This is a genomic window from Microvirga sp. 2MCAF35 (genome assembly GCF_052115545.1).
GTDB lineage: Bacteria > Pseudomonadota > Alphaproteobacteria > Rhizobiales > Beijerinckiaceae > Microvirga.
Genome location: NZ_JBFRGW010000021.1, coordinates 1 through 56878 on the forward strand (window position 1 = coordinate 1; position 56878 = coordinate 56878).

50 protein-coding genes and 1 pseudogene (1 of these 51 cut by a window edge) are annotated in these 56878 nt (G+C 64.6%); 25 read left to right on the forward strand and 26 right to left on the reverse strand.

What is annotated here, in order from left to right:
* Positions 1-125, forward strand: a pseudogene (locus tag AB4097_RS12295) (IS110 family transposase); the annotation flags it as partial.
* A gap of 127 nt (positions 126-252) precedes the next feature.
* On the opposite strand, the gene AB4097_RS12300 reads toward AB4097_RS12295, so the two are convergent.
* Positions 253-975, reverse strand: a complete 723-nt coding sequence (locus AB4097_RS12300; protein ID WP_442039864.1) for a fused DSP-PTPase phosphatase/NAD kinase-like protein — start codon at positions 973-975, stop codon at positions 253-255.
* A 311-nt stretch (positions 976-1286) separates the two neighbouring features.
* Here AB4097_RS12300 and AB4097_RS12305 point away from each other — a divergent pair, with 311 nt between their 5' ends.
* From AB4097_RS12305 to AB4097_RS12340, 8 genes are all read left to right on the forward strand, one after another.
* Positions 1287-1568, forward strand: a complete 282-nt coding sequence (locus AB4097_RS12305) for an acyl carrier protein (protein ID WP_009490841.1) — start codon at positions 1287-1289, stop codon at positions 1566-1568.
* 129 nt (positions 1569-1697) lie between these two features.
* A complete protein-coding gene (locus AB4097_RS12310; protein ID WP_442039866.1) occupies positions 1698-2159 on the forward strand; it encodes a 3-hydroxyacyl-ACP dehydratase FabZ family protein in 462 nt (153 codons plus the stop codon).
* Entirely contained in the window at positions 2159-3283 is a 1125-nt protein-coding gene (locus tag AB4097_RS12315; protein ID WP_442039868.1) for a beta-ketoacyl-ACP synthase, read from the forward strand. Before AB4097_RS12310 ends, AB4097_RS12315 begins: the two co-directional genes overlap by 1 nt.
* Before the next feature lie 10 nt (positions 3284-3293).
* On the forward strand, positions 3294-4574 hold the full coding sequence (locus AB4097_RS12320; RefSeq protein WP_442039870.1) for a beta-ketoacyl-ACP synthase: 1281 nt from the start codon (positions 3294-3296) through the stop codon (positions 4572-4574).
* A gap of 3 nt (positions 4575-4577) precedes the next feature.
* Entirely contained in the window at positions 4578-5324 is a 747-nt protein-coding gene (locus tag AB4097_RS12325) for an SDR family NAD(P)-dependent oxidoreductase (RefSeq protein WP_442039872.1), read from the forward strand.
* Positions 5325-5569: 245 nt separating this feature from the next.
* Entirely contained in the window at positions 5570-6592 is a 1023-nt protein-coding gene (locus AB4097_RS12330) for a zinc-binding dehydrogenase (RefSeq protein ID WP_442039874.1), read from the forward strand.
* A 133-nt stretch (positions 6593-6725) separates the two neighbouring features.
* Positions 6726-7685, forward strand: a complete 960-nt coding sequence (locus AB4097_RS12335; protein ID WP_442039876.1) for a lipid A biosynthesis lauroyl acyltransferase — start codon at positions 6726-6728, stop codon at positions 7683-7685.
* Positions 7686-7816: 131 nt separating this feature from the next.
* A complete protein-coding gene (locus AB4097_RS12340; protein WP_442039878.1) occupies positions 7817-8554 on the forward strand; it encodes a DUF1223 domain-containing protein in 738 nt (245 codons plus the stop codon).
* On the opposite strand, the gene AB4097_RS12345 is transcribed toward AB4097_RS12340, so the two are convergent.
* From AB4097_RS12345 to AB4097_RS12355, 3 genes are all read right to left on the reverse strand, one after another.
* Positions 8555-9166, reverse strand: coding sequence for a TPM domain-containing protein (locus AB4097_RS12345; protein WP_442039881.1), 612 nt, complete (start codon positions 9164-9166; stop codon positions 8555-8557). It lies immediately after the preceding gene.
* Positions 9167-9925 (reverse strand): TPM domain-containing protein, encoded by a 759-nt coding sequence (locus AB4097_RS12350; RefSeq protein ID WP_442040014.1) that lies wholly within the window; start codon positions 9923-9925, stop codon positions 9167-9169.
* A 268-nt stretch (positions 9926-10193) separates the two neighbouring features.
* Positions 10194-10799, reverse strand: coding sequence for a LemA family protein (locus tag AB4097_RS12355; protein WP_442039883.1), 606 nt, complete (start codon positions 10797-10799; stop codon positions 10194-10196).
* A gap of 146 nt (positions 10800-10945) precedes the next feature.
* Here AB4097_RS12355 and AB4097_RS12360 point away from each other — a divergent pair, with 146 nt between their 5' ends.
* A complete protein-coding gene (locus AB4097_RS12360; protein WP_442039885.1) occupies positions 10946-11587 on the forward strand; it encodes a LysE family translocator in 642 nt (213 codons plus the stop codon).
* Between the two features lie 540 nt (positions 11588-12127).
* On the opposite strand, the gene AB4097_RS12365 is transcribed toward AB4097_RS12360, so the two are convergent.
* A complete protein-coding gene (locus AB4097_RS12365) occupies positions 12128-12628 on the reverse strand; it encodes a hypothetical protein (protein WP_442039887.1) in 501 nt (166 codons plus the stop codon).
* Positions 12629-12760: 132 nt separating this feature from the next.
* On the opposite strand from AB4097_RS12365, the gene AB4097_RS12370 reads away from it, so the two are divergent.
* On the forward strand, positions 12761-13267 hold the full coding sequence (locus tag AB4097_RS12370; RefSeq protein WP_442039889.1) for a hypothetical protein: 507 nt from the start codon (positions 12761-12763) through the stop codon (positions 13265-13267).
* A gap of 142 nt (positions 13268-13409) precedes the next feature.
* Here the strand turns inward: AB4097_RS12370 and rlmN are convergent, their stop codons facing one another.
* From rlmN to AB4097_RS12385, 3 genes are all read right to left on the reverse strand, one after another.
* Positions 13410-14723, reverse strand: coding sequence for a 23S rRNA (adenine(2503)-C(2))-methyltransferase RlmN (gene rlmN, locus AB4097_RS12375; RefSeq protein ID WP_442039891.1), 1314 nt, complete (start codon positions 14721-14723; stop codon positions 13410-13412).
* A gap of 277 nt (positions 14724-15000) precedes the next feature.
* Entirely contained in the window at positions 15001-15696 is a 696-nt protein-coding gene (locus AB4097_RS12380) for an invasion associated locus B family protein (RefSeq protein WP_442039893.1), read from the reverse strand.
* Positions 15697-15997: 301 nt separating this feature from the next.
* Complete coding sequence (locus AB4097_RS12385) at positions 15998-16345, reverse strand: YkvA family protein (RefSeq protein WP_442040016.1); 348 nt, start codon at positions 16343-16345, stop codon at positions 15998-16000.
* Between the two features lie 120 nt (positions 16346-16465).
* Between AB4097_RS12385 and AB4097_RS12390 the strand changes: the two genes are divergently transcribed.
* Positions 16466-17251 carry an SDR family NAD(P)-dependent oxidoreductase gene (locus AB4097_RS12390; RefSeq protein WP_442039895.1) on the forward strand — a complete coding sequence of 262 codons (786 nt, stop codon included), beginning with the start codon at positions 16466-16468 and terminating at the stop codon, positions 17249-17251.
* A gap of 2 nt (positions 17252-17253) precedes the next feature.
* On the opposite strand, the gene AB4097_RS12395 is transcribed toward AB4097_RS12390, so the two are convergent.
* The 7 genes from AB4097_RS12395 to AB4097_RS12425 all read right to left on the reverse strand — a co-directional run bounded on the left by AB4097_RS12395 (position 17254) and on the right by AB4097_RS12425 (position 25861).
* Entirely contained in the window at positions 17254-17661 is a 408-nt protein-coding gene (locus AB4097_RS12395) for a GFA family protein (RefSeq protein WP_442039897.1), read from the reverse strand.
* Between the two features lie 3 nt (positions 17662-17664).
* The gene (locus tag AB4097_RS12400) at positions 17665-17967 is read right to left on the reverse strand and encodes a 4a-hydroxytetrahydrobiopterin dehydratase (RefSeq protein WP_442039899.1); all 303 of its coding nucleotides are present in this window, start codon (positions 17965-17967) and stop codon (positions 17665-17667) included.
* 66 nt (positions 17968-18033) lie between these two features.
* Positions 18034-19050, reverse strand: a complete 1017-nt coding sequence (locus AB4097_RS12405) for a YeiH family protein (RefSeq protein ID WP_442039901.1) — start codon at positions 19048-19050, stop codon at positions 18034-18036.
* A 215-nt stretch (positions 19051-19265) separates the two neighbouring features.
* Positions 19266-19856, reverse strand: coding sequence for a histidine phosphatase family protein (locus AB4097_RS12410; RefSeq protein ID WP_442039903.1), 591 nt, complete (start codon positions 19854-19856; stop codon positions 19266-19268).
* A 36-nt stretch (positions 19857-19892) separates the two neighbouring features.
* Entirely contained in the window at positions 19893-20429 is a 537-nt protein-coding gene (thpR, locus tag AB4097_RS12415; protein WP_442039905.1) for an RNA 2',3'-cyclic phosphodiesterase, read from the reverse strand.
* Positions 20430-20578: 149 nt separating this feature from the next.
* Entirely contained in the window at positions 20579-25402 is a 4824-nt protein-coding gene (locus tag AB4097_RS12420) for an NAD-glutamate dehydrogenase (RefSeq protein ID WP_442039907.1), read from the reverse strand.
* Positions 25403-25519: 117 nt separating this feature from the next.
* Positions 25520-25861, reverse strand: a complete 342-nt coding sequence (locus AB4097_RS12425; RefSeq protein ID WP_442039909.1) for a winged helix-turn-helix transcriptional regulator — start codon at positions 25859-25861, stop codon at positions 25520-25522.
* A gap of 95 nt (positions 25862-25956) precedes the next feature.
* On the opposite strand from AB4097_RS12425, the gene AB4097_RS12430 reads away from it, so the two are divergent.
* Positions 25957-26973 carry a zinc-binding alcohol dehydrogenase family protein gene (locus tag AB4097_RS12430; RefSeq protein WP_442039911.1) on the forward strand — a complete coding sequence of 339 codons (1017 nt, stop codon included), beginning with the start codon at positions 25957-25959 and terminating at the stop codon, positions 26971-26973.
* Positions 26974-27569: 596 nt separating this feature from the next.
* Entirely contained in the window at positions 27570-27950 is a 381-nt protein-coding gene (locus AB4097_RS12435; protein WP_442039913.1) for a DUF2794 domain-containing protein, read from the forward strand.
* Here AB4097_RS12435 and AB4097_RS12440 read toward each other — a convergent pair.
* Positions 27947-28489: a GNAT family N-acetyltransferase gene (locus tag AB4097_RS12440; protein WP_442039915.1), complete on the reverse strand. Its 543-nt coding sequence runs from the start codon at positions 28487-28489 to the stop codon at positions 27947-27949. The two genes, AB4097_RS12435 and AB4097_RS12440, sit on opposite strands and share 4 nt — an antisense overlap.
* A 113-nt stretch (positions 28490-28602) precedes the next feature.
* Here AB4097_RS12440 and AB4097_RS12445 point away from each other — a divergent pair, with 113 nt between their 5' ends.
* Positions 28603-30078, forward strand: a complete 1476-nt coding sequence (locus AB4097_RS12445; RefSeq protein ID WP_442039917.1) for an MFS transporter — start codon at positions 28603-28605, stop codon at positions 30076-30078.
* A gap of 60 nt (positions 30079-30138) precedes the next feature.
* Here the strand turns inward: AB4097_RS12445 and AB4097_RS12450 are convergent, their stop codons facing one another.
* The 3 genes from AB4097_RS12450 to AB4097_RS12460 form a co-directional block, all read right to left on the reverse strand.
* Positions 30139-30903 carry a Bax inhibitor-1/YccA family protein gene (locus AB4097_RS12450; protein WP_442039919.1) on the reverse strand — a complete coding sequence of 255 codons (765 nt, stop codon included), beginning with the start codon at positions 30901-30903 and terminating at the stop codon, positions 30139-30141.
* Between the two features lie 231 nt (positions 30904-31134).
* The gene (locus tag AB4097_RS12455; RefSeq protein WP_442039921.1) at positions 31135-33723 is read right to left on the reverse strand and encodes an ABC transporter permease; all 2589 of its coding nucleotides are present in this window, start codon (positions 33721-33723) and stop codon (positions 31135-31137) included.
* Between the two features lie 13 nt (positions 33724-33736).
* The gene (locus AB4097_RS12460) at positions 33737-34429 is read right to left on the reverse strand and encodes an ABC transporter ATP-binding protein (RefSeq protein WP_442039923.1); all 693 of its coding nucleotides are present in this window, start codon (positions 34427-34429) and stop codon (positions 33737-33739) included.
* A 71-nt stretch (positions 34430-34500) separates the two neighbouring features.
* Here AB4097_RS12460 and AB4097_RS12465 point away from each other — a divergent pair, with 71 nt between their 5' ends.
* From AB4097_RS12465 to AB4097_RS12475, 3 genes are all read left to right on the forward strand, one after another.
* Positions 34501-35160, forward strand: coding sequence for an arylesterase (locus AB4097_RS12465; protein ID WP_442039925.1), 660 nt, complete (start codon positions 34501-34503; stop codon positions 35158-35160).
* Positions 35161-35224: 64 nt separating this feature from the next.
* On the forward strand, positions 35225-36268 hold the full coding sequence (locus tag AB4097_RS12470; RefSeq protein ID WP_442039927.1) for an aldo/keto reductase: 1044 nt from the start codon (positions 35225-35227) through the stop codon (positions 36266-36268).
* 175 nt (positions 36269-36443) lie between these two features.
* Positions 36444-36764: a heavy metal-binding domain-containing protein gene (locus tag AB4097_RS12475; RefSeq protein WP_442039929.1), complete on the forward strand. Its 321-nt coding sequence runs from the start codon at positions 36444-36446 to the stop codon at positions 36762-36764.
* 7 nt (positions 36765-36771) lie between these two features.
* Here the strand turns inward: AB4097_RS12475 and AB4097_RS12480 are convergent, their stop codons facing one another.
* On the reverse strand, positions 36772-38151 hold the full coding sequence (locus tag AB4097_RS12480; RefSeq protein ID WP_442039931.1) for an MFS transporter: 1380 nt from the start codon (positions 38149-38151) through the stop codon (positions 36772-36774).
* Between the two features lie 231 nt (positions 38152-38382).
* On the opposite strand from AB4097_RS12480, the gene AB4097_RS12485 reads away from it, so the two are divergent.
* From AB4097_RS12485 to AB4097_RS12495, 3 genes are all read left to right on the forward strand, one after another.
* Positions 38383-38937 (forward strand): hypothetical protein, encoded by a 555-nt coding sequence (locus AB4097_RS12485; protein WP_442039933.1) that lies wholly within the window; start codon positions 38383-38385, stop codon positions 38935-38937.
* A 99-nt stretch (positions 38938-39036) separates the two neighbouring features.
* Complete coding sequence (locus tag AB4097_RS12490; protein ID WP_442039935.1) at positions 39037-39534, forward strand: MmcB family DNA repair protein; 498 nt, start codon at positions 39037-39039, stop codon at positions 39532-39534.
* Positions 39535-39652: 118 nt separating this feature from the next.
* Positions 39653-40210 carry a DUF6790 family protein gene (locus AB4097_RS12495; RefSeq protein ID WP_442039937.1) on the forward strand — a complete coding sequence of 186 codons (558 nt, stop codon included), beginning with the start codon at positions 39653-39655 and terminating at the stop codon, positions 40208-40210.
* A 3-nt stretch (positions 40211-40213) separates the two neighbouring features.
* On the opposite strand, the gene AB4097_RS12500 is transcribed toward AB4097_RS12495, so the two are convergent.
* Positions 40214-40771 (reverse strand): ActR/PrrA/RegA family redox response regulator transcription factor, encoded by a 558-nt coding sequence (locus tag AB4097_RS12500; protein WP_009490768.1) that lies wholly within the window; start codon positions 40769-40771, stop codon positions 40214-40216.
* Positions 40772-40853: 82 nt separating this feature from the next.
* Entirely contained in the window at positions 40854-42209 is a 1356-nt protein-coding gene (locus tag AB4097_RS12505; RefSeq protein WP_442040018.1) for an ActS/PrrB/RegB family redox-sensitive histidine kinase, read from the reverse strand.
* 231 nt (positions 42210-42440) lie between these two features.
* Here AB4097_RS12505 and AB4097_RS12510 point away from each other — a divergent pair, with 231 nt between their 5' ends.
* The 3 genes from AB4097_RS12510 to AB4097_RS12520 all read left to right on the forward strand — a co-directional run bounded on the left by AB4097_RS12510 (position 42441) and on the right by AB4097_RS12520 (position 46504).
* Positions 42441-43715: a polyhydroxyalkanoate depolymerase gene (locus AB4097_RS12510; RefSeq protein WP_442039939.1), complete on the forward strand. Its 1275-nt coding sequence runs from the start codon at positions 42441-42443 to the stop codon at positions 43713-43715.
* Positions 43716-43779: 64 nt separating this feature from the next.
* Positions 43780-44523 carry a M48 family metallopeptidase gene (locus AB4097_RS12515; RefSeq protein ID WP_442039941.1) on the forward strand — a complete coding sequence of 248 codons (744 nt, stop codon included), beginning with the start codon at positions 43780-43782 and terminating at the stop codon, positions 44521-44523.
* A gap of 295 nt (positions 44524-44818) precedes the next feature.
* Positions 44819-46504: a methyl-accepting chemotaxis protein gene (locus tag AB4097_RS12520; protein WP_442039943.1), complete on the forward strand. Its 1686-nt coding sequence runs from the start codon at positions 44819-44821 to the stop codon at positions 46502-46504.
* A 128-nt stretch (positions 46505-46632) separates the two neighbouring features.
* On the opposite strand, the gene AB4097_RS12525 is transcribed toward AB4097_RS12520, so the two are convergent.
* Positions 46633-52017 carry a hypothetical protein gene (locus AB4097_RS12525; RefSeq protein WP_442039945.1) on the reverse strand — a complete coding sequence of 1795 codons (5385 nt, stop codon included), beginning with the start codon at positions 52015-52017 and terminating at the stop codon, positions 46633-46635.
* A 399-nt stretch (positions 52018-52416) separates the two neighbouring features.
* On the opposite strand from AB4097_RS12525, the gene AB4097_RS12530 reads away from it, so the two are divergent.
* On the forward strand, positions 52417-53616 hold the full coding sequence (locus AB4097_RS12530; protein ID WP_442039947.1) for a multidrug effflux MFS transporter: 1200 nt from the start codon (positions 52417-52419) through the stop codon (positions 53614-53616).
* Here the strand turns inward: AB4097_RS12530 and AB4097_RS12535 are convergent.
* From AB4097_RS12535 to AB4097_RS12545, 3 genes are all read right to left on the reverse strand, one after another.
* The gene (locus tag AB4097_RS12535; protein WP_442039949.1) at positions 53601-53951 is read right to left on the reverse strand and encodes a DUF1330 domain-containing protein; all 351 of its coding nucleotides are present in this window, start codon (positions 53949-53951) and stop codon (positions 53601-53603) included. The genes AB4097_RS12530 and AB4097_RS12535 overlap by 16 nt on opposite strands.
* Before the next feature lie 268 nt (positions 53952-54219).
* On the reverse strand, positions 54220-56352 hold the full coding sequence (locus tag AB4097_RS12540; RefSeq protein WP_442039950.1) for a transglycosylase domain-containing protein: 2133 nt from the start codon (positions 56350-56352) through the stop codon (positions 54220-54222).
* 131 nt (positions 56353-56483) lie between these two features.
* Positions 56484-56878, reverse strand: the end of a protein-coding gene (locus AB4097_RS12545; protein ID WP_442039952.1) for a UdgX family uracil-DNA binding protein. The gene runs 1048 nt beyond the window's last position; 395 of the gene's 1443 nt are visible here — the last part of the coding sequence; its start codon lies off the right edge, out of view — the gene reads right to left on this strand; it ends in the stop codon at positions 56484-56486.

Below are 56878 nucleotides of genomic sequence, written 5' to 3' on the forward strand. Positions count from 1 at the left end.
CGTTCTATCAGCGCCTCAGAGCCGCCGGGAAGCCCTTCAAACTCGCCATCGTGGCCACCATGCGAAAGTTCATCACCATCCTCAACGCCATCACCCGGGACGACACGCTCTTCCGATACCCCTAAACGACAGTTGCTTGTCCCGGCCATGGCGCTTGTGTGAAGCGCGGCGCTCTTCCGATCGTCATCACCGGCACAAGGCCGGTGATGACGTGAGGAGTTCCGCGAACCGGGGTCCCGGCCTTTCGGTCGCCTATTCCCGCCGCATGATCCTGTCGACGAGGAGGCTCGACCAGAAGCTCGGGCGGAAATTTCGCTCCAGGGCTTCGGCATCGTACAGGGTTTCGATCCAGGTCAGGAACGGAATGCCCTTCGCCTCGCCTTCGCGGCGGTAGAGATCGAAGAACTCGTCGAGGATGCCCGTCTTCGAGAAGCGGAAATGGCCATATCGCACGGAGAGCTGGCGCTGGGCCTCGTCGATGGACCTGCCCTCGAAAACGATCAGATAAAGGGCGGCCACGAACCCCGCCCTGTCGGCGCCTGACTTGCAGTGCAGGACGGCCGGGTACTCGACCTTGTCGAAGAATTTCTTGGCGGACAGCAGGGTTTCCCTATCCGGCGCCCCACGGGAGCGGACGACGAATTCCTCCAGATGGATGCCGAGGCGCTCGCACGCCTCCTTCTGCAGCTGCCAGGAGCCGTGCTCGCGGCCGCCGCGCAGGTTGATGATGGTGCGCACGCCCTCGGCTTTGAGGGCGGCAATCTGATGCGGGGCAGGCTGAGCCGAGCGCCACAGGCGATCGGTCACCCGGTGCTTGTTGAGATAGAAGAGACGGAAAACCCCATGATCGGCGACGAGCATATGGGCCCAGGCGCGCAGGCGCCCGGACAATCCCTCGACTGGTCGGTCCCAGCGCGCGATGCGGGCCATGCGGCGGGCATAGCGGATTTCAGGCTTGAGGAACCGGTTGAACACGTCGATCCAAGCAATCTGTCGTCAATGTAAGATCATTCGGGTTGCGGCCGAAGGCGGCCCTTATCGACGATGAAGGCCGATTAATCAATCGCATGCCCCTTAAGTAGTTGCCGCAGGCGGAAAAGAACCCCTGGCCTTCAGCCGAGAGCTTAAGGAATGCAACCAATCGGTTGCCGGTCTGCGGCCGGTCGTGTAAGGGGTGCGTTTCGAAACAACCCTCCTTGACGAAAAGAGCGGCTGGACACCGGGCTAAGATGAGCTTGCCGGCGCTGGATCGTTGAGACCAACAAGCAGTTCAGGAGAGCGGCGTCATGTCGTCCACCTTCGAGACCGTCGCCGGCATCATTTCAGAGACCGCCGATATCCCGCGTGAGCAGATCACCCCCGAGAGCCATGCCATCGAGGATCTCGGCATCGACTCCCTCGCCTTCCTCGACATCGCCTTCGCCATCGACAAGGCCTTCGGGATCAAGCTGCCGCTGGAGCAGTGGACGCAGGAAGTGAACGAGGGCAAGGCTCCCGCCGAGGAATACTTCGTCCTGAAGAACCTCGTGGCCCGCATCGACGCCCTCGTGGCGGCCAAGCAGGCCTGATAGACAAAAACAGACCATCCCGGTGGGCCGGCCGGTCGAGGCCGGCTCGAAGAGGCGATCCATCAGCGCTCCGCCTCATGGATTCTCTTCCCATTGAACCTGCCGGGGGCAAGACGGTAAGAGACCCGGATGCGCCTTGAATATTTCGAAATGATCGACCGGGTGACGAGCCTCGACCGCGAGACCAAGCGGATCGAGGTGTCATCCACTGTCCCGCAGGAAAGCCCTGTCTTCGAAGGGCATTTTCCCGGCCATCCCCTCGTGCCAGGCGTTCTTCTGACGGAGACCATGGCCCAGGCCTCCGGCTATCTCGTGCTCGGCCTCATGGGCTTCACCCACATGCCGTTCCTCATGGCCGTTGACAAGGCGCGCTTTCGCACCTTCGTCGGACCGGGTACGGTGCTCACCGTCCAGGCCCAGCTGGAGCATGAGGGTTCGGGCTATGCCGTGACCAAGGCCAAGATCCTGGCCGAGGGCAAGCCGATCTGCGATGCGGAGCTGCGATTCAGGATCATGCCTTTCCCCGAAGGCATGGACGGCCAGATGCGCGCCCAGGCGCGCCGGATCGGCCTTCTGGAGGAGACGGTTTGATGCGGGATGTCGTCATTACGGGAATAGGCCTCGTATCCAGTGCCGGGGAGGGCCTTGAGGCGCATCTAGCGGCGCTCGCGGCCGGCGGCGCTCCAACCACGAATACGGCCACCTTCGAGCCCTTCCCGGTCCATCCGGTCGTGGCCCTCGAATGGGACCGGCAGATCCCGAAAAAATCCGACCAGCGGCAGATGGAAGCCTGGCAAAGGCTCGGCTGCTACGCGGCGGGCCTTGCCCTGGATGCGGCCGGCGCGAAGGACGACGCGGCCCTGAAGGGCCGGATGCAGCTCATCGTCTCCGCCGGCGGTGGCGAGCGGGATTATGCGGTCGACGGGCAGATCCTCACGGGGCTGCGGCAGGCTAAAGATCCGGGCGTCTTCCTCAACGAGCGCCTGATGGGCGACCTGCGCCCGACCCTGTTCCTGGCGCAGCTGTCCAATCTCCTGGCCGGCAACATTTCCATTGTCCACGGCGTGACGGGCGCCTCGCGCACCTTCATGGGCGAGGAATCGAGCGGTGTGGACGCGCTGCGCATCGCCCGCGAGCGGATTGCCTCGGGACAGGACGATATTTTCCTTGTCGGCGGCGCCTACAACGCCGAGCGGGCCGACGTGCTTCTGATCTACGAAATGGGCGGCTTCCTATGGAAGAAACCCTACGCGTCGGTCTGGGAGCGTCCCGCCGATGGCGGCGGCATGATCCTCGGCTCCGGGGCCTGCTTCTTGGTGCTCGAATCCCGCGAGCATGCCGAGAAGCGGGGCGCCAAGCCGCTCGCTGCCGTTGCAGGCATCGCGTCCGACCGCTCCCGCCGCAGGGCGGGAAGCGTCGAGGAAGCGCTCCATGCCCTGTCGAAGCAGCTCGGGGCGAAGCCCGACGTGGTGCTGTCCGGCGCCACCGGCATCAAGGGCATCACGGAAGAAGAGCAGGCGGCCTTGAAGGACATCGCGCCCGGTGCCTCGATTCATGCCACTGGCAATTTCGTCGGCCACACGATGGAAGCACAGGCGCCGACAGGCGTCGCGCTCGCCGCCGGGCTGATCGCCGAGGGAAAGGCCAGCGAGGCTCTCGTGACCTCCGTCGGCCATTGGCGCGGCGAAGGCGCCATCCGGCTCACCAAGGCTTGAGGAGAAGGCAATGGCACTCCGCGACAGACAGGGACGCCCCCTCGTCGCCGTCACCGGCATGGGCATGGTCACGTCCCTGGGCCAGGGCAAGGACGATACCTGGGCGGCTCTCACAGCCGGCAAATCCGGCATCCACCGCATCAACCGCTTTCCGACTGAAGGCCTGCGCACCACGATTGCGGGCACCATCGACAATGTCGACGTCGAGCCCTTCTGCGCGCCCATGCTGTCCGAGCGGCTCGCCATGCTGGCGGCCGAAGAGGCTGTCGGCCAGTCCGGTCTCGCCCGGGAGGATTTCCCGGGAGCGCTGTTCATCGCGGTACCCCCGGTCGAAATGGAGTGGCCGCAGCGCAAGGCCTTGGCCGAGGCGTCCGGTCAGGATGGCGACGTCACCTACAAGGATCTCCTGAAGGCTGCGGGTTCCGGCCGGTTCAAGGCCTGGCACGACCTGTTCATCTTCGGCACCGTGGCCGACCGGGTCGCCGACCGCTTCGGCACCAAGGGTTCGCCGATCTCGCTCTCGACCGCCTGCTCGTCCGGCGCCACGGCGATCCAGCTCGGCGTCGAGGCGATCCGCCGCGGCGAGACGGATGCGGCGCTCTGCATAGGCACCGACGGCTCCGTGAACCCGGAATCCCTCATCCGCTTCTCCCTGCTGTCCGCGCTCTCGACCCAGAACGAGAACCCGGAGGCGGCCTCGAAGCCATTCTCCAAGAACCGGGACGGTTTCGTCATGGGCGAGGGTGGGGCCGCCCTCGTGCTGGAAAACGCGGAAAGCGCGAAGGCGCGCGGCGCCAATATCCTGGGCTACGTGCTCGGCTGCGGCGAGAAGGGCGACGGTTTCCACCGCACCCGTTCCTCGCCCGACGGTATGCCGGCCATCACGGCCATCCGCCAGGCGCTGGAGGATGCAGGCCTCTCACCCGACGACATTGATTATATCAACGCTCACGGCACCTCGACGCCGGAGAACGACAAGATGGAGGCCATGAGCTGCACCGCCGTGTTCGGCGAGCGCATGGCGGGCGTTCCGATCTCCTCGAACAAGTCGATGATCGGCCACACGCTCACAGCCGCCGGTGCGGTCGAGGCGGTGATGTCGCTCCTGACGCTCGCCACGGGCCGCATTCCGCCGACCATCAACTACCAGGTGCCCGATCCGGCGATCCCGCTCGACGTGGTGCCGAACGTCGCCCGCGACGCGAAGGTGAACTACGTGCTGTCGAATTCCTTCGGGTTCGGCGGCCAGAACACCTGTCTCGTCTTCGGGGCCGAGCCGAAAGGGGCTTGAACCATGACCCGGGTACTGGTGACGGGCGGCGGCAAAGGCGTCGGTGCCGCGATCGTGCGGGCGCTGGCGGCAGCCGGCCACGATGTCGATTTCACCTACCGTTCCTCGGGCGAGGCCGCTAAGGCACTGGCCGACGAGCTGATGCAGACCCATTCCGGCCGGAGCATCAAGGCGCATGAGGTCGATCTCGCCGACAAGGCAGCCCTGGAGAACTTCTGCGAGACCATCGAGGGCGAGAGCTTCTTCGGCCTCGTGCACAATGCCGGCCAGCCCTACGACGCGCTCGCCGCCATGATGCAGCAGGACAAGGCCGAAGCCGCCATGCAGGTGAACTTCTGGTCGTTCACCCGCATCGCCAAGGCCCTCATGCGCGGCATGATCCGCGCCAAGGCCGGCCGCATCGTCGCCATCGGGTCGGTGGCGGCGCTCCAGGGCAATCCGGGCAACGCGGCTTATGCGGCCTCGAAGGGGGCGCTGATCTCCTATTGCCGCACCCTTTCCGTCGAGACCGCCAAGCGTGGCGTCACGGTCAACGTGATCGCGCCCGGCTTCATCGACACGGACATGATGGCACCCTACGCGGCCTATCGCGACAATATGGAAAAGCAGATCCCGGCCGGCCGCTTCGCCAAGCCGGAGGAAATCGCAGGCCTCGCCGCTTTCCTCATGTCCGAGCCCGCCGCTTACATCACCGGCACGGTGCTGCCGATCGACGGCGGCCTCACCTCGATGCTGGGCGTGAATCGGTAGCTCCTCCGTCATCACCGGCCTCGTGCCGGTGATCTCGATCGATTGAGGCACAGCGCTCTTCGGATCGGGATGGGCCCGCACAAGGCCAACTACGACGTGTGGGTGTGTGATCCCCGACGACCGAAGGGCCGTAAACGACACAAAACTTGTCATCCGCCCCTCAGCCCTTTAAGCCGCCGAAAAGAATTTCCCTGCGACCGCTGCACCTTGAGATGCAGGCAGTCGCACGACCAGGATTGGCTTTCATGCGCTCCCTTCAGCTCTTCGGCGACCGTGACCTTCGCATCACCGAGATGGAGCCGCCACAGCTGCCCGCTCCCGGCGAGGTGCAGGTGCGGGTGAAGGCGCTCGCCCTCAACTTCCTTGATGTCTGGGGCTTTCGCGGCATGGCCTTCGCCAAGCGCAAGATGCCGCAGGCCGTGGGTGTTGAAGCTTCCGGCGAGATCGCCGCAGTGGGCGAGGGCGTGACCCGGTTCAAGGCCGGCGATCCGGTGACCATGTACGGGGCCGAGACCTGCGGCCATTGCCCCGCCTGCCTTAAAGGTTGGGACAACCTGTGCGAGAACGTCGCCGGCATCATGGGCTTCCATATCGACGGGTTCGCCCGCGAACTGATCAACCGGCCCGAGCGGCTCGTGATCCCGGTGCCCAAGGGCGTGTCCTTCGAGCAGGCGGCCTGCGCGCCCATCGGCTTCGGCACCGTGCAGCACATGCTGTTCGACAATGCCAAGCTGGAGCCGGGCGAGTCGATCCTCGTCCATGCGGGCGGGTCGGGCATCGGCACGGCGGCGATCAAGATGGCCAAGGCCATCGGCTGCACGGTCTACACGACCGTTGGCGACGACGAGAAGGGCGAGAAGGCGAAGGCGCTCGGCGCCGATTACGTCATCAATTACCGCACCGAGCGCTTCGAGGGCGAGGTCCGTCGCCTCACCAAGCGCAAGGGCGTCGACGTGGTGTTCGAGCATGTGGGCGCCGAGACCTGGAACGGCTCGCTGCTGTGCCTCAAGCGCGGCGGCCGTCTCGTGACCTGCGGCTCCACCTCGGGCGTCTCCACCACCATGAACCTGATGCAGCTCTTCCAGCAGCAATACCGGATCTTCGGCTCCTTCGGCTGCCGGATCGAGAACATCGCGCAGTCGCTAAACAAGATGGCCGCAGGCATGACCCCGGTCATCGATGCCGTCTTTCCGCTCGACGAGTTCCAGCAGGGCCTGGAGCGGCTCGAGGGCCGCAAGGTCTTCGGCAAGGTGATCGTGACGTTCTGAGTGAGAGCACGGCTAAAGCAATTCGCCGCGATTGCAGATCTTGACGAAACCAGCTCCCCGCGAAAAGACGCGAGGCCTTTTCTTTTTCAAGCCCGGCTCCCCGCCGGCTCTTCGTACCAGGAACCGAAACGACGTGCACCAGCCCCACCGCTCCCGCAACCTCGTCTCGCGACTGATCGGAACGGTCATGGTCGCCGTCGTGCGCGGCGTCTTTGCCTTCTCGCGGCTGTTGGGCCCAGAGCGCTCGGGCGCGGTGGGGGCGGCGCTCACCCGCACCTTCGGTCCCCTGTTGCGGGCGCATAGGACGGCGCTCGCCAATATCCGCGCGGCCTACCCGGAGAAGTCCGAGGCCGAGGTGAAGGCCCTGGCGCTCTCGGCCTGGGACAATCTCGGCCGGACGGGTGGAGAGTATCCGCATCTCGGCCGCCTGTTCGATTTCGACCCGGACAGCACGGTGCCCGCCCGCACCGAGGTCGACGGCATCGATCACTTCCTCTCCTTGCGGGACGACGGCAAGCCCGGGATCATCTTTTCGGCCCACTTGGCCAACTGGGAGCTGCCCGCCATCTGCGCGGCGCGCTTTGGGCTCGACACCACGGCGGTGTTCCGCGCGCCCAACGACCCGGCCATCGCCCGGGTCCTGCACGAGATCCGCAGCGAGACCATGGGCAACCTGGAGGCGGCCCGCCAGGGCGCGGCCTTCGCCATGCAGGGCGCCTTGGAGAAGGGCGGCCATCTCGGCATGCTGATCGACCAGCATTTCACCCGGGGCGTGATCGTGAACTTCATGGGCCGTCCGGCCCTGGTCAACCCCATTCTCGGCAAGTTCGCCCGCCGCTTCGACTGCCCGGTCCATGGGGTGCGGGTCATTCGCCTGCCCGGCCACCGCTTCCGCCTGCAACTCACGCCGCCTCTCGATCTTCCCCGCGATCCCGACGGGCAGATCAACGTGCAGGGCGCGATGCAGGCCATGACGGCCGTGGTGGAGGAATGGGTGAGGGAATATCCCGAGCAATGGCTGTGGATGCACCGACGCTGGCGGGTTCCGGCTAGAGCATCGGACCCGAAAGTGGAATCCACTTTTGGGATCTAATCCGATGCTCCTTCTCTTGGCTAGCGCATCGTTCGTTGCGGAAAACCGGATCCACTTTTCCGCACGATGCGCCAGTGCTCAACGTAACGTGAGTTTCCCTTAAGGTCGATTTCGTGTTCGATAGCGGCACCATGGCGTCCCGTTTGACACTGACATTGGCAGCCCTCGGTCTGGCCGCACTCCTCCAGCCTGCTCTGGCGGATCCTCCACGCGCGGTCGTTGAGCTGTTCACGAGCCAGGGCTGCTCCTCCTGCCCGCCGGCGGACGAGCTCCTGGTCGAGTATTCCCGCCAGCCGGACATCATCGCCCTGTCCCTGCCTGTGAATTACTGGGATTATCTCGGCTGGAAGGACACGCTCGCGCATGTGGCCTTCACGGAGCGCCAGAAGGCCTATGCCCATTCCCGGAGCGACCGGCAGGTTTTCACGCCCCAGATGATCGTGAACGGCAAGAAATCCTGCATCGGCTCGGACCGGGGCCAGATCGAGAAGGCCATTCAGGCGACGTCCAAGGGCCGCAAGTCCCTGCCTGTGAACGTATCCGTCGATGAGCGGAACGGCCGGGTCACGATCACCGTCGAGGAGACCCCGGATACGGCGCAACGGTCAGCCGAGTTGTGGGTCCTGCCCGTCCTGAAGGCGCAGACGGTGCCGATCGAGCGCGGCGAGAACCGCGGCAAGACCATCACCTATGCCAATGTGGTGCGCGGCCTGAACCGCGTCGGCGAGTGGCTCGGCGGCTCGGCCCGGTACGAGGTGCCGGTCGAGACCGCGCGCAGCGGCGGAGACGCCTATGTGGTGCTGCTGCAGAGCACCGACACGACCCGTCCCGGCGTCATCCTGGGAGCCGCGAAGGGCCCAGGCCTGTAGTTACGTCAGAACGATCACCTTGTTCGGCAGCTCGTCCACGTCGTCGAGACGGGGAGGGGCGTGCTCCGCCAGGATCGTGCCGACGCGCCGGATGGCGTCGAGCAGCCCTTCCGTCATGCGCTCGTTCGCAGCCGCATCGGTCAGGTCGGCCACGATGTCGGCCCAGATCTCCGCGTCGACCCGATCCGAGATTCCCGTATCGGCCAGGATCTCGGCGTGATGCTCGGCGAGCGCCAGGTAGATCAGAACGCCGGTCTTCTCCCGGGTGCGGGTGAGCCCCCGGCGCAGGAACTCGTGCGAGGCGGCCTCGTGGCCTTGTGCCCGCTTGATGGAGCGCGGCACCAGGGCGTAGCGCAGCCTGGGCCAGGAGAGGAGGAGGCTCAACGCCAGCGCCACCGCGAGCTGGACCAGGAAGATCCGCGACGTGCTGATCGATGTCAGCCAGATCAGCGGCCAGGGAGCGACCAGGGCCGCGAGCATGGCCCAGAGGAGAGGGATCTCGCGGTAATGACCTGCCTGCTCGGCCAGCACGATGACGACTTCGCCGGAAGTATCGTCCTCCACGTCGCTGACCGCCTGGGCGAGACGCGCCTGATCGTCGGGTGAAATCATCTACCAGCTCCCCGAAGCGCCGCCGCCGCCCGACGATCCGCCTCCTCCCGAGAATCCGCCTCCGCCGGACCAGCCTCCACCGCCGCCGGACCACCCGCTTCCGCCCGACCACCCGCCGGGCGTGACGATCCAGGGGCCGCGGCGTCCCCGCCGGATGCCGCCGGCGCGGCCCGCGCCCATCACCCGCGAGATCACGAAGAACAGGATCAGCAGGATGACGAAGGCCATGAAGGGGTCGATGCTCGTGGTGTTGTCCTCGCGCACCTCGGCCCGCCGGTGCCATTCCTCCGCATCTCCGGTGAGGATCGACAGCACGGCATCCACGCCCGCATCGATGCCGCCGGCGAAATTGCCCTTCTGGAACTGGGGCGCGATGGCGGTCGTGATGATGACCTTGGAGAGCGCGTCCGTCAGGGCGCCTTCCAGGCCGTAGCCGACCTCGATGCGCACCTTCCGCTCCTGCGGCGCGACCAGAAGCAGGACGCCGTTGTTGTTCTTCTTCTGCCCGAGCTGCCAGTGCCGGAACAGGCGGTTGGCGTAGTCCTCGATCTCGTAGCCTTCGAGGGAGCGCACCGTTGCGACAACCACCTGGTCGCTGGTCTTGTCCTCATGGGCCTTCAGTTTCGCCTCGAGCGCCGACCGCTCCTCGGGCTTCAGGAGGTTGGCCGCATCGACCACACGGTCGGTAAGGGGCGGGAAGGTCTGGGCGAGAGCGGGAAAGGCAAGGGTGAGGATGAGGAACGTTGTAAGGGCGGCAATGAGAAGTGCCGCCCATTTGTCCTCCCTCTTGTGGGAAGGGGCAGTGCGACCAGGCGAGACCTCCCCGTCATGGCCGGGCCTATCCCGGCCATCCCGATAAAGAAGAGCGCCATGCTTCAGACGATCGGGATCACCGGCACAAGGCCGGTGATGACATGGTCGGCGAGTATTGCCGGAACTGCCCGAGCGCCATGTCCTGATTTTGCGACCCCCACCCTCAATCCCTCCCCGCAAGAGGGAGGGAAGAACGCGTGCATTTCTCATCCGCTTAGAACTTCACCTCGGGCGGTCGGTCTGAGCCGGCCGTGGCGGTGAACGTCTCCATGGGCTTGGCGTCGGGATAGACGATGGCGGCGATCCAGCGGCCCGGGATGGTGCGCAGCTCCGTATTGTAGGCCTGCACGGTCGAAATGTAATCGCGCCGCGCAACGGCGATGCGGTTCTCCGTACCTTCGAGCTGGGATTGCAGGGCCAGGAAGTTGGCGTTCGATTTCAGCTCCGGGTAGCGCTCGACGGTGGCGAGCAGGCGGCCAAGGGCGCCGGAGAGCTGATTCTGAGCCTCCTGGAACTGCCGGAACTTCTCCGGGTCCGTGACTGTGGAGGCGTCGACCTGGATTCGCGTGGCCTTTGCGCGCGCTTCCGTCACCTGGGTCAGGACCTCGCGCTCCTGCTGGGCGAAGCCTTTTACGGTCTCGACCAGGTTGGGGATCAGGTCGGCCCGGCGCTGGTACTGGTTCTGAACCTCGCTCCAGGCGGCCTTGGCCTGCTCCTGCAGGGTCGGGACATTGTTGATTCCGCAGGCGGACAGCCCGAACGCCAGAAGCATGCCGGTCAGGGCGATGCGGATCCGGGTGGGGAAAAGCAGAGCCTTCATGTCTGTCCTTCTCGCGATTCGGTTCCATGAACCTTTGCTGAGATCAACAGATGGAGCAGAGGCGGTCTTTCAACAAGCGGCTTTTGGGTGGCCGTGCACACGGGATTGCGGCATAATTCGGCCATTGCACCCTTTGGATTCGCTCCATGGCCTTCCTGCCCGACATTGGCACCCTGGTCACCTATACCCTCGCCGCGACCCTGCTTTTCATCACGCCCGGGCCGGACATGAGCCTTTTCCTGGCGAAAACCATGGCCGGCGGACGCAGGGCCGGCATGGCCTCGATGCTGGGCGCCATGACAGGATGCGGCGTGCATACGCTGCTGGCGGCGCTCGGCCTCTCGGCCCTGCTGGCGGCGTCCGTCACCGCCTTCACGGTGCTGAAGGTCGTCGGCGCCCTTTACCTGCTCTGGATGGCGTTCGATGCGGTGCGCAACGGCTCGGCCCTGCATGTGAAGGAGGAGGGCCGGGCGGAGGTCTCATTCTGGAAGACCTTCTTCATGGGCGTGGGGATCAATCTCACGAACCCGAAGGTCGTTCTGTTCTTCGTGACCTTCCTGCCGCAATTCGTCGATCCGGCCGATCCGCACGCGGCCGACAAGCTGCTGTTCCTGGGCCTTTACTTCATCGTGCTGACGGCCCCCATGGGCGCGCTCCTGATCCTGGGCGCCGACAAGGTGATCGCGCTCCTGCGCGGGCACCCGAAGCTGATGCGTGGAATCGATTATTCCTTCGCCGGCCTGTTCTCGGCCTTCGCCATCAAGATCCTGACGGCGTCGGCCCGGTAGCTCCGTGGCCTTCTGCTGTCGATGTCAAAGAGCCAGCACCTTGGGGCCCGCAGCTTGCGCTGCGAGCCTTTCAGGGATCGAGGGAGGCGCGATGGGCAGCCCGGCTCGCTTGAGTGAAAGATGGAAGAGCCGAACTGCTCCTCGCGCACGGTTCTTTTAGGCGTTTAGACTTGGACCAGCACAAGGCTGCCAAGGGCCTCCTGCCACCGGCTGCGTGACCGGCGGACAGGACCGTGCCGGATCCCACAACTTGCGACGCCTCGCGAGCGCGCCCCTCGTCGGATCAGGCTGTGCAATGATATAGCCAAGGTTGCAACCCCTGTCAAGAACAAAGTGAGAACATAACATTGCTCTCACCCGCCGCCCTCATCCTGAGGAGCAGCGCAGCTGCGTCTCGAAGGAGGTTCCAGAGTACGCTGGAGGCGCCCTCGTCCTTCGAGACGCTTCGCTCCTCAGGATGAGGGTGGAGATTTGGGGAGAGAAGGCGTGGATGGCCGGGACGGGCCCGCTATGGCGCGCCATACGCCGTTGCGCCTTCTCTCACTCCTTCGCGGCACGGGGGAGGGAAGGGGCTGCGTCGCGCCCTCCCGCGTCGCGTCCGGCGATGGCCCAATAAACGAAGCCAGCAACCGCGCCGGTAAGGCCGAGGACGAGGCTCACATGGAGTTCCGCCGGCGAGCCGACGCGCGCGGCGCCCCGCAGGATCCACGGCACGGCGGCTGTCAGGATGCCGGTGGCGAGCGCGTACCAGACAAGGCTGCGCATCCCCAGCACCTCGCTCACGATGGCGATCATGAGCGGCGGGAAGACGAGCAGCGTGAACACGATCCGGCCCACGGCCAGGAACGCGTCCGCCACGATGGGCCCGGGATCTTCCGCCGAAAACACCGCGTCCATCAGCGACCAGAACCCGACGAAGACCGTGTCCCCCGTCAGCATCGCCATGACCGGATCGACGATGCTGGCGATGAGGAAGAAGGTGCCGCTCGCGCCGATGGCGATGAGCAGCGCGAAGGGAATGAGGAGAAGCCAGCGAATCATGGGGAGGTTATAGGGCGGGTGCTCTCGGGTGTCTGCCAGAGACACCGGCCATCATGCACGTGCTGTTCTCCAGACCAAAATGCACTACTTGAGGAACCCGGGCGGCGGGCACGCATGGAGGAGATGGACGCCATGGCGACGTCGAAGCTGGACGAGCGGCGGCTCATGACTGACGAGGAATATACCCTCGTCGAGCAGACCCGTTATCCCGTGCTGGGCAAGCTGGAGGATGCGGCGCTCAAGGACTTGACCCAGCGTCTTCGGGAACGGCGCGACCGGGCGCGGGACATCGCCCATCGCCAGCGCCGCGATGTCCGCGGCAAGGGCCGACAGGCCACGACCTTCGAGAAGCAGGACGCCGGCAACCGCCGGAAGGCGCGTGTCCTGGCCGAGGCGCTGACCCGGATCAACAGCGAGCGCACGCACCGGAAGGCGGAGGAGTTCCGCGCCAATGCCCGCCGTGCCTTGGCCCTGCGGCAAGGGACCGAGGAGCCGGCGCGGCCCGATTCCGGCAGGACGTCCCGGAAGGGCATGCCCAAAAAGGCGAGCACCCGTCGCGAGCGGATCGTCAATCCGATGGATGTGGGCCGCGTCTCGCAGGCCGGTAAGCGTGCTCAGGTGGTGCGAGACAACGCTTAGAGTACCAAGCGAGCTTCCGATATACTTCCTGTCATCACCGGCCTTGTGCCGGTGATCCCGATTGATTGAGGCGCAGCACCTCACCGTATCGGGATGGCCGGGACAGGCCCGGCCATGACGTGAGAGGGAGTAGTCTCGGAGCCTACTCCCCGTTCCCCACCGCATAGACGCCTTCCGCCCCGATGCCCTGTTCGGCCATCATGCGGGCGCGGGCGCGCAGCTTCTCGGTCTCGGACTTGAGCTGGCCGCAGGCGGCGAGGATGTCGCGGCCGCGCGGCGTGCGGACCGGCGAGGCGTAGCCGGCGCGGTAGACGATCTCGGAGAAGCGCTCGATCCGCTCCCAGTCCGAGCACTCGTATTTCGAGCCGGGCCAGGGATTGAACGGGATCAGGTTGATCTTCGCCGGAATGCCTTTCAGCAGGCGCACGAGCTCGCGGGCATCCGCGTCCGAATCGTTCACGCCTTTGAGCATCACGTATTCGAACGTGATGCGGCGCGCATTCGACAGGCCCGGATAGGCCCGACAGGCGTCGAGCAGCTGCTTGATGTCGTATTTGCGGTTGATCGGCACCAGCTCGTCGCGCAGCTCGTCCCGCACCGCATGGAGCGAGATGGCGAGCATGGTGTTCGCTTCGCTTCCTAAGCGCTCCATCTGCGGCACGACGCCGGAGGTGGAAACCGTGATGCGCCGGCGCGACAGGGTCAGGCCTTCGCCGTCCGACATGACGTCGATGGCGGCGATCACGTCGCCGATGTTGTAGAGCGGCTCGCCCATGCCCATGAACACGATATTGGACACGAAGCGTCCGCCATCGGTCGGAACGAAGGCGCCCTCCGGCGGCGTGGCATCCGGCCAGTCGCCGATGGAATCGCGGGCCACGATCAGCTGCGCCACGATCTCGGCCGAGGTCAGGTTGCGCACGAGGCGCTGGGTGCCCGTGTGGCAGAAGGAGCAGGTCAGCGTGCAGCCGACCTGGCTCGACACGCAGAGCGTGCCGCGGTCGACCTCCGGAATATACACGCACTCGATCTCGGCGCCCTTATCGAGGGGACCGGTCGAGGGCATGCGAATCAGCCACTTGCGGGTGCCGTCCTTCGAGACCTGCTCCGAGACGACCTGAGGGCGAGCGAGCGTATAGGCTGCACTGAGCTTGGCGCGCAGCTCCTTGCCCACATTGGTCATCTCGGCGAAGTCTTTGGCGCCCCGGAAATAGATCCAGTGCCAGAGCTGGGCGACGCGCATCTTGAGCTCGCGCTCGGGCACGCCGATGGCGCTGAGCGAATCCTTGAGCTGGTCGCGGGTGAGGCCGACCAGCGAAGCGCCGCCGGGGGCGGCTCCCGCCGCCACGTTCAGCTCCGCGGTCTTTTCGATGAACCCGGCCGCGCGCGCGGCATCGCTCACAGCCACGGGGGCCGCATTGGGGTTGCGCTTGGCGATGTCGAGCACCGTCGCCATGGGAAATCTCGTGCCTCGTTGTTGGGAATTGGCGTGCCTTATAACACAATTGCGCCGAAACCGTGAGCCTTCAAAAGCAAAATTCCGGGCGCTCAGCGCATTGTGCGGACCCAGAGGGCCGCGTCAGTGAAAAGCGGTCACGATTTTCCGCCAGAACAATGCGCTCTTCAAAAAGCAGGGCATCGAATTGATCCCAAAAGTGGAATCCACTTTTGGGTCCGATGCTCTAGCCCGGAACATGCTCATTAAGGTGCCGATTTTCAACCGGACGCAGGCGTTAAGAAGCGCATTCCTTGCGGGCGTGCTCCAGGGCCTTGCCGAAGCCGTTCAGGGAATAGCGGTCGGTCAGGCTCGAGCCGCGGGCCGATTGCATCTTCACGGTCACGGTTCCGCTCCGCGCCATGGTGGCGATGGCCTGGCCTTCCTCGGCAGGGTTCTTGAGCCAGGCATTCGTGGCCTTGGTGATCAGGGCATAGGAGGCGTTGCCCACGGCGGCTTCCGCCGGCCCGTTCTCCTTCGCCGCGAAGCCGAGCACCAGGGCGACCTCGTTCTTCACGTTCTCCGCCGGGCGGAAGGACACGAAAAGATAGGCCGGGTCCCGGTTCACGTTCTTCGGCAGCCGGTCCTTGGGCTGGCTGAGCGCATAGCAGATCTTGGAGCGGCCGGTCTGGGCCGTATAGACGCCCCAGTCGCCGTAGGATGTGAGGAGCGAGGCGCCGCCCGGGCCCGTCGCGGCCTGCGTTGCCTTTGCAGCACCCGCACCCGCGGCTGCTCCGGCGGCCGCTGCAGCGGCCGGCTTCGCCGGACTGGTCTTGGCAGCGGGGGCAGGCTTGGCGGCCGGCTTCGCCGGAACCGGTCGTGTCGATTGCTGTCCACGCTGGGGCTGAGCCAGAGCTGCAGGCCCGGTTCCGATGACGAACAAGGCGGAAAGGATGCCCGCGGCGATGCCGCGCTGGAAAGATGCAGTAATCATGGGGCGGACCATACAGGCGGATGGTTAAGAACTTTTCACCATCTCCGTTAAGGCTGCGCCAAGGGATTGGCGATGCGTCGAAACGTGGCGGCTGGCAAGAATGGCACGTCCGCCTGAACCACAGCCCAATAAAAAGGGGCCGCCGAAGCGACCCCGGAGTATGCTTGCAAAGCTTGTTCGTCTTTAAAAAGTCGGAGGAAACGAAATGACTTGTACGCAACAAGATCTTTATAATGTAATCATAATAACATTGCAATAAGTCAATATTCTTTCTTTGGAATATGATCCTATATGCAGTAAGCTAAGCTTGTTCCGGCGTCCCCTTTAGGGCTTCGCGAGCCTTTTCCCGGTGCTCTTCCGTAATGGAACCAGCCACTTGGGTGATCGCGGCCGCCAGAACAGCTGCGTCATCGGCAAAGCCCAGCAGCGGCAGGAAGTCGGAAATCGCGTCTGCGGGGAAGACGAAATAGGCAATCGCCCCGAAGAGAATCAGCTTCACTCGGCGCGGGGTCGACGGGTCGGTGGCGCAGAAGAAGGCCGCCACGAGGTCCTCGGCGAAGGGGATCTTGCCGGCAACCCGCTTCAGCTTGGCCCAGAACCGCCGCTTCAGGCCTTCCTCGTCCCGGGTCCCCTGGCGTATGGCCTCCATCTCGGCCTTGGTGAAAGGCTTCATGAAGGGTGCGCTCATATTGTGTGCTCCTTACGATCCTGTGCGTTCCCGTTGCGTCAAGGATAGCTTAAGACGTCTCCAGATTCAGGGAGAAAAGCCATGAAGCTCGACAAATTGATGGCGGCCATCGTCACCGGAGGCGCGTCCGGCCTCGGCGAGGCGACCGCGCGCATGCTGGCCGCCAACGGCGTGAAGGTCGCCATCCTCGATATGAACGTGGAGCGCGGCGAGGAGGTTGCCCGCGAGATCGGCGCCGTCTTCTGCAAGGTGGACGTGACGGACGAGGCCTCCATCGATTCAGGCCTTGCCGCGGCCCGTGCCGCCAACGGCGTCGAGCGCATTCTCGTCAATTGCGCGGGCATTGCGCCCGGGCGGCGCACGGTCACGAAGAAGCGCGAGACCGGCGAGCTGATCCCCCACGACGTGGCGAGTTTCCGCCGCGCGGTCGAGATCAACCTGATCGGCACCTATGCGATGATCGCCAAATGCGCCACGGCCATGGCCAGGCTCGATCCGGCCACGCCCGACGGCGGGCGTGGCGTCATCGTCAACACCTCGTCGGTGGCCGCCCAGGACGGCCAGATCGGTCAGGCGGCCTATGCGGCCTCGAAGGGCGGTGTGCTCGGGCTGACGCTTCCCGTCGCCCGCGACCTGTCCGGCTTCGCCATCCGCGTGATGACGATCATGCCAGGCCTGTTCCACACGCCGCTCTTCGAGGGCATCGCGGAGGATTACCGCAAGGCGCTCGAGGCCAATGTCCCATTCCCCTCCCGCCTCGGGCGGCCGGAGGAATACGCCACGCTGGTGAAAGCCATCATCGAGAACGATATGCTCAACGGCGAAGGCATCCGCCTCGACGGTGCTCTGCGCATGCAGCCGAAATGACCTTATGAGGTTCTCTCGCCCCGGTTCTCCTGATAGCTGATCAGATCCGGGGTACCGAGCCAGTGCTCCCGGCGCTTGGCCCAGGACTCGTAGGTCGGCGTGAAGAGGTTCGGTTCGTCGAAGGCCCCGAGCCGGATTTCGATTTCGCTGTCGCAATCCCGGTCGAAGACCTGCGAGCCGCAGACGGGACAGAAGCAGTCCTCGACGGCCGGCGTCGCGGACCAGCCTCGGAACTCGCCCGAGATCGTGACCTGATCGGCCGCGAAGATCACGAAGGCGCTGAAGGGTGCGCCGCTGATCTTGCGGCAGGTCATGCAATGGCAGAGCCCCACGCGCTTCGGCTCGCCTCGCGTCGTGAAGGTCAGCTGCCCGCAGGCACAGCCTCCCTGGCGGATGCGCGTCCCGGTCATGGCCTATCCCTTCACCAGTCCTGCGGCCATCTTGTCCATGCGCTGCGCCAGTTCGACGTCTCGGCGCGTCAGGCCCTTGGCGTCATGGGTGGCGAGCGTCACCTCGACCCTGTTGTAGGTGTTCGACCATTCAGGATGGTGGTTCATGGCCTCGGCCACGAGCGCCACGCGGGTCATCCAGCCGAAGGCCGCGTTGAAATCGTCGAAGACGAAACGCTTGGTGATCGCGTCCCGCCCCTCCACAAGCGCCCATCCGTCGAGGGCGGGCAGGAGTTCGGAACGTTCTGATTCGGTCAGGCGAGGCATCGGCACGCTTCATCGTGAGGACAGGGTCGCCTTAGTGATGAAGCACAGGGGCGAGGTTTCAAGCCCCTATGCGATGCCGAGCAGCCGGATCAGCCCCAGGCTGATCGCGAGCAGCACCAGGAGCGAGAGCGTGACCGCGAGCGTCACCCGTGCGCCGACGGTCCGGAGCACCTTGAGATCCACGCCGAGGCCCAAAGCCGCCATGGAGATGACGGTGAGCAGCGTTGCCGTCGGCACGATGGCGCGCAGGATTGCATCGGGAACGAGGCCGATGGAGCGCATGAGAGCGAGGCCTAAGAAACCGACGATGAACCAGGGCACGAGCCGGCTCCAGGCCAGGCTCGGTTTGGCCTCCTGGGTGGCGCGTCCCGCGATGAGGGATAGGGCGATCACCACCGGCCCCAGCATCAGCACGCGCACGAGCTTCACCAGGGTCCCGACCTGCGCGCTGACGAGGCCAACCGGCACGGTCGCGGCCAGCACCTGCGGCACCGCATAGACCGTAAGGCCCGCCAGCACGCCGTATTGAGTCGCAGACAGGCCGAGCACGGGCACCAGCAGGGGCAGGGTGAGCACGACGATCACGCCGAGAACGGCCGTAAATGCGATGGAGGAGGCCACATCCTCCGGCTTCGCGCCGATGACCGGCGCGACCGCTGCAATCGCCGAGTTGCCACAGATGGAATTGCCGCAGGCGACCAGGATCGCCATGCGCCTGGGCAGCCCGAGCCAGCGCCCGAGCCCATAGCTCGCCCCGATGGCGAGCGTCACCACGACGGCGATGCCGAGGATGAGCCCGAGACCGGCATCGAGCACCGCCTGGAAGCTGATCGAGGCACCGAGCAGCATCACGGCGAATTCGAGCAGGGTCTTGGCGGAAAACCCGATACCGGGGGCCCAGCGCCTGTCCGGCGTCCAGAGGGTTCTCACGACGGTGCCGATGAGGATCGCGATGACCAGGGCCTCGAGCCACGGCCGCCCGGTCCAATGCTCCTCGACCCCTTGCAGGCCCATGGCCGCAAACGCGATGGCCGCGCACAGTACGATGCCGGGCGCCAGTTGCGCGATGCGGGGGCGGATCATGAGGTCGCTTCAGTCCTGGGTTTCGCCCAGGGGCTAGTCCCAAGACCGGCAGGATGCAAGCGTGAAACGCGCTCTGTCATCACCGGCCTTGTGCCGGTGATCCCGATCAATTGAAACACGGCGCTTCTCCGTATCGGGATGGCCGGGACTGATCCCCGGATCAAGTCCGGGGACGGCCATGACCGCGAGGATCACTCAGGGCTTGGGGACCTTTCTCAATCGCCTAATCCGTCCTCGATGGCCCGCCAATCCTGGGTGAGCGTGAATTTATCGCGGTCGATGACGATGAAGCAGCCGCCGCCCGGATGTTGCGGGCGGCTTTCCTTGCCGATCTCGACTTTCTGCAGATGTGCCGTGAGCAGGCATCCGACTGCCCCGTGGGACACGACGACGATGTCGTCGGAGGTCTCGTCCTCGCGCAGGATCCGACGAACGGCGTTCACGATGCGGGTCTGCGCATCGACGGCACGCTCCCAGCCGCGGATGCTCTCGTGCGGACGGTCGAAGAACTCGCGCACCACGTCCCAGAATTCCGGAGGCGCGATGTAGCCGGTGGCGGAACGGTCGTTTTCCCCCAGGTCCTCATCCGTGCCGTAGGACAGGCCGAGGGTTTCCGCCACGATGGCGGCGCCGTCCATGGCCTTGCGCTCGGTGCTGGAATAGACGGCGGACACGTCCCGGTCCGCGAGCAGCGCAGCGAAACGCTCCATGCGGGCGCGGCCAGTGGCGTTCAGCGGCCATTCGGGAACGGGCTGGGCGGGGTCGATGACCACCTCGGGGTGGGTGATGAAGATGAGCGATGCCATGGGCGAGACGTAATGGAATCCGCCGCTACCGTCGAGCTAGCTTAAGGGGTAGGCCGCCTCGACGATATAGGGCCCGCCGCCGACGGACGTCCTGGAGGAGTACAGGACGAAGCGGTCGACCGTGAAGGTGAGCTTCGGAAAATGGCCCCGGGTGGCGATGTAATCCGCCACATCGACCGGCGAGACGTTGCGAAGCCGCGCCAGGGTCACGTGGGGGGTGAACCTGCGCGTTTCCGGCGCCAGGCCGGCCTGGCGCACAAGGCGCTCCTGCTCGGCCTGCAGCTCGTTCAGCTCGCTGTTGCCGGCAACACGGCCGAAGACCGCCCGCGGCTTCCCGCCCCCGAAGGTGTCGAGCCCGTCGATGGTGATGAGGAGCGGAGCGCGCTGGCGCCTCTCGCCCAGGATCGACGTGACGTCGTCCGCCATGCGCTCGTCGATGTCGCCGATGAAGCGCAGGGTCAGGTGATAATTCTCGGGATCGACCCAGCGCGCGCCGGGCAGGCCGCCGCGAAAGCCCGAAAGAGCCAGGCCGATCTCGCCCGGAATCTCGATGCCGGTGAACAGACGGGGCATGCGGCACCTCCCGGGCTGCTGGTGTGCTTGAGACGAATGGTGCGAGGGGTTTGTTCCGCGCGGAACAAACCCCTACCGTCATCACCGGCCTTGTGCCGGTGATCTCGATTGCATGAAGCGCCGAGCCTTTCAGGATCGGGATCGACGCCTCAGCTCATCCGCGCGAGATCGCCCAGGAGACTGGCCGCGACGGTGATCTTGGACAGAGTCAGGCCCGACGAGACGATGCCGTCGACCGCGCTGCGGATACGGGCGACGTCGGCGCCGCGCTTGTCGCTCCATGCCTGCACGGCCTCGGCACCGGACGCATCCTGGGACGCCACCTCCGCCGTCAGGCCGCGATGGGCATAGGCGATGCTGTCGACGGCACGGTCGAGGGCCAGGCGGTCGAAATAATCGCTGACGGTGATCTCCTGCGCGGCCCCGATGAGCGCTCCGAGCCGGAACGACGCTTCGAGGGCGAAATGGGTGCAGGCGATGTCGCTGACGGGCTTGCCCGTCTTCTGTGCCGTCTGCACGATGTCGGGCGCGGCCACGAGATCGGGCAGCGCCGCGATGCGCCGCGCCAGGTCCTCCGGCACGCCCTGCTCCGCCAGCTCCTTGGCGCGCGCCTCCCAGACGGCCTTGGCTTCCGGCGACAAGGTCTCCTGAAGGCTGCGTTCCACCTCGGCGATCCCGGCCCGGTAGGTGCCGATGATCTGGTCCAGGGAGTGGTTGACGAAGTCCACGTTGCGGATGAACCAGACGATCCGGTTCATCAGAAGATCCTGCAGCTCGCCGTAAAGGTGCAGCTGCATCTTGCCGGGCACGATTCCGTCGAGCGCGTCGATGGCGACGTTCATCTCGGTGAGGCCGAAGGAATCGCGGGTGGCCGCGTAGGCCGCCGCGATGGTCGGCGCGTCCGCGCCGGTCTGGTCCACGAGGCGGGCCACCATGGTCGGTCCGCCGCGGTTGATGATCGCGTTGGCGAGCTGCGTCGCGATGATCTCGCGGCGCAGGCGGTGAGTCGCGACCGCATCCGGGAAGCGCTCGCGCATCTCAGCCGGGAAGTAGCGGTCGAGCTCCTTGCCGAGATACGGATCGTCCGGCACCGTGCTCTCGAGCAGCTCGTCGTGCAGCGCCAGCTTGGCGTAGGCGAGCAGCACCGCGAGCTCCGGACGGGTGAGCGCCTCGCCGCGGCGGGCGCGCTCCGTCAGGTTGTTGTCGTCGGGCAGATACTCGACCGTCCGGTTGAGGCGCCCTTGAGCCTCCAGCATGTGCATGAGCCGGCGCGCGAAGCCGAGGTCCGCGGCGCCGCGCTGCTCCGAGAGCGAGATCGCCAGGGTCTGGAGATAGTTGTTGCGCAGCACGAGAGCCGCGACGTCCTCGGTCATGTCGGCGAGGAGTTCGTTGCGCTGCTCCTCCGTGAGGCGCCCGTCGCGCTCCGGCGTGGTGAGCGCGATCTTGATGTTCACCTCCACGTCGGAGGTGTTGACGCCCGCCGAGTTGTCGATGGCGTCCGTGTTGAGGCGGACGCCGCTCTGCGCCGCCTCGATGCGCCCGCGCTGCGTGGCGCCGAGATTGGCGCCTTCGCCGATCACCTTGGCGCGCACCTCCGGTCCGGTGATGCGGATCGCGTCGTTGGCGCGGTCGCCCACCTGCTCGTCCGTTTCGGTGGAGGAGCGGATATAAGTGCCGATGCCGCCGAACCAGAGCAGGTCGACCCGGGCTTTGAGGATCGCGTTCATCACCTCGGCGGGCGTCGCCTGCGGCTTGTCGATATCGAGAAGCACCCGCATCTCGTTGGAGAGCGGGATCGATTTCGCATTGCGCGGGAACACGCCGCCGCCGTGGGAGATCAGCGCCTTGTCGTAATCCTGCCAGCTCGACCGGGGCAGATTGAACAGACGCTCGCGCTCCAGGTAGGAGGCTTCCGGATCCGGCTTCGGATCGATGAAGATGTCGCGGTGGTCGAAGGCCGCCACGAGCTTGAGCGCCCGAGATAGCAGCATGCCGTTGCCGAACACGTCGCCGGACATGTCGCCGACACCCGCCACCGTCACCGGCGTCGCCTGAATGTCGATATCCATCTCGCGGAAGTGGCGCTTCACCGCTTCCCAGGCACCACGGGCCGTGATGCCCATCTTCTTGTGGTCGTAGCCCTGGCTGCCGCCGGACGCGAAGGCGTCGCCGAGCCAATGGCCCTTCTCGATGGAAAGCGCATTGGCGATGTCGGAGAAGGTGGCCGTGCCCTTGTCGGCCGCGACCACGAGATAGGGATCGTCGCCGTCATGGCGCACCGTGTCCGGCGGGGGAACGATGCTGTCGCCGACGATGTTGTCGGTGAGCTGCAGAAGCGTTCGCACGAAGATGCGGTAGCTCTCGGTGCCTTCCGCCAGCCAGGCCTGTCGGTCGCTCGCGGGCGGCAGATGCTTGGGCACGAAGCCGCCCTTGGCGCCTACCGGCACGATGACGGCATTCTTGACCTGCTGCGCCTTGACGAGGCCCAGCACCTCGGTGCGGAAATCCTGCGGGCGGTCGGACCAGCGCAGGCCGCCGCGCGCCACCTTGCCGAAGCGCAGATGCACGCCTTCGACGCGCGGCGAATAGACGAAGATCTCGTAGAGAGGCTTCGGCAGGGCGAGGCCTTCCACGCGGGCGCATTCGAACTTGAACGCGATGGTCTGGCGCGGCAGGCCGTTCTCTTCCAGCTGGAAGAAATTGGTGCGGATCGCGGCCTCGATCAGGTTGACGAAGCGGCGCAGGATCCGGTCGTCGTCGAGGCTCGTGACCTGTTTCAGCTGCTCCTCGATGCGCTCGCGGATGGCGGCCTCGGCGGCCGCGCGTCCCTCACCTTTTCGTGGATCGAAGCGCGCGTAGAACAACTTGACGAGATCGGCCGTGATCTTGCCGTGACGGGCCAGCGTCTCGGCGATGTAGTCCTGCGCATATGTGACCTGGATCTGACGCAGGTAACGGCCGAAGGCCCGCACCATGGCGACGTCGCGCCAGCCGAGACCGGCTTCGAGGACGAGGCGGTTATATCCGTCCGATTCCGCCAGTCCCCGGAAGAGCGCGAGCAGCGCCGCTTCGACGAGAGCCTGGATTTCATCGATCTCGATCGTGCCGCCGGAGGCGCGCTCCAGGGTCATGTCATGGAGCCACACCCGGTGCGCGTCTGAGAATTCGACCCGGTAGGTTCGCTCGTTGACGACGCGGAAGCCGAGATTTTCCAGGAGCGGCACGCGCTCCGACAGGGGCAGCGACATGTTGAGCGAGAACAGCTTCAGGTTCACGCGGGTTTCGTCGTCGGCTTCGCGGCGGTAGAGGTCGACGGCGCGGGGCCGCGCTTCCGAGAGCTGCTCCAGGAGCGCGATGTCGGCAATGGCCTGCTCGGCCCCGAAGGCCTCGCGGTAGGCCGCGCTGAAGGCTTCGCCGTAGCGGGACGCCAAAGCCCGCGCGCGGGCGCCGCCGACGCTGGCGTCGAGCGCATCGCGCAGCGCGTCGCTCCAGGTGCGCACGATGGCGGAAATGCCCTTCTCCAGGACCTCGCGCGGCACGTCCGGGGTCTCGCCCTCATCACGACCGATGATGTAATGGGTGCGGGCGAGCGGGCCTTCCGGGTAATCCGGATAGGAGGCGGAGACGCGGCCCCCATAGATGCTGGCCAGAAACTGGCCGATGCGCTGGCGCGCCTGGGTGTCGTAGCGGTCCTTGGGCACGAAGACGAGCACCGATACGAAGCGGTCGAACTCGTCCACGCGGGCGAGCGCCCTGACCCGCGGGCGCTCCGACAGGTTCATGATCTCGATGGCGAAGCGGTAGAGCGTGTCCTCGTCGATCTGGAACAGCTCGTCGCGCGGATAGCTTTCGAGCACGTTGAGAAGCGCGCGGCCTGCATAGCTCGCAGGATCGAACCCTGCGCGCGCGACGACTTTCGCCACCTTGAGACGCAGGTACGGCACCTCGCCCGTGGTGTTGGTGTAGGCGCTCGACGTGAACAGGCCGACGATGCGCAGCTCGCCCCGCAGATGTCCGCTGTCGTCGAACAGCTTGATGCCGACATAGTCGAGATGCGCCCGGCGATGGACGCGCGACTTCACGTTCGCCTTGGTGATGATGAGCGCCTGCGGGCGTGCCAGAAAGGCACGGATTTCCGGCGTCATCGCAACCAGTTCGCGGCCGCGACGCAGCACGCGCACGGACGGATCGCGCAGGAGGCCCAGGCCCGAGCCTTCGACCGGATTGGCCGCCGTATCGCCGGACGGCAGGCGGTATTCGCGAAGACCCAAGAACGTGAAGTTGTCACGCGCGATCCAGTCGAGGAACGCAATGGCTTCCTTCACCTCATCCTCCGGCAGCGGTGGAGGATTGAGGCGGTAATTGTGGACGATCTCGGCGATGCGGGAGCGCATGCCCGGCCAGTCGTGGACTGCGACGGAAACGTCCCGGTGAACGAGGCGCATGGCCTCGATCAGGCGCGTGCGGGTCTCAGGATCATCCAGGCGCGGCAGGTGGATATGAATGAAGCTCTCGCGCTTCACGCCGAGCCGCAGGGCGGCCGTGGCCTCGCCGACAAGGCGCACGAGAGCGCCGTCCGCATCCCGCTCGACCGCCAGGATCGGGTGGGCGACGAGCAGCGGCTCGTAGCCCTCGTCCACGACCTCGGCGAGGGTCGAATCGAGCAGGAACGGCATGTTGTCGTTGACGATTTCCAGCACCGTCACGTCCTGACGCCGGCCCTCGCGCTCGATCTCGAAATCGAAGAGACGGATATCCGCCCCGTCGGCGGTGCGGGAGGCCTTGAGGTGCTCGAAGGCTTCCGCAGCGAGATCCGCCAGGGTCTTCGGCGAATAGGACGCCAGATCCTCGGATGGGACGCGTCCGTAAAGGTCGCGCACGAAGGTGGGCGGAATGGCCTTATGGCCTTTTTCCAGCACGGCGACGGCTTCCGCCGTCAACTCGCTTCCGCTGGTGGGGGTGTCCAGCTTCATGCGCGCATCCTCTTACATATCTGGTTGCGGGAGCGTTGCCACAGTGCGGCAGGTTGCGCAACACATGCATAAGGTTCTGAGCAAAGTAGGGTAAAGTTGTTGCATCGCACAGCCACTTTACGCTGCTTTTGCCTCCTCGGACGACAGATTCGCGTCGCCCCATTCCTTCATGGCCATCAGCACCGGCTCCAGGGATCGGCCGCGCCCGGAAAGCGTATATTCGACTCGGGGCGGCACTTGGGCATAGACGGTCCGCACGATCAGGCCGTCGGCCTCCAGCTCGCGCAATTGGTGGGTGAGCATCCGCTGCGTAATGGACGGGATGAGCCGGCGCAGTTCGTTGAAACGCAAGGTCCCGCGCAGGAGCTTGTAGAGCACGATGATCTTCCACTTGCCGTCGATCAGGCTCATCGTCCGTTCGACGGAGCAGCCCTGCATTCTCTGCGCCTTCTGCGGCATCACGGTACCCTTTTCGTCACTATGGGCTGTTTTTGTGCGTTCTTGCGATACCTAAGACTATGCTCAACTATGTCTCCGTCAACAGGAGACATGCCATGCGCGCCGTCGGTTACCAGCAATCCCTTCCGGTCGATCAGGACGCCTCCCTCATCGACGTCGATCTGCCCCGCCCCGAGCCCGGCCCGCGCGACCTGCTCGTCGAGATCAAGGCGGTGTCCCTCAATCCAGTCGACACGAAGGTTCGCATGCGGGCGCAAGCAGAGCCGGGCGGCTGGAAGGTCCTGGGCTTCGATGCGGCCGGGATCGTCCGCGGGACAGGACGGGACGTGTCCCTGTTCAAGGAAGGCGACGAGGTGTTCTACGCCGGCGCCATCACACGACAAGGGACCAATGCGGAGTTCCATGTGGTGGACGAACGGCTGGTCGGCGCGAAGCCGAAATCCATCGGCTTCGAGGAGGCCGCAGCTCTTCCGCTGACCACGCTGACCGCATGGGAAACGCTGTTCGACCGGCTCGAGGTCAAGCGCCCCGTAAAGGGCGCAGCGAACGCCATCCTGATCGTGGGGGGCGCTGGCGGTGTCGGCTCCATCGCGACCCAGCTCGCGCGCAAGCTCACCGATTTGTCCATCATCGCCACCGCGTCGCGGCCCGACACGCAGGCGTGGGTCAAGGAACTCGGCGCCCATCATGTGATCGATCACGGCAAGCCGCTTGCCGCGCAGGTCGAAGCCTTGGGCATCGGCGCTCCCGCCTTCGTCTTCTCGATCACCCATACGGAGAACCACTTCGCCGAAATCGCGAAAGCCATTGCGCCGCAAGGTCGATTCGCTCTCATCGACGATCCGAAGACGCCTCTCGACATCAGCCTCCTGAAGGGAAAGAGCGTGTCGATCCATTGGGAATCCATGTTCACCCGCTCGACCTTCCAGACCGCCGACATGGAGCGGCAGCACGAGATCCTGAATGAAGCATCGCGTCTAGTGGATGCGGGCACGATCAGGACGACATTGGCCGAGGTCATCGGGCCGATCAACGCCGCCAATCTCAGGCGCGCGCACGCTCTCATCGAGAGCAACCGTACGCGGGGCAAGCTCGTTCTGTCGGGATTTTGATGCTTTTCGCTTCTCACACGTCATCACCGGCCTTGTGCCGGTGATCTCGATCGGAAAGGCGCCGCGCTTCAAGTAATCGGGATGACCGGCACAAGGCCGGCCATGACGTGGAGAGAGTTGCGTCGGTCAGGAGTGACATCAAGCACTTGTTAACCGGCAAAGAAAAAGGGCTCTGCGATCTGGACCATCGCAAAGCCCTTTGAGAGAAGAAAAGGCTGCCTTGTAAGGCAGCCCTGTGTCTCGAGGTGGCCCGGCCCTTCGCTCGGCTCAGAGGGCTGGGGGGCTGACGTGTCCAAGCCGTTCGATGAGCCGGGCCGTCGAGGCAACTTAAGCATTTACGGCATTCAGTGCGGCTCCATCGCGGCGCGATTGGGGCAGGAATAAGATTTGCACGAGCATCGGACTCAAAAGTGGAATGCGCTTTCGTGATCTCATCCGATGCTTATCGCTGAGCCGGCACATCGTCATTGCGGAAAATCGGATCCACTTTTCGCACGATGCGCCAAAGAACCCGTGATTCATTATGTCGTCATGGGTTGATCCCTTAGCCGCCGAAGCCCATCATCAGATCATGTATATGTGTCATGGGAGGCTTCATGAGCGAAGGTGACATCGCGGAGCCGTTGCGCGGCGGCTCGGTGCAGGGTTCGGCCCACATCGTTCCTTTCCCCGCCGCGCTGAAACAGGTGTCCTTCGACCGAGCCGAGCTGCAGGCTATTCTCAACCTCTACGGCCGCATGGTCGCTGCCGGCGAATGGCGCGATTACGCCATCGATTTCCTGCCCGACAAGGCCGTCTTCTCCATCTTTCGGCGCACGTCCGAAATGCCCCTCTACCGGATCGAGAAGGACCCGAAGCTTGCCAAGAAGCAGGGCGCCTACTCCGTCATCGTGTCGACGGGGCTGATCCTCAAGCGCGGGCATGAACTCGCCCGCGTGCTGCGGGTGCTCGACAAGCCGAAGGTCGTGTCGGCTTAAGCGGCGGGCAGCGGCCGCGTCGGAGCCTCGCCGATGCCCAGCCCGAGGGGGCGTTGCATCAGCACGGTGGAGAGCCAGCGCCCGTGCTTGTAGCCGATGCCCTTGAGGATGCCGACGGGCTCGAAACCCAGGCTGCGGTGAAGGCCGATGGAGCCCTTCGACTCCTCGTCGCCGATGACCGCCACCATGAGCCGGAAATCCCGCGCCTCGCATTCTGCGATAAGCGCGGTGAGCAGCAGGCGCCCGATACCCTGTCCCTGGGCAGATGGGGCGACATAGATCGAATCCTCCACCGTCGAACGGTAGGCCGGGCGTGTCCTATAGGCGCCCGCATAGGCGTACCCGAGGATTGCGCCGTCGTTTTCCGCCACAAGATAGGGGTAGCCGCCCTCGAGGATCGCAGCCCGGCGGCGATGCATCTCGGCCCGGTCGGGCGGATCGAGCTCGAAGGAGGCGGTGCCATGCATCACCGCATGGGCATAGATGGCTGTCACGGCATCGAGATCGAATTCGACGGAAGGGCGGACGAGAATGCTCATGGGGTTTTTCTAGATCAATTCAGGAGATAGAGGGAATAATATTCCGGCTTGGGAAGGCTGTCTTTTCATCTCTCACGTGGCCTACCATGATGCACCATCGGAAGGGCCCGAGAATGAGCGAGTTCCGCCCAGGCAGGACGCAAACCATCGTGGTCTGGACCGCGATCCTGGCCTCCAGCATGGTCTTCGCCGACGGTGCCATCGTGACGGTGGCGATCCCGCAGATGCGCGCGAGCCTGCAGGCCTCCCTGTCGGAAATGCAGTGGATCACCAATGCCTATGCGCTGACGCTCTCCGCCTTCCTGCTGCTGGGCGGCGCGGCCGGGGATGCCTACGGCCTCAGGCGGATCTTCATGATCGGCATCGCCTGCTTCGGCCTGACCTCCCTGTGGTGCGGGCTTTCCGGATCGGCCGCGATTCTGATCGCGGCCCGGGCCTTCCAAGGGATCGGCGGTGCCCTGCTGGTACCGGGATCACTCGCCCTGATCAGCGCTCATTTTCCGAAAGAGGCACGGGGGAGGGCCATCGGCACCTGGGCGGCGGCCTCCGCCATCGCGGCTGCGCTCGGGCCGATCCTCGGCGGCTGGCTCATCGATATCGGCCCCTGGCAGGCGATCTTCTGGATCAACGTGCCCATCGCCGCGCTGGCGCTCTGGCTGTGCTGGCGGAAGGTGCCGGAAAGCTCGGTGACGGGCGCGGCGGCCATGGACTGGCTCGGCGCCATTCTTGCCGTCGTGGCGCTCGGCCTCGTCGCCTATGGGCTGACGGCTCTCGGTGACCGGGAGAGCCACCGGATCGTCGCCATCCTGCTGACGCTCGCCGGCTTGGCGCTCCTCGGCCTGTTCCTGCGCCACGAGAAACGGTGTGCGGCCCCCATGATGCCGCTCGACCTGTTTCGCGTGTCCGCTTTCGCCAACGTCAACCTCCTAACCTTGCTGCTCTATTTCGCCCTCGGTGGCGCTTTGTTCTTCCTGCCGACAGCGCTGATCGAGGCCCACGGCTATTCGGCCGCTAAGGCGGGCTCGGTGTTCCTGCCCTTCACCTTGGTGATGGCCGTGCTGTCCCGGCTCGGCGGTGTGATGGCCGACCGGTTCGGCACCCGGATGCTCCTGACCGTGGGGCCGCTGGTCACGGGCCTGAGTTTCGCGCTTCTCGCCCCGGCCGTCCTGCATGGCGGCTACTGGATTGCAGTCGTTCCGGTCATGGCCGCCATGGGGCTGGGCATGGGGATCACGGTCGCGCCGCTCTCGACAACGGTGATGAACGCGGTCCCGGACGAGCGCATCGGCGTGGCCTCCGGCGTCAACAACGCGATCTCGCGCGTGGCGGGGCTCATCGCCGTCGCGGGGCTTGGAATCATCGCAACCCTGGGGTTCCGGCGGGCCGCCGCGTGGGCCAAGCCGGAGATGGCGGATCTATTCGCGCAGGCCAGCTTCGGCGCCCGGCCGACGATGGCGGGCCTGCCGGCTGGCACATCGGGGGACGTCTATGCCACGGCCATGATCGGCGGCTTCGGGCTGGTGGCCCTGATCTGCGCCGCCGCGGCCTTGGCGAGCGCCTGGTTCGGCTACCGCTCGGCCCAGGGGTGATCACAAACAAAAGCCCCGGCCTTTCGGCCGGGGCTTCGTGATCGTTCGATCCGTTCGTCCTCACTGGTTGCGGTTGCCCACGAGAGCGAGGAGGAACTGGAACATGTTGATGAAGTCGAGATAGAGCGTCAGGGCGCCGAACACGGAGGCCTTTCCGGCAGCCTCGGAGTCGAGGTTACCGTACAGATACATCTCCTTCAGCTTCTGCGTGTCGTAGGCTGTCAGGCCGGCGAAGATCAGGACGCCGATCACGGAAATACCGAACTGCAGGGCGCTCGACGCGACGAAGATGTTCACGATCGAGGCCAGGATCAGGCCGACGAGACCCATGATCAGGAACGAACCCATGCCCGACAGGCTGCGGTTCGTGGTGTAGCCCCAGAGCGACAGCGAACCGAAGGCCGCCGCCGTGATGAAGAACACCTGCACGACGCTCGCGCCGGTGTAGACGAGCAGCAGGGTCGAGAGCGAGGCGCCCATCACCGCAGCAAAAGCGAAGAAGGTTGTGCGAGCCGAGGCCGCCGTCATCCGATCCATACGCATCGAGAACATGAAGATGAACGCCAGAGGTGCCAGCGCGATCACCCATTTCAGAGGCGAAGTGTAGAGGAGTTGCCCAAATGAGGTGAGCGCCCTTCCACCAGCTTCGTTGGTGGTAATGGCAGCCATATTTATGCCAAGTGCGACCAGGGCCGAGATGGCAAGGCCCAGGACCATGTTGTTGTAGACGCCGAGCATGAAGGCGCGCAGGCCCTGGTCGACCTGTGCCGCCGTCCGGGCAAAGCCGGTGCCATAGGCGTTTTGGTTTTGCTCATACGGTTGCATCGGAGTCCTTTCTCGCGGTGTTCCGTGTATTCCCTCGAAAAGCCGAAAAGCCAGCCCTCGGCCGCCGCAAATGTCGGCGACATGCAAAATATGAGGGGGCGGCCTGCGTTGCGCAAGGGGCAACGCCAAGCTTCAAATCTTCGTGATGCAAGAAAAATGAGGAGCAGAGTTGATGCTGCTCCTCATTCCATCTCGCACGCTCTTTTATAACGCCCTTGCGACGAGGGAGCGCTATAGGTTTCTCAAGTAGAGCGCCGGTTTTTGACTTAGGATCCGCCACGTCCCCATCAGGCCTAAACCCACGCTTACCAGAACGGCGAGCGCAGAGGCCAAGACGGCGCCCGACAAGTCTAAAGTAAAGCTTAAGGACATGACGCGGGTGATGATGAAGTAAGCCGCAAGCGTTCCCGCCAGCAACCCGAACACCGCCGTGGCGAGGCCGAGAAGACCGTATTCGAGCGCGTAGGCCGAGATCAACCGGGCCCTGGTCGCGCCCAGGGTCTTCAGCACCACCGCATCGTAGAGACGCGCCCGGTGACCGGCGGCGAGCGCCCCGGCCAGGACCAGGAGGCTCGCGATCAGCGCGATGGAGCTTGCACCGCGAATCGCCATGACGAGCTGCGAGACCACGTCGTTCACCGCCTCCAGGGCATCCTTCACCCGCACGCTCGTGACCATGGGATAGGCCAGGGCGGAACTTCTCAGGATTCGGGCATCGAGCGCCGCGTCGGAGCCGTTCGGGAAGGTGACGGTGGCCAGATGCGTGTGCGGCGCGCCGGCGAAGGTGTTGGGTGAGAACACCATGACGAAGTTGATGCCCATGGAGCGCCACTCGATCTCGCGCAGGTTGGCGATGGTGGCGCTGATGTTGCGCCCGAGCACGTTGACGGTGATCTCGTCGCCGATCTTCAGGCCGAGGCCCTCGGCGATCTTGCGGTCGAAGGACACGAGCGGCTTGCCGCGATAGTCGTCCGGCCACCATTCGCCCTGCACCACCTTCGAGCCTTCCGGCGGCTTGCTCGCATAGGTGATGCCGCGGTCGCCCTCCAGCACCCAGGACACGTCCTCGTTGGCCTTGATCTCGGCCACGGGCCGCCCGCCGAGCGTCACGAGGCGCCCACGCATCATCGGCACGCGTTCGATATGGGCCTCCGGCGCCTGGCCCTTCAGGAAGCTCTCGAAGGCGTCCGCCTGCTGGTTCGGGATGTCGAGGAAGAAGAAGCTCGGTGCCTTCTCCGGCAGGCTCTGCGTGAGCTGGCGCGTCAGGTTGGTGTCGATGACCGAGAGCGTCACGAGGAGCGTGATGCCGAGACCCAGCGAAAGCACCAGCGACGGCGTGAGCGCGCCGGGCCGGTGGATATTGGCGAGCGCCAGACGCGGCGCGGTCCGGCGGGGGCGCGGCAGGCGGCGGGCGAGCGCCATGATCCCCATCGCCACGAGGCGTAGCAGCACGAAGGACCCGGCGGCCGCGCCCACGAACATCAGGGCGATCCGTCGGTCATAGGCGGCAAGCAGGGACAGGCCCACGAGGGCCGTCACCGACAGGACGAGCGCCGTCACGTAGCGCTTGCGCGGCCAGCGCCGCTCCGGGTCGATCTGGTCCCGGAACAGCCCCGACACCGGCACGTCATGGGCGCGGCCCAAGGGCGCGAGCGCGAAGACCAGGGCCGTGAGGATTCCGTAGAGAAGCGCGATGCCGAGCTCGCTCCAGGCGAGAGTCGGTTGGATCGGAATCGGCAGGAGATGACCGAAGAGTCCGGTGACCACGAAGGGCAGCACGGCCCCGAAGGCCAGGCCGATGGCGATGCCGACCAGCGCGATCAGCATCACCTGCGTGAGGTAGAGCAGAACCACCTGTCCGCCGGGAGCGCCGAGGCTCTTGAGCGTGGCGATCGACGCGCGCTTGCGGTCGACGAAGCCCCGCACCGCATTGGCGACGCCGACACCGCCGACGAGGAGCGCCGTGAGGCCGACCAGGGTGAGGAACTGGGTGAAGCGCTCGATGTTGCGGGCAAAGCGCGGATCGGCATTGAGGCGCGTGCGGATGTTCCATCCGGCCTCCGGAAGCACCCGGTTCGCCTCGGCCTCGATCTGCGTCAGGCCTTGCTCGGTCGATTGTTCCGGGGGCAGGATCAACCGGTAGGTCCAGCGCACGAGGCTGCCGGGCTGGACGAGGCCGGTGGCCTTCAATGCCTCCTGCGAGAGCAGGAGCCGTGGACCGAACCCGATGCCGTCTGCGATCTTGTCGGGCTCGGAGACGAGGCTTGCCCGCAATTCGACATTGGCCGCGCCGACAGTCACCCGGTCGCCCACCGTCAGGTCGAGGCGCGCGAGGAGCGGCGGATCGACGGCGGCCCCGAAGGCGCCGTTCTTCTCGGCGAAGAGGTCGGCCGGGGGCAGGGGCGGATCGGTTTCGAGGGCCCCGACGGTCGGGTAGCCCCCGTCGACGGCCTTCACCTCCACCAGCCCCGAGCCCTTCTCGCCGGCCACCGCCATGGCCCGGAGGGTGGCGATCATGTTGACCCGGCCCTTCGATTCGAGGAAGGCCCGCTCGGGCGCTGCTGCCTCCCGCTGGAGCAGGGAGAAGGCCATGTCGCCGCCGAGAATCCGCCGGCCCTCACGGGAGATGCCCTCCGTGAGAGAACGGGACAGGGACGAAACGCTCGCTATGGCCGCGACGCCGAGCGCGATACAGGCGAGAAAAATGCCGAACCCTTTCAGGCCGCCGCGAAGCTCGCGGAAGGCGAGGCGCAGCAGGAGAGGCAGGCGAGACGGGAAGGCGGGGCGGCGCTGGGGCGTTGCGGGAAGGGAGCCGTGCATGACTGAAGGTCCCTCAAGCCACGGCCGAGGCCGCGCCGGTCTCGACCTGCCCCGAACGCAGGCGCACCATGCGGTCGCAGAGGCGGGCGAGGGCGAGGTCGTGGGTCACCAGAACGAGCGTTGCGCCTCGGTCGCGCTTCAGGGCGAAGAGCAGGTCGACGATGGACTGGCCGGTCGCCTCGTCCAGGTTGCCGGTGGGCTCGTCGGCGACCAGGATCGCCGGATTGGGCACGATGGCGCGGGCGATGGCCACGCGCTGCTGCTCGCCGCCCGACAGCTGCGCCGGGTAATGGTGCAGGCGGTGGCTCAGGCCCACGGACTGCAACTCGGCCTCGGCCCGCTCGAAGGCGTCGCTGTTCCCGGCGAGCTCCAGGGGCAGGGCCACGTTCTCAAGGGCCGTCATGGTGGGGACCAAGTGGAAGGACTGGAACACGATGCCGATCCGCCGGCCGCGAAAACGGGCCAGCGCATCCTCGTCAAGACCCGACAGGTCGGTGCCGTCGACGATCACCTTGCCCGAATCCGGGCGCTCGAGGCCCGCCATGGTCATGAGCAGGGTCGATTTGCCCGAGCCCGAGGGGCCGATCAGCCCGACCGCCTCGCCCCGGTCGATGTCGAGGGAAATGCCCTTGAGGATATGCACCCGCGCGGCTCCGCGTCCGAGGCTCAAATCGACATCGTGCAGCGCGATGGCCTTGTCCTGCATACCCGTTCACCCGATCTGTTGGAGACTGTCCAAGACGTCCGTGTCGTTCTGCCTAGATGGGAAGCCTATCGATGAAGCGCCAATCCGGCCCATTCATGACGATCATTTTTGCGTGTGCGGCGGCCCTGGCTGCCCTGATCTCCACCCTTCCAGCCCAGGCCCAAACCAAGCCGATCCGCCTCGTGGCCCTGGGCGACAGCCTGAGCGCCGGCTACAACCTGCCGCAGCAGGCGGCCTTCCCGGTCGTGCTGGAGAAGGCGCTGAAGGCCAAGGGCCATAACGTGGAGATCACTAACGCGGGCGTCTCCGGCGACACCTCCTCGGGCGGCCTCGACCGGCTCGACTGGTCCGTGCCCGACGGCACCGACGGGGTGATCCTGGAACTCGGCGCCAACGACATGCTGCGCGGCCTCGATCCGGCCGGGACCCGCAAGAACCTGGAGGCCATCGTCGAGCGCCTTAAAAGCCGCAACATCCCCGTGATGCTCGCGGGCATGTATGCCTCGCGCAATCTCGGGCCGGATTATGTGCAGAAATTCGACAGCATCTATCCGGACATTGCGAAGACGTACGACCTTGTGCTCTATCCCTTCTTCCTGGACGGAATCGCCGGTGAGAAGTCCCTCAACCTGCCCGACGGGATGCACCCGACGGCCAAGGGCGTCGAGGTCATCGTCGAGCGCATCCTGCCCAGCGTCGAGAGCTTTCTCGCCCGTATTGCCCAACGCTGAGTCCCCTCAGCGTCTCATTCTTGCCTGAACGCGGCGGATCAGTTCGCCGCGAGGAGCTTACCTCATGGAATATCGCCGCCTCGGCCGCACGGATCTCAATGTCAGCCTCATCTGCCTCGGCACCATGACCTGGGGCCAGCAGAACACCGAGGCCGAAGGCCATGCTCAGATGGACTACGCCCTTGAGCAGGGCATCAACTTCTTCGACACGGCCGAGCTCTATTCGATCCCGCCCCGGCCCGAGACGCAGGGCTCAACCGAGCGGTTCATCGGCTCCTGGTTCAAGGCCCGGGGCAGCCGCGACAAGGTGGTCCTCGCCACAAAGGTGATCGGCCGCTCCGACAATACCTGGTTCCGGGACGACGGCTCCAAGGGCGAACTCTCGCGGGCGCAGGTCGAGGAGGCGGTGAACAAGAGCCTGAAGCGGCTCCAGACCGACTACATCGACCTCTACCAGATCCACTGGCCCGACCGCCCGATGCCCTGGGGCTCGAACCCGACGATCTACCGCCACCAGGAAGGCCCTTCCCATCCCATCGACGAGACGGTCGAGATCATGACGGATCTCGTAAAGGCCGGGAAGATCCGCCATTTCGGTCTGTCCAACGAGAGCGCCTGGGGCACCATGACGTTCCTCAAGCATGCGGACGCCAAGGGGCAGGCCCGGGTGCAGTCGGTGCAGAACGCCTACAACCTCCTCAACCGCACCTACGAGGTGGCGCTGGCGGAGGTCTCCATGCGCGAGAACGTGAGTCTGCTCGCCTATTCGCCGCTGGCGCAGGGCTATCTCACCGGCAAGTATCTCGACGGGGCTCGCCCCGCGGGATCGCGCACCACCCTGTTCAACCGCGGCCAGCGCTACGAGAACCCCACGGCCGAAGCCGCCATCCGCAAATACATCGCCCTTGCCAAGGAGTTCGGCCTGGATCCGGCCCAGATGGCGCTCGCCTTCGTCAATTCCCGCCCCTTCCTCACGTCGAACATCATCGGCGCAACCTCGATGGAACAGCTGAAGACGGACATCGCGTCCATCGACGTGACGATCACGCCGGAGCTGGAAGAGCGCATCGACGCGATCCACGTTGAGCACTGCAATCCCTGCCCGTAGGCACCTTCTCCCTCAACGTCATCACCGGGCTTGTCCCGGTGATCTCGACGGGAAGAGCGCGGCGCTCCAAACAACAGGGATGGCCGGCACAAGGCCGGCCATGACGTGGCGGGTGCATCCCTGATGACGTTCCTTCCGCCCCTTCCCATATGGAGCGGAGCAGAAGGAGACGGTCATGATCATCACCACCACGCCGAGCATCGAAGGCCGCCGCATCGCCTCCTATCGCGGCATCGTTTCGGGCGAGGCGATCCTCGGCGCCAACGTGTTCCGCGATTTCTTCGCCTCCATTCGCGACGTGGTCGGCGGGCGGGCCGGCTCCTACGAGCGCGTGCTGCGTGACGGGCGCGATACGGCCCTGCAGGACATGATCGAGGAGGCGCAGCGCCTCGGCGCCCATGCCATCGTGGGCGTTCACCTCGATTACGGCGCCCTCGGCAAGAACGAGGGTATGATGATGGTCTCGGTCAGCGGCACGGCCGTGACGCTGGAGTGAGCAGCGCTCACACCCGCTTCACGCCGCTCAACAGCCAGAATCCCGTCAGCAGGAACAGGATCAGCACCGCCGGCCCGGCGGCCTGCGTTTGGAATACGGCCGTCGCCACGGCGACCGCGAGCGGCGCCATGAAGGACGTGACCTTTCCCGACAGGGCCAGAAGGCCGAAATAACGTCCGGCTTCCCGGGCCGGGACGAGGCGCGCCAGAAGGCTGCGCGAGGACGCCTGGAGCGGCCCCGCCACGGCTCCGATGACCAGCCCGAGCAGCACGAACAGCTTCTCGGGCGCCGAGCCGTAGAGGCCATCATCGGGCGCGGACGGCGCGGTCGGCACCACGAACAGGATATGCCCGCGCCCGAGCGACAGCACGCCCACGCAGACCAGGGCGAGGATCAGGATCGCGCCCAGGATCACGGGCTTCGCGCCGATGCGGTCGTCGAGCCGGCCGCCGATCAACGCCCCGAGGGTGCCGGTTATGGTGAGTAGGATGCCGAAGATGCCGAGCTCGATGGCCTGCCAGCCGAACACGCCGGCCCCGTAGATGCCGCCGAAGGCGAAGAGCGCCACCAGGGCGTCCTGATAGACCATGTTGGCGATAAGAAACCGGCCGACGCTCTCATGCCGCCGCGCATCCGCGATGGTGCTCCGCACCTGATCGATCCCCTGCTGGGCGGCGTGCTTGAGGGTCATTCCCGATCTCGGGATGTCCGGCGTGACGAGGAACAGCGGCAGCACGAAGACGAGGAACCATAAGGCCGAGAACGGTCCCGTGATCCGGTCGCCCTCGCGCGTCGCCGGATCGAGGCCCAACAAGGGATCGAGGCCGAAGACCGTCTTCATCGTCACGGGATCGGCGGCCAGGAAGCCGAGCACGATCACGAGCGACACAAGACCGCCCAGGTAACCCATGGCCCAGCCGGTTCCCGATAGGCGGCCGTAGCGCTCCGGCGGCACGAGATGCGGGATCATGGCATTGTTGAACACTGCCGCGACCTCCACGGCGACGGTCCCGAAGGCGAAGCCGATCAGGGCGACCACGATGGCGAAGGGTTCTCCCGGCGCCGCATACCACAGAGCGAAGGACGCGATGAACAGCACCAGGCCGCAGCACGCGATCCAGGGCTTCTTCGGCCCCGTCGCGTCGGCGATGGAGCCGAGGACCGGCGAGAGAAAGGCCAGCACGAGCCCGGCCGCCGCCGTGGCATAGCCCCACAGGCTCTGCCCGCTCACCGGATCGGGTGCGAGCGCGGAGGCGAAATAGGGCGCGAACACGAAGGTGGTGACAAGAGTGAAAAAGGGCTGGCAGGCCCAGTCGAACAAAAGCCAGCCGAGAATCGCCGGACGCGAGGCTTTTTGCGAAGGCGCAAGAGGGTCGGTGTTTCTCACGGGCGGTGGCTTCCAGGCTGATGCTTGATGCGTTTCTATCACCAAAGCAGTCTGCACCAGGAGGTCTTGCCGTTCCTTTTCCTCCAGAGAGGGGAGGGAAGCACGTCATGCTCGTTGCGGATCGCATCAAACTTTGCCGGTTTGTCCTCTCGCCGTGCCGCGCTTCAACGCTATGTCACCCCCCTTGGATTTCCGCATTTCTGCCTTTCACGGAGGATCGCAAGCCTGTCCATGACATCGTCTCTGCCGCTCGATCCGGTCTTTCAAACCGTTCTCGAGGTTCCAACCCGAACCCCGAGCCCGGATCTGCCGCGTCGACTGACAGCTCTTTTCAAGGAACTGGCCTTGGCTGAACCGATGCGTCCGGTCGAGGATATCGAGGATCAGATCTGGGCCCTGTGGGGATCGCACGAGGATCGTCTGGCCGAGGAGACCCTGATGGCCGCCGTGGAGGCCATGGGCTCGGGCTCGCTCAAGGCCGCCAAGCCCCTGCTCGACCATCTGGTCGGCAAGCACCCGGATTGGGCGGAAGCCTGGAACAAGCGGGCAACGCTCGCCTCCATCGAGAAGCGCGACGCGGACAGCCTGCTCGACATCGACCGGACCCTGCAGCTGGAGCCGCGCCATTTCGGCGCCATCGCGGGCTTCGGCAATATCTGCCTGCGCAACGGCCATCTCAACGAGGCCCGCGCCGCGTTCCAGATCGCCCTGGCGATCAACCCGCACATGGACGATCTGCGCGACATGCTGGAGAACCTGTCGCCGCATCATCTGATGCTGCATTGAGTCTTCCGAAAGACGGTCTCTTGTGCCCGTCAGGGGCGCCACTACAAGCGCGACAATGGAGCCGTTGCGGCCTGTCGGCGAGAGCGTAACTTAGGCGCCATGTCCGATTCGCCTGCCATTCTGCCCCGCCCCATCATCCTGCCCGTTGACGGCCGTCAGTCGCCGGCTGCCGCCGGCATTCAGCGCGGCGTGCGACGCCTGTTCTCGCAGCTCGGCCACGTGTCCCTGCCGGAATTCACCCTCGCCAACGGAAGGCGCGCCGATCTCATCGCGCTTGCGCCGGATGGCGCGCTCACGATCGTCGAGGTCAAGTCGAGCGTGGCGGATTTCCGCGCCGACCGGAAATGGCCCGATTACGAGGATTTCTGCGACCGGTTCTATTTCGCCGTGCCGGAAACGGTTCCCTTCGACATCCTGCCCGAGGATCGCGGCCTGATCGTCGCCGACAGCTTCGGAGCCGCGATCATGCGGGAGGCGGCGCACCATCCGCTCGCCGGCGCGCGCCGCAAGGCCGTGACCCTGCGCTTCGCCCATTCGGCCGCTTCCTTGCTGCACGCTCTGGCCGACCCGGACCGGATCGCGGACGGGCGGCTTTGAGGGCTCCACTCCCGTAGAGCGATTCCTGTGCATGCCCGTTCCTGGAACGGTTGCGTGACAGGAGGCCGGGTTTCACAGTTCCCGCAGCGCTTCAGGCGGCGAGGGTTGCGGGACGATCATGGAACAGGCGATCAGGTTTCTGCTCAGCAATTTCACGCTGACGCTTTTCGTCGTCGGGCTCATCGCATCACTCATCGCCTTGCTGCGGTGCCCGCGTCCCTGGAGCCGCGTGACGATCATCGAGGCCCTGCTGTCCTGGTTCCTGTTCTTTTCGCTCGGAGTGAGCTTCCTCTACAATTTCGTCATGCATGTCTTCTTCTCCGAGATGGCTGCCGCGTTCATTGGTTGGCAAACCAGCCCGTTCCAGAAGGAAGTCGGCTTCGCCAGCCTCGGGTTCTCCATGGTGGGATTCATGGCGTTCAAAGGCGGTCACGGGATGCGCCTCGCCGCCCTCGTCGGCCCGGCCTGCTTCCTCTGGGGAGCCGCGGCCGGTCACGTGCAGCAGATGATAGCGGCGTACAACTTCGCGCCCGGCAATGCGGGCGTGATCTTCTACACGGATATCCTGCTGCCGCTGTTCGGTCTCGCCCTGCTCTGGATGCGAGGACGGACCGAGACGATCATGGGGACGGGCCTGCGAACCGCAGCTTCTCCGCTTCGACCTTCAAGGCAGTGAGCATCAGCGCGGCGCGCGCTTGGCGAGGATCCGCTGGAGGGTCCGGCGGTGCATGTTGAGGCGCCGCGCCGTTTCCGAGACGTTGCGGCCGCAGAGCTCATAGACGCGCTGGATATGCTCCCAGCGAACCCGGTCGGCCGACATGGGGTTTTCGGGCGGCAGGGCGCGCTCGCCGGGCTGGGCCATGAGGGCGGCGTGGATCTCGTCCGCATCGGCGGGCTTTGCCAGATAATCGAAGGCACCCATCTTCACCGCCGTCACGGCGGTGGCGATGTTGCCGTACCCGGTGAGGATGACCCCGCGGGCATCCGGGCGGCGGCTCTTCAGGCGCTCGATCACATCGAGCCCGTTGCCGTCGCCGAGGCGCATGTCGATCACCGCGAAGGCCGGCGGTTCGCTCTCGATGGCCGCCAGGCCGTCGGTCACGCTCTCGGCCACGCGGACCTGGTAGCCGCGGCCCTCCATGGCACGGGCGAGACGGGTCGAGAACGGCCGGTCGTCGTCGACGATCAAGAGGCTCTTGTCGGCGCGATCTTCGAACGCGGCAGGCGCATCGGCCATCAGAACTTCTCCTTGCATTCGAGGCTGAAACTCCCTCATGAGCGAGCCTTTCCGGCTCTTCTCTCATATGGGAATTCTTCCCCTAACCTTTGAGAGACAGCGGGGAGTCTCCCTGCGGCGAAATTGCCGCACCTCGTTCAAACGCATGACGGGGCCAAACGATCCGTGCGATGGCCCCGGAAGCCGGCGGAGCGGCGTTCGTCAGGGTCAATTCGGCACCCGAACGCTCGATCAGGGTCTTGGCGATGAACAGCCCCAAACCCAGTCCTCCGCCTTCCTCGCTGTCCTCCGTCCGTTCGGCTGCGCTGCGGGTGGTCACGTAGGGCTCGCCTACCCTGAGCAGAATATCGGGTGCGTAGCCGGGGCCGTCATCCCGGATCTCGATGAAAACCTCGTGAGGTGACCAGCAGGCTTCGATCAGGACCCGGCTTTCCGCAAAATCCGTGGCATTGTCGAGGATGTTCGACAGGCCGTAGACGACGCCCGGATTGCGCCGTCCCATGGGCTCGGCACCTTCGCCCCTCGTCTCGACCTTGACGTCGAAGCCCACGGCGCGCTGGGGCTCGACGATCTCCTCCACCAGATGGCTGAGCGAGATGGTTTCCAGGAATTCCGCTTCCTCCTCCTGGCCCATGGAGGTGAGTTTCGTCAGGATGGTGCGGCAGCGCTCCACCTGCTCCTGCAGAAGCCTCAGGTCCTCCCCCTCGGGGCCGTCCTTGGGCATGGAATGAATCAGCTCCTTGGTCACCAGGGCAATGGTGGCGAGAGGCGTGCCGAGCTCATGGGCGGCTGCGGCCGCGAGGCCGTCGAGCTGGGACAGGTGCTGCTCCCGGGCGAGCACCAGCTCGGTGGCGGCGAGCGCCTGGGCGAGCTGCCGGGCTTCCTCCGCCACGCGCCAGGCATAAATGCCCGTGAAGGCGGTGCCGAGCGCGATCGCCGTCCAGATCCCGGTCACGTAGAGGAAGGGAAGGCTGAGGTCCTGCCCGGGAAACCAGGGCAGCGGCCGATGGGTGAGCACCAGGAGCGTCGCGCAGCCGATGGCCAGGAGGCCCAGCCCCAGGGTCCGCTCCGGGGTCAGGGCCGTGGCCGAGATCAGCACCGGCGCCAGGAACAGCATGGCGAAGGGGTTCTCCAGCCCGCCCGTCAGGTAGAGGAGCCCCGTCAGCTGCAGGATGTCGAAGGCCAAGAGCGACGTGGCGATGTTGTCGCTGAGGCGGTGGCTGGCCGGGTACTGGATGCGCAGGAGCAGGTTGACCCAGACCGAGGCGCCGATCACCAGGAAGCAGAGAGCGAAGGGGAGGGGAAAGCCGAGGCCGAATCGAACGCCTGCGACCGCGACGGCTTGGCCGACGATGGCGAGCCAGCGCAGGCGGACGAGCGTGTCGAGACGCAGGTGCCGGGCATGGTGGGTCAGGCTCTTCTGGTCGATCTTGGACATCCCCGAACAGAATAGGGTCGCGCTTGTGTTCGCCAAGCATCCGATCCCGGCCTATTTTCCTAAAGCCTGCTTCGGAGTTGCTCTGAAACCAAAGTATGTAGTTCGTTTTTCCTGGGGAAGAGATAGTCTGTTGCAATAATCTCAAGGAACTTTAATCTTAAAATTACGGTTGAGGATAAAGCCTACCGCATTATGCGAGAATCAGGCGCCCGACCCTTTCTGGGGACAATGATGAACTTTTCTTATGTTTGGTACGATACAGCGCATTGGCTTTTGAGTCCCGCCCGTGCCGCGTCCGATTTCACGAAGCACTTCTTCGACAACCCCGACAATCCGCTGACCAACACGCCTTATGGCCGGACCGTATCGGCGGCCTGCGAATTGTTCGAGCGCACGACGCGGCGCTACGGGAAGCCCGCCTTCAACCTGCCGACCACAATGATCGGCAACGAGGAGGTGGCGGTCACCGAGCGAATCGTCTGGGAGCACCCGTTCTGCCGCGTCGTCTCCTTCGAGCGCGACCACGCCGGTGCCAAGGAGCAGCCGAAACTCCTGATCGTCGCGCCCATGTCGGGCCACTACGCCACGCTGCTGCGCGGCACGGTCGAGACCTTCTTGCCGACTCACCAGGTGATGATCACCGATTGGATCGATGCCCGCATGGTGCCTCTGGCGGAGGGGGCCTTCGATCTCGACGACTACATCGATTACCTCAAGGACATCTTCCGGGCATTCGGCCCTGACCTGAGCGTCATGGCCGTGTGCCAGCCGGCGGTTCCCGTGATCGCAGCCATCGCCCGCCTCGAGGCCGAGAACGACCCGTCCACCCCACGTTCCATGATCCTGATGGGCGGCCCCATCGACACCCGCCGCTCGCCCACCGCCGTCAATCGGCTGGCGGAGGAGCGCGGCATCGAGTGGTTCCGGCAGCACTGCATCACCAAGGTGCCCCCATCCCATCCGGGCTTCTGGCGCGACGTCTATCCGGGCTTCCAGCAGCTCTCCGGCTTCATGGCCATGAACATCGACCGGCACCTGACCGCCCATTACGAGATGTTCAACCATCTCGTGGACGGCGACGGCGATTCGGCCGAGAAGCACCGGGAATTTTATGACGAGTACCTGGCCGTCATGGACCTGACCGCCGAATTCTACCTGCAGACGGTCGAGAAGGTGTTCGTCAACCATGAGCTGCCCAAGGGCGAGATGATGCACCGGGGCGAGTCGGTGGATCTCATGGCCATCCGGCGCTGCGCCATCATGGCGGTCGAGGGCGAGCGGGACGACATCTCGGGCGTGGGTCAGACCCTGGCCGCCCTGGACTTGACCCCCAACCTGTCCTCCGACAAGAAGCTGTATCACCTGCAGGCCGGGGTCGGTCATTATGGCGTCTTCAACGGTTCTCGTTTCAGGGCTCAGATCGCTCCTCGAATCGTTGAATTCATTGAGAATCACCGCCGAGAGCCAGTCCGGAAGAAGCAGTCAAGAGCCGAAGTCTGTTCTTGATACGTTCTTAGGAGCGGCAAACGGCTGCGCTGACAGAATCAGCCTGACAGGGCAGATTGCGGACATGAAATCCGCCCTGTTCCGCCGCGTTCCTGCGGACCCGCCTCATCTCAAAGTCTTCCACGAGGGTCAGACCTTCAAGGTGGCCCTCAAACGCCGTCCGACCGCCAAGCGGATCACGCTGCGCGTCTCGAACGCGACCGGCGAGGTCGTGCTCAGCATTCCCGAGCGCACCGATGTGGGCTTGGCCCAGAAATTCGCCGACAGCCACAGCCAATGGATCGCCACCCGGCTCGCCAAGGTGCCGGAGCGGGTTCTCTTCGAGCCCGGCGCCCTGGTCCCCTTTCGGGGCGTGCCCCACCGGATCGTACATTGGTCGTCCATCCGGGGCGTGACCCAGGCCACCAGGGGCGGTGCGGGCGAGCCGATCATCGCCGTTTCCGGCGAGGCGTCCCACGTGGCCCGGCGGGTGCGAGACTTTCTCGAGGCCGAAGCCAAGAAGGATTTCGCCGTTGCCGTGAAGAAGCATACGGCCCAGCTCGGGCAGCAGGCCAAGCGCATCACAGTCCGCGATACCAAGAGCCGCTGGGGCTCGTGCTCGGCCAACGGGGCGCTCAACTTCTCCTGGCGGCTCATCATGGCGCCGCCCTTCGTGCTCGATTACCTCGCCGCCCACGAGGTGGCCCACCTGCGCGAGCTGAACCATTCCAACCGGTTCTGGAAGCTCACCTACCAGCTCTGCCCCCGCACGGACGAGGCGGAGGCCTGGCTCAAGACCTACGGCAGCGCCCTGCACCGGATCGGGTGAAACGCTGCTGCGCGCCCCACGTCATCACCGGCCTCGAGCCGGTGATGACGCTTCCAGGATCGCCATACATTCCGGATCGGATGGCGCGGACAAGTCCAGCGATTATGTTGTGATTATCCCGGCGGGTAGGACGGGAATGGTGCGAGGCCCAAAGCCCCTTGTTTCCATTGGACAATTTATCGATTTTTTAACCGACGTCCCGCAGACATGCCGTTAGGGTAATGGACCTGTCAGCTGGCGATCAGGCCGCTTCGAGAGCCGGACGCCAAGGCAGGTCTGCAGGGGCATGTTTCCAATGGCATTGAAGCATTTTTCGATTCCGCAGAAGGTGATTGCGGTCGTTTCTCTCATGGGGCTCGTCGCAGCCATGATCGCCGTGGTGGGCTGGCATGAAACATCCAAGCTCAAGGACGCGATGGAAATCGTCGGCCGGCGCGAGGAGGCTGCCCGAGAGGCAATGGACCTGCGGGTCGACATCATCGCCATCAGCCGGATGACCTATCAGGTCGCCCAGCAGCCGAACAAAGCGTCCGATTTCAGCACGGAATCCGACCGCCGCACGCAGGAGATGCTCGACCGCTTCAGGATCCTCGAAGCGGTGGCGGACGCGCAGGAGAAGACCCTGCTCGACCAGATGCGGGCGGCCCTGAACGTCTATTTCGACGTCATCCGCTCCATGATCAAGGTGGCGGCCTCCGACAAGGGCTCCGACCAATCCGTCATGAACGCCGAAGTGGAGAAGGGGCTGGCCGCTCAGCGCAATGTCACCGACACGGTGAAGGCCTACAGCGCCTATACGGCCAAGAAGCTCGCCACGATGCGCTCGACTTCCGAGGAGGGAGCGAACGCTGCGATCAGGCTCCAGATCGGCGTCGCCGCCATCGGCATTCTCCTCGGGCTTCTGATCAGCCTTTTGATGACGCGCTTCAGCATCGTGGCGCCCCTGCGCAACCTGACCTCGGTCATGCGCCGTCTGGCGAATGACGATCTCGCGGCCGAGCTTCCCTCCGCCAACCGCAGCCGCGACATTGGCCAGATGATCGAGGCCGTGCAGGTCTTCAAGGACCGCATGGTACGCAACAAGGCGCTCGAACTCGAGGCGGTCCAGGCCCGCGAGGCCTCCGAGGTCCAGCGCAAGCGGATGATGATCGAGCTGGCCGAGACCTTCGACGGCGCGATCGGCGAGATCATTCAATCCGTTTCGACGGCTGCAGGACACATGCAGGTGACGGCGGAGCAGCTGACGAATTCGGCCCAGGCGACCTCCTCGCGTTCCACCGCCGTCGCGGCGGCCGCCGAGCAGACCTCGGCCAATGTGCTGGCCATGTCCAGCGCCACGGAAGAGCTCGGCGCTTCCGTGAGCGAGATCAGCCGCCAGGTCGAGCAATCCGCCGTCATGTCCAGCGAAGCCGTGCAGGCTGCGACCTCGACCACCGAGATCGTCTCCCAGCTCAGCGCCGCCGCCGACCGGGTCGGCGCGGTCATCGACATGATCTCGGCCATTGCCGGCCAGACGAACCTGCTGGCGCTCAACGCCACCATCGAGGCTGCGCGCGCCGGGGAGGCCGGCCGGGGCTTCGCCGTGGTGGCAACCGAGGTGAAGTCGCTCGCCGACCAGACCTCGAAGGCCACCGCCGACATCTCGAGCCAGATCGCCGCGATCCAGACATCGACCTCCCAGGCCGTGGAGGCGATCAACGGCATCACCCAGCGCATCAAGGCAATGAGCGATGTATCGAGCAGCATCGCCATGGCGGTAGACCAGCAGGGAGCCGCCACACAGGAAATCGTCTCCTCGGTAAACCAGGCGTCCGCCGGCACGGGCGAGGTGACGGCCAACATCAACAAGGTGGCCCAGGTGGCCGAGGAGACGGAAGTTGCGGCCCATCAGGTGCTGACATCCTCCTCGGCCCTCGTGAGTCAGGCCGAGCACCTGCGCACCCAGGTCAACAATTTCCTGGCGACCGTGCGCGCGGCCTGATGCCTGGGCATCGTGCGGATCCGAAGGTCCGCCACCGTGAGAACGGTCTCGACGAAACAGCTCGTCGGCCCTGAATGCGAAAGGCGGCTCTTCGCTGAAGAACCGCCTTCCTCCAGCCCCCTCTGGCGTCAGATCAGATAGAAGCTCGCGTGGGTCAACGCCTGCTTCACACCGTTCTCGTTGATCGTGGCGAACAGGATCGGCTTGATGTCTCTCGTCGCGCCGCCAGTGCCGTCCAGGTCGTAGAAAAGACGCCCTGTCGCCTGATCGTAGATGATCCGGTCGTCCTGATCATGAGCTTGGGTGCCGAGCGCGAAGGCGCTGGCGCTGAGCTGTCCGAGCCCGAGGCCGGTGAAGATCTTGTGCGAGAGATAGATGCGATCCCCGTCGGCGAGGCTGAAATCCATGATCGAGTCGGCCGTCGTCTTCATGACGACCGTATTGAAGACGAAAGAGTCCGCCCCGGTGCCCCCCGTCAGCACGTCGCGGCCCTCGCCGCCGAACAAGGTGTCGTTACCGTCCGCGCCGTTGAGAGTGTCGTTCATGTTGCCGCCGCGGATCACATTATCCCCGCCGTTCCCAACCACATTCTCACGACGCTGGTCTTCGACGGTGATTGTGAAGATCTTGTTCACCGTCTCGAACCCGTCGCTGACGGCGACTGTGACGGAGAACTGGGCGTGCTGCTCGAAGTCGATCTTCGTCGCGTCCTTGACACGCAGTTGGCCATCCACGAGTTCGACACTGCCGCCGGCATCGTTCACAAGAGTATAGGACAGAGCTGTTCCATTCGGATCGCTGGCCGAGACCAGCCCGATGACATGTCCCTCATCGACATTCTCCTGCACCACGGAGCCGGCGAGCTGAAGGTTCGTCGGAGCCTTGTTGATATCCGCAACGGCGATGGAAACGTCACCGGCGGTGAGGCCGCCATGCCCGTCCGATGCAGTCACGCTGTACGTGAAGCTGGTATCCTGCGCGACCTGGATGAGTTTCGCATCACGCACGACGATCAGGTTGTTGACGATCTCGAACCGTCCATCCGCGCTGATCAGGCCGTTGGAGCCGGCCAGAGCCTGACTGAAGGTATAGGTGAGCGTATCGCCGTTCGGGTCGCTGGCCGAAAGAGTGCCGACTTGGCTGCCGGTGGCTGCCATGTCGTTGATCGAGCCTCCGGCCAGTTGAGGCGCATTCGGCGCAATGTTCGATGCGAGGGATGCGACGGAGATGTTGCTGTTCGACTGGCCTGCGACACCTTGATCGTCGACGATGGAGATCGCGAAGTTCGTCGTTTGGACGGAGCCGACGGGAGCGATGCGGTCCGCGGGATTGAACCGCAGAGCATGGATCGCGGCCTCGACTTGAGCAATCGTCCCGGTCACCGTGTAGGTACCGGCGCTCCTGTCGTAGTGGCCGATGCCTGCATCGCTGTCGCTGCCTATATTGGTGAACTCACCCTTGGAAGCAGTATCCATGGCGATGGTGACTCTCACCCACGCACCGTCGTCCGAGATCGTCACATTTCCGAAGGGTGAGGCAACGTCGGTATCGGCAATCGTTACCGTCACGGGGGCATCAACGCCGCCGATGGCCGGCGCTTGGTTTACCTGGCTTCCGCCATGGACCGAATCCACGCTGATATTGGTGTTCGGAGCGGCCGAGAGGCCGCCTGCATCCGTTACCGCGATGGTGAAATGCGAGGTTTCGATGCTGCCGTTTGCCGCGTCGGGGCGATTCGTAGGATTGTATTGCAGGGCCTGTACCGCCGCCAGGGCGTCTGCCACTGAACCGGTGAACGTGAAGATTCCCAAATCCTCATTATAGACGCCACCATAGACCGGAACCAGAACACCCTTGTCGGCGCTATCCAGCGTAATCGTCACTGTGACAATGTCGTTGGCATTCGTGTCACCAATCGACACGTCCGAGAACGGCGTGGCGAGATCGACTTCCTCATCGTCAGCGATCGTCACGGTGTGAACCGGTGCCTCGATCGTGGGAGCGTGATTCGTCGCCGTTGCATTCACGGAAACGTTCGTGTTCGTGGTAGAATAGGTTCCGTCCGAAGCCGTGATCGTGAAGTTCGTGGTCTGGACGGATCCGACCTGCGCGTCCGGGCGATCGGCCGGGCTGAACTGTAGCGCCTGGATCGCAGCCTGAACCTCGGCCGCCGTTCCGGCGATCGTGTAGCTGCCGGCGATCCTGTTGTAGTTACCGAGGCCCAGATTCATGAACTCACCCTCCGAAGGGTTGTCCATGACGATGGTGACCGTCACCGACGCGCTGTCGTCCGTGATCCTCACATCGGCGAAGGGCGAGGCCACATCCGCATCCGTAATGGCCGTCACCACAGGCGCTTCAGCACCCTCGATGACAGGTGCCGCGTTCGGGAGCGTGCCATGGACCGAATTCACCCGGACATTGGTGTTCGTGATCGAGAGACCTGATGCATCATAAAGCTTGATGGTGAAGGTGCTGGTCTCGATACTGCCGTTCTCCGCATCCGGGCGCATTCGCGGATTGTATTCCAGCGCCCTCAGGGCTGCTTGGATGGTCTGCAATGTTCCCGAGATGGTATAGAAATAATAACCGTTCACGGGATCGGTGTTGACCATGATGCTTCCGCCTTGGCCCGGCACGAGAACGCCCTTGGACGGATCGTCGAGATAAACCCTGAGCTGGAAGGAGGAACTATAAATATCCGCATCCGGATCATCGAGGACCACGCCGGCGAAGGGGGTCACGAGAGCGTCTTCTTCGTTATCCGCAATCGTCACCGTCACAGGCTGCGCCTGGATGATCGGCGCCCGGTTCGGCATCGTCGGTTGCGCGGTGAAACTCTCGTTGATCGTGGTGTAAGACCCATCCGTCACAGTGATGGTGAACTTCACGTTGGTAGTCTGCAGGGCGTTGAACTTCAAAGCCCGGATTGCCGCCTGAACCTGAGCCGCCGTGCCGCTGACGGTATATGTCCCGGCCACCGCATCGTAGGAGCCGGTGCCGAGATTCATGAACGTTCCGTAATTCCGATCATTCATGGCCACCGTCGCAGTGACACTCGGGCTGCTGTCGGAGATCGTCAGCTTAGTAAAGAGGATCTTGGGATTTAAGGGGTCGACTCCATACCCGATCGTGTCCGATCCCGAGACGACAGGCGGTGAATTGGCGGGAGCCGTGCCGTGGACAGAGTTCACCTTGATGGTGCTGACCGGCCCGCTCGATGCGCCTGCAGCATCGGTCACGGTAATCGTGAACTGCGTGGTCTCGATGCCGTTGGTGGTCCGATCCGTCGGGTTGAATTTGAGCGCACGAATGATCGAGCTGATCTCATTGCCTCTTGCGGTGACGGTGTAGATGCCTGTCGCTGCATCGTAAGATCCACTCGTGCCGATCAAAGCACCTTTCGCGGCCGAGTCCAGAGCGATCGTCACTGTGACCATATCAAAGCTGTTCGGCTCGATGATGGTCGTGTTCGCGAACGGCGCTGCCAGATTCACGTTGTCGGTGTCCGACATCGTATAGGCCGCCGTCGGAGCGATCAGAATCGGCGCCCGGTTCTGCGCCACCACATCAACCGAGATATTGCTGTTCGGCACGGAGGCGATGCCGTGATCGTCCACCACGCTGATCGTAAAGGAACTGCTGCCCGTAATAGATCCGACCGCGCCGGCGGACGTCGCGTTAGGCGAAAGATTTTGGCTGAATTGCAGGCCGCGCAGGGCGGCCTGAACGGTCGCGATGTCGCCGCTCACCGTATAAGTGCCGGCAAGCCGGTCGTAAACACCAGAGCCCAGATTGGTGAAGGCGCCGATGAGCTGGCTCATCTTCACCGTGACGGTGACCCAGGAACCGTTGTCGTCGATGGTGATATTTGCAAACGGATTGACGACGCCCGTATCCGCCACCGTCACCCGGGTCGGGCTGGAGGCGCCGAGAATGGTCGGGGCGCGGTTGCTGTAGTCGATGCTGCCTTCGCCGACGAGAACCACGTTCTCGATATTGGCCAGCTTGAGATGATCGAAACCACTGACCGACACATAGACCGTATCGGTGCCGCCATTGGCCAGTTCCGTGACGGAATCCTTGAGATTGTCGACATAGTAGACGTCGTTGCCTGCGCCACCCACCATGCTGTCGGCGCCGATGCCGCCGTCGAGGGTGTCGTTGCCGTTCCCGCCGTCCAGCGTATCTCGACCGCTGCCGGCGAGAATGCTGTCGTGACCATCTCCGCCCTTCAGAAGGTCGTTGTTGAGACCTCCGTCCAGGGTATCGTTGCCGATGCCGCCGTCGAGCGTGTCGCTGCCGATATCGCCCGTGAGCACGTCGTCGCCGCCAGCGCCGCTGAGGCTGTCGTTTCCGGAAAGGCCGAAGAGATGGTTGTTCAGGCTGTTGCCGGTGACGGTATCGTCATATTTGGTCGCAACCAGATCGATCGCTGAAGAATAGATCCGATCTTCATCCCATCGAGGGATGCTCGATCCGCTGATGTACTTTTTGACATATCCTTGGGCCAGATCCGCCAAGATCATACCGGCCAGATTCTTTCCGGTGGCATCGAGCACGGACATCTGGTCGTAGCGCAGGGTCGTTGCCCCGTTGGCGTAGATCTGATCGTTGCCTGCCGAGCCATACACCACGTCGGTGCCCGATCCCACATACAGCCAATCTTGGGCGTTGCTGCCATAGAGCGTGTCGTTGCCCGCGGCACCGTCGAGCGTCACGGCTTCACTGCCGGCCTTGAGGACGTCGCCGCTGCTGCTGCCGACGACATACGTGATGGATTGCAGGGTATCGGTGCCTTGTCCGGTGGCGATTCCCGTTGCCAGATTCACCTGGACGGCAGCATTGCCCTGGAAATACGCGATGCCGCCGATCAGGAGGTCGTCGCCGGCGCCGCCGATGAGATAATCCTTATCCCATTCGCTCCCGGCGCCCATGAGGGTGTCGTTGCCCGCGCCGCCGTTGAGGGTGAACTGGTCCGGCGTATCGGACGCATTGATGATGTCGTTCCCCTGGGAGCCGACCAACGATTCGATACTCACATAGGTGTCGATACCTCCCCAGGTGTCCTTGCCCGTCATGGACGCATAGGTCTGGCCGTTATAGGTCCAGGCGTCGGCCGTGAGGTTGATCACGACAGCGCCGCCGCCCGTTTCCGTCTCATAGGATACGGTGTCGTTGTAGCCGTCGCCGCCATCCAGGGTATCGTTGCCGCGCCATCCGATCAGAAGATCGTCATCGTCGCCGCCATAAAGCTTGTCGTTGCCGGTGCCGCCTCGCAGCGTGTCATATCCGAGGTCGCCATAGATCGTCGTAGCGGTGGTACTGCTATGGCTGCCGAGATCGTTGTTGCCGGCAGTGCCGGTGATGACGCTTGGGTTTCCAGCGGCGGCAAGTCCGAAAGTCGTCGCCTTCTGCGTCGATGACTCTTCGTCCGCCTCAAGAGGCTTAGTGACATCCGACAAGACGTCTCCAGTCTGGATCACGATCAGATCATCAGCAGATTTGTCCATCGGAAGTCCCCTGTTCAAAGGCTTGGCGGTCAATCCGCCTCGATGGATCATATGTGAACGATTGAAATGTAGGTGCTATCCGAACAAGCAGGTTCCGCAACGCTCACCCGCAATCTGTACTTTCATTTCGGAATCTTCGTTTAGAATCATAATGTTATGTCGTAACAGATTATTCGCAAAGAGCCTTTGCGCAAAGGCAATGTCGCAAAAAAAGGTAATATTAATAACAGGTTAAGGCATCCTCGCGAGCATCCGCTTCCGATGCCCTATCTCCATAGTTCTACTCTTGAGTGCATTTGCAACGGCAGGTCCAATGGCATCCCGATGTCGCGGCTTGAACCCGTGACAGCGAGATCTTTCCGAGTTAGGTCGAGACTCCTTCGTTGCTGCGATCATTCCATGCTCAAGCCTGATACCCTGGCCCTCACGGCTGTCCTGGCGCTGCTCACGGCGCTTGGGCCTCTCTCCACGGACATGTATCTGCCTTCGCTGCCGGCCATCGCCACAGGTCTTCAGGCAAGCACGGGCCAGACGCAGCTGACCCTGTCGGCCTTCCTTCTCGGCTTTGCCGCCGGACAGTTCTTTTACGGGCCGATCTCCGACCGGATCGGGCGCAAGCCCGTGCTGCTCTTCGGGCTTGGTCTCTTCACCATTGCCAGCCTGATCTGCGCCCTCTCACCCAACATTGAGACGCTGATCGGGGCCCGCTTCCTGCAGGCGCTGGGCGCCTCGGGACCCATCGTGCTCGGGCGCGCCATCGTGCGCGACTTCTACGAGGGACCGCGCGCGGGACGCGAGCTGTCGCGCATGGGCACGATCATGGGCGTGGTGCCGGCGGCCGCGCCGATCCTCGGCGGCGTGATCGAGCGCCTGTCCGGATGGCGGGTCACTTTCGGCGTCATGATCCTGTTCGGTGTCGCGCTCGCCGCCACGATCCTGTGGCGCATGCCGGAGAGCATCCGCCGGAAATCGGACGCGCCGATCTCGTTCCCGTCGATCCTGGGCGGCTTCCGGCTTCTTCTCGGACATGCGGGCTACCGGACCTATGTGGGCCTGTCCATGCTCACCTATGGCGGGCTCTTCGCCTTCATTTCCGGTTCGTCCTTCGTGCTGCAGAAGATCTACCACCTCGACGAGCTGTCCTTCGCCTTCTCCTTCACCTTCGTGGTCGTGGGCTTCATGACCGGCACCATGCTCGCGCAACGCTTCGTCGGCCGTTTCGGGCTCGACGGCACGATCAGGATCGGCGTGACCTGCCTCGCGCTCGGCGGCGTGACCATGCTGGCCCTGGTGCTCGTGGGCGTTCCGTCGTCCTTGAGCATCAGTGCTCCCATGGCGCTCTACGGCGTGGGCGTCGGCCTCACCATGCCGCAATCCATGGCCTCGGCGCTGATGCCCTTTCCGGACCGCGCCGGCGCGGCCTCGTCCCTGCTTGGGATCTGCCAGATGTCATTCGCCGCTATCGTGGGGATTCTGCTGGGGCGCAACCTCGACGCCTCCGCGATTCCTCTGACCGCCACCATCGCCACGACCGGCGTGCTGGCGCTCGCCCTGTTCCTGGCGACAAGGCGGGCGCGGGGGCATCAGCCCAAGGGTTGATCCGCCATGGGAAGCTTCGCGACGACATCGGCGGCCCTATGGTCTGCCGAGACCCCGTCGATGAAGAAGACGTCGCCGCGCGAGTTCTCGGTCCGCAGCGGCAGGATCCGGCGATAGGCAGGCGAGTCGTACCAGGCGCAGGCACTATCCCTGTCCGGAAACGCGATCACGATCAGGTCGCCCGACCAGGACCCTTCCACCACCGTGGCGGGTCCGCCGTGAATGATGAAACACCCGTCGAACGGGGTGAGGGTCTCGTCGATGCGACGCAGGTATTCGACGATGTCGGGACCGACATTGACGTCATGCAGATGGCCGATGGCGTAGGTTGGCATGGCAGGCTCCTTCCTGAGTGGTGAAGCGAGCATGCCGGGGGCAGAGAGCCTTGGCGATTACGTGGCAGGTAATGAGTTGAGGATTTTTACGAGCGGATAAACCGTCATTCCGGGGCCGCGCAGCGGAGCCCGGAATCCATGATCATGAGGTCTCAAGAAAGAGCGAGCAGCGTGACGCTTCTTTCGGCACCGTCAGAGGCTATGGGTTCCGGGCTCGGCTCTGACGAGCCGCTCCGGAATGACAGTGTTGGAGACGTGGATAACGGCCTCAAAGTCCGAACAGCTTCTCGAAGAAGTTCTTTTCGCGGCTGGCACGGCGCTGGGGAGCAGGCTGGGGTGGGATCCAGGCGTTGTCGCCGTTGCCCGCATTGGCATAGCGGGGATCGGTGGCCGCATCGGCCACCGGCACATCGTTCCGGAAGCGCTCGCTGCCCGGAAGGGGCACGGGCTGCTGGTCCTTCAGGGCAACCTTCATGAAGTTGTGCCAGATCTCGCTCGGAAGATTGCCGCCGCTCACCCGCTTGGTCAGCGTGCCGTCGTCGTTGCCGAGCCAGACGCCCGCCACGAGATTGCCCGTGAAACCCACGAACCAGGCATCCTTGAAGTCGTCGGTCGTTCCGGTCTTTCCGGCCATGAGCCAGCCGGGAACCTGCGCCGACCGCGCCGTGCCGATGACGAAGGTGTTGTGCATCATCTCGTTCATCATCGCGACGGCGCCCGGATCGATGACGCGGCCCAGGCCGCCCGAGTTCGGGCGCTTGTAGATCAGCTTGCCGTCCGTGGTCTTCACTTGGGCAATCACGTAAGGCACAACGCCCATGCCGCCGTTGGCGAAGGCCGCATAGGCGGAGACGAGCTCGAGCGGCGTCACCTCCGAGGTGCCGAGCGCGAGCGAACCGTTGGCCTGCAAGGGCGAGGCAATGCCGAGCCGCTGCGCCGTCTGCACCACGTTCTTCGGTCCCACCTCCATGTTGAGCTTGACCGCGATGGTGTTGAGCGAGAGCGCCAGGGCGTCGCGCAGCGCGATGGGGCCGCGATACTTGCGGTCATAGTTCTTGGGAGCCCAGCCACCGAAATTGACCGGACCGTCCTCAAGGACCGAGTCAGGCGTGTAGCCGCGCTCCACGGCGGTGAGATAGACGAAGGGCTTGAAGGACGAACCGGGCTGACGGCGGGCGGCCGTCGCCCGGTTGAACTGGCTCGTCTCGTAGTTGCGGCCGCCCACCAGCGCCCTGACGGCGCCGTCGGGCTGCAGGGCCACGAAGGCGCCCTGGCTCACGTTGAATTTCTGGCCCTTGGCGTTGAGTTCCTCCACGAGAACACGCTCGGCGGTCGCCTGCATGGTGGGTTCGATGGTGGTCGAGACGACGATGTCGGATTCCACGTTGCCGACGAAATCGTCGAGCACGTCCATCACGTAATCGGCGGCGTAATTGGCCGAGCCCGCGCTGTTCGGGCGCACAGGTTCGGCGGGAGCGCCGAGCGCCGTCTTGGTCATGCCCGGCGTGATGAAGCCGAGCTCGTTCATGGCCGCGATCACCAACTCCGCGCGGGCCTGCGCCCGCTCGGGATTGCGATTGGGCGCCAAGCGCGAGGGCGACTGGACGAGCCCTGCCAGCACGGCCGCTTCCGAGAGCGAGATATTGCGGGCGGATTTGCCGTAGTAGCGCTGGGAGGCGGCCTCGACGCCGTAGGCGCCCGCGCCGAAATAGACCCGGTTGAGGTAAAGCTCGAGGATCTGGTCCTTCGAGTAATTGCGCTCGAGCCAGAGCGCCAGGATCGCTTCCTGGATCTTGCGCGAGGCAGTGCGTTCCTGGGTCAGGAAGAGGTTTTTGGCGAGCTGTTGGGTCAGGGTCGAGCCGCCCTGCAGGCCGCCCTTATGAGCTATGTTGCGGTAGATCGCGCGGGCGATGCCGACGGGATCGATGCCGAAATGGTCGTAGAAGCGCCGGTCCTCGATCGCCACGAAGGCCTTCGGCAGATAAGGCGGGAGCTCCTTGAGCGAGACCGTGCGTCCGCCGGTCTCGCCGCGATTGGCCAGGAGCGAGCCATCGCTCGCCATGATGGCGATGTTCGGCGGGCGTTTCGGCACCGTGAGCTGGTCGATGGGCGGCAGCTGCGAGGCGTAATAGGCCACCACGCCACCGATCCCGATGACGCCCCAAAGGCAGAGCACCAGTCCGGCATAAACAAGCTTGCTGAAGAGGGAACGGCCACCCTTGCCCTTGGATTTCTTGAGCTTGGCCGGACGGCGCGGTCCGCCCCCGCCGTTTGAAGAAGCTCGCCTGCGCGTCATGGTCCCCCCTGCCCGGTCCTCGGGCGAGAGGCGAAATTCCAGCTCCCCCGCTTCCCCAGCGGTCGCATCGAAGACCGGCTCGCGCCGGTCGCGTCCGTTCGCCACCTCTTAAACCCCGCATCGATCTGGCCGGTATATCGTCCGGCCTTTCATGCTCTGGAGCACCCTAAATGTGGCGGTTTAAGGGGCGGTTAACGGCGGTTAACGCCCTGTGTCGGAGCTGTTGCAGGAATGTCCTATTCCGCCGCCAGCGGCAGTTCTCCGGTTTCCAGATCGGCTTTCGCGAGATCGTGAATACGGCGCAGGTCGTTCAGGAACGCCTCATAGGCTTCCCGCTTGGTCGCTTCGTCGGGCAGGCGCAGCAGGTAGGACGGGTGCACCGTGACGTAGGCTTCGTAAGGCCCGAATCGGGCCCGCCCGCGCGAGCGGGTGATCGGCGTTGCCTTGCCGGTCAGCGCCAGAAGCGCCGTCGCTCCGAGCGCCACCACCAACTTGGGCCTGACCAGTTCAAGCTCCTTCATCAGCCAGGGCCGGTAATGTTTGACCTCGCCGGCCGTGGGCTTGGAATGGATGCGCCGGTGCCCACGCTGCTCGAATTTGAAATGCTTCACCGCATTGGTGAGGTAGACCT

Excerpts from the sequence above, each read along its gene's own strand:
- AB4097_RS12305 (WP_009490841.1), top strand. The coding sequence starts at position 1,287 with ATGTCGTCCACCTTCGAGACCGTCGCCGGCATCATTTCAGAGACCGCC.
- AB4097_RS12310 (WP_442039866.1), top strand. The coding sequence starts at position 1,698 with ATGCGCCTTGAATATTTCGAAATGATCGACCGGGTGACGAGCCTCGAC.
- AB4097_RS12315 (WP_442039868.1), top strand. The coding sequence starts at position 2,159 with ATGCGGGATGTCGTCATTACGGGAATAGGCCTCGTATCCAGTGCCGGG.
- AB4097_RS12320 (WP_442039870.1), top strand. The coding sequence starts at position 3,294 with ATGGCACTCCGCGACAGACAGGGACGCCCCCTCGTCGCCGTCACCGGC.
- AB4097_RS12325 (WP_442039872.1), top strand. The coding sequence starts at position 4,578 with ATGACCCGGGTACTGGTGACGGGCGGCGGCAAAGGCGTCGGTGCCGCG.
- AB4097_RS12330 (WP_442039874.1), top strand. The coding sequence starts at position 5,570 with ATGCGCTCCCTTCAGCTCTTCGGCGACCGTGACCTTCGCATCACCGAG.
- AB4097_RS12340 (WP_442039878.1), top strand. The coding sequence starts at position 7,817 with ATGGCGTCCCGTTTGACACTGACATTGGCAGCCCTCGGTCTGGCCGCA.
- AB4097_RS12345 (WP_442039881.1), bottom strand. The coding sequence starts at position 9,166 with ATGATTTCACCCGACGATCAGGCGCGTCTCGCCCAGGCGGTCAGCGAC.
- AB4097_RS12355 (WP_442039883.1), bottom strand. The coding sequence starts at position 10,799 with ATGAAGGCTCTGCTTTTCCCCACCCGGATCCGCATCGCCCTGACCGGC.
- AB4097_RS12360 (WP_442039885.1), top strand. The coding sequence starts at position 10,946 with ATGGCCTTCCTGCCCGACATTGGCACCCTGGTCACCTATACCCTCGCC.
- AB4097_RS12365 (WP_442039887.1), bottom strand. The coding sequence starts at position 12,628 with ATGATTCGCTGGCTTCTCCTCATTCCCTTCGCGCTGCTCATCGCCATC.
- AB4097_RS12370 (WP_442039889.1), top strand. The coding sequence starts at position 12,761 with ATGGCGACGTCGAAGCTGGACGAGCGGCGGCTCATGACTGACGAGGAA.
- rlmN (WP_442039891.1), bottom strand. The coding sequence starts at position 14,723 with ATGGCGACGGTGCTCGACATCGCCAAGCGCAACCCCAATGCGGCCCCC.
- AB4097_RS12380 (WP_442039893.1), bottom strand. The coding sequence starts at position 15,696 with ATGATTACTGCATCTTTCCAGCGCGGCATCGCCGCGGGCATCCTTTCC.
- AB4097_RS12385 (WP_442040016.1), bottom strand. The coding sequence starts at position 16,345 with ATGGAGGCCATACGCCAGGGGACCCGGGACGAGGAAGGCCTGAAGCGG.
- AB4097_RS12390 (WP_442039895.1), top strand. The coding sequence starts at position 16,466 with ATGAAGCTCGACAAATTGATGGCGGCCATCGTCACCGGAGGCGCGTCC.
- AB4097_RS12395 (WP_442039897.1), bottom strand. The coding sequence starts at position 17,661 with ATGACCGGGACGCGCATCCGCCAGGGAGGCTGTGCCTGCGGGCAGCTG.
- AB4097_RS12400 (WP_442039899.1), bottom strand. The coding sequence starts at position 17,967 with ATGCCTCGCCTGACCGAATCAGAACGTTCCGAACTCCTGCCCGCCCTC.
- AB4097_RS12405 (WP_442039901.1), bottom strand. The coding sequence starts at position 19,050 with ATGATCCGCCCCCGCATCGCGCAACTGGCGCCCGGCATCGTACTGTGC.
- AB4097_RS12410 (WP_442039903.1), bottom strand. The coding sequence starts at position 19,856 with ATGGCATCGCTCATCTTCATCACCCACCCCGAGGTGGTCATCGACCCC.
- thpR (WP_442039905.1), bottom strand. The coding sequence starts at position 20,429 with ATGCCCCGTCTGTTCACCGGCATCGAGATTCCGGGCGAGATCGGCCTG.
- AB4097_RS12420 (WP_442039907.1), bottom strand. The coding sequence starts at position 25,402 with ATGAAGCTGGACACCCCCACCAGCGGAAGCGAGTTGACGGCGGAAGCC.
- AB4097_RS12425 (WP_442039909.1), bottom strand. The coding sequence starts at position 25,861 with ATGCCGCAGAAGGCGCAGAGAATGCAGGGCTGCTCCGTCGAACGGACG.
- AB4097_RS12430 (WP_442039911.1), top strand. The coding sequence starts at position 25,957 with ATGCGCGCCGTCGGTTACCAGCAATCCCTTCCGGTCGATCAGGACGCC.
- AB4097_RS12435 (WP_442039913.1), top strand. The coding sequence starts at position 27,570 with ATGAGCGAAGGTGACATCGCGGAGCCGTTGCGCGGCGGCTCGGTGCAG.
- AB4097_RS12440 (WP_442039915.1), bottom strand. The coding sequence starts at position 28,489 with ATGAGCATTCTCGTCCGCCCTTCCGTCGAATTCGATCTCGATGCCGTG.
- AB4097_RS12445 (WP_442039917.1), top strand. The coding sequence starts at position 28,603 with ATGAGCGAGTTCCGCCCAGGCAGGACGCAAACCATCGTGGTCTGGACC.
- AB4097_RS12450 (WP_442039919.1), bottom strand. The coding sequence starts at position 30,903 with ATGCAACCGTATGAGCAAAACCAAAACGCCTATGGCACCGGCTTTGCC.
- AB4097_RS12455 (WP_442039921.1), bottom strand. The coding sequence starts at position 33,723 with ATGCACGGCTCCCTTCCCGCAACGCCCCAGCGCCGCCCCGCCTTCCCG.
- AB4097_RS12460 (WP_442039923.1), bottom strand. The coding sequence starts at position 34,429 with ATGCAGGACAAGGCCATCGCGCTGCACGATGTCGATTTGAGCCTCGGA.
- AB4097_RS12465 (WP_442039925.1), top strand. The coding sequence starts at position 34,501 with ATGAAGCGCCAATCCGGCCCATTCATGACGATCATTTTTGCGTGTGCG.
- AB4097_RS12470 (WP_442039927.1), top strand. The coding sequence starts at position 35,225 with ATGGAATATCGCCGCCTCGGCCGCACGGATCTCAATGTCAGCCTCATC.
- AB4097_RS12475 (WP_442039929.1), top strand. The coding sequence starts at position 36,444 with ATGATCATCACCACCACGCCGAGCATCGAAGGCCGCCGCATCGCCTCC.
- AB4097_RS12485 (WP_442039933.1), top strand. The coding sequence starts at position 38,383 with ATGACATCGTCTCTGCCGCTCGATCCGGTCTTTCAAACCGTTCTCGAG.
- AB4097_RS12490 (WP_442039935.1), top strand. The coding sequence starts at position 39,037 with ATGTCCGATTCGCCTGCCATTCTGCCCCGCCCCATCATCCTGCCCGTT.
- AB4097_RS12495 (WP_442039937.1), top strand. The coding sequence starts at position 39,653 with ATGGAACAGGCGATCAGGTTTCTGCTCAGCAATTTCACGCTGACGCTT.
- AB4097_RS12500 (WP_009490768.1), bottom strand. The coding sequence starts at position 40,771 with ATGGCCGATGCGCCTGCCGCGTTCGAAGATCGCGCCGACAAGAGCCTC.
- AB4097_RS12505 (WP_442040018.1), bottom strand. The coding sequence starts at position 42,209 with ATGTCCAAGATCGACCAGAAGAGCCTGACCCACCATGCCCGGCACCTG.
- AB4097_RS12510 (WP_442039939.1), top strand. The coding sequence starts at position 42,441 with ATGAACTTTTCTTATGTTTGGTACGATACAGCGCATTGGCTTTTGAGT.
- AB4097_RS12515 (WP_442039941.1), top strand. The coding sequence starts at position 43,780 with ATGAAATCCGCCCTGTTCCGCCGCGTTCCTGCGGACCCGCCTCATCTC.
- AB4097_RS12520 (WP_442039943.1), top strand. The coding sequence starts at position 44,819 with ATGGCATTGAAGCATTTTTCGATTCCGCAGAAGGTGATTGCGGTCGTT.
- AB4097_RS12525 (WP_442039945.1), bottom strand. The coding sequence starts at position 52,017 with ATGGACAAATCTGCTGATGATCTGATCGTGATCCAGACTGGAGACGTC.
- AB4097_RS12530 (WP_442039947.1), top strand. The coding sequence starts at position 52,417 with ATGCTCAAGCCTGATACCCTGGCCCTCACGGCTGTCCTGGCGCTGCTC.
- AB4097_RS12535 (WP_442039949.1), bottom strand. The coding sequence starts at position 53,951 with ATGCCAACCTACGCCATCGGCCATCTGCATGACGTCAATGTCGGTCCC.